The 55620-nt window shown below is 68.2% G+C and carries 53 protein-coding genes (2 of these 53 only partly in view); 15 read left to right on the forward strand and 38 right to left on the reverse strand.

Features of this window, described 5'->3' with window-relative positions; genetic code table 11:
- A protein-coding gene (locus tag EOD73_RS06245; RefSeq protein WP_127681871.1) for a Maf family nucleotide pyrophosphatase crosses the window boundary here: on the forward strand, nt 1–97 show its final stretch. 494 nt of this gene lie to the left of the window's left edge; 97 of the gene's 591 nt are visible here — the last part of the coding sequence; the start codon falls outside the window, past its left edge; it ends in the stop codon at nt 95–97.
- Nucleotides 94–855, forward strand: coding sequence for an SAM-dependent methyltransferase (locus EOD73_RS06250; protein WP_127681873.1), 762 nt, complete (start codon nt 94–96; stop codon nt 853–855). The genes EOD73_RS06245 and EOD73_RS06250 overlap by 4 nt, the downstream gene beginning before the upstream one ends.
- Here the strand turns inward: EOD73_RS06250 and EOD73_RS06255 are convergent.
- The 12 genes from EOD73_RS06255 to EOD73_RS06310 form a co-directional block, all read right to left on the reverse strand.
- A complete protein-coding gene (locus EOD73_RS06255; RefSeq protein WP_127681875.1) occupies nt 816–2360 on the reverse strand; it encodes a DEAD/DEAH box helicase in 1545 nt (514 codons plus the stop codon). The two genes, EOD73_RS06250 and EOD73_RS06255, sit on opposite strands and share 40 nt — an antisense overlap.
- 35 nt (nt 2361–2395) lie before the next feature.
- Nucleotides 2396–3484, reverse strand: a complete 1089-nt coding sequence (locus tag EOD73_RS06260) for an MraY family glycosyltransferase (RefSeq protein ID WP_164845986.1) — start codon at nt 3482–3484, stop codon at nt 2396–2398.
- 19 nt (nt 3485–3503) lie between these two features.
- A complete protein-coding gene (locus EOD73_RS06265) occupies nt 3504–4670 on the reverse strand; it encodes a Wzz/FepE/Etk N-terminal domain-containing protein (RefSeq protein WP_127681879.1) in 1167 nt (388 codons plus the stop codon).
- On the reverse strand, nt 4667–6562 hold the full coding sequence (locus EOD73_RS17930; RefSeq protein ID WP_164845957.1) for an SLBB domain-containing protein: 1896 nt from the start codon (nt 6560–6562) through the stop codon (nt 4667–4669). Before EOD73_RS17930 ends, EOD73_RS06265 begins: the two co-directional genes overlap by 4 nt.
- Before the next feature lie 94 nt (nt 6563–6656).
- Complete coding sequence (gene wecB / locus EOD73_RS06275) at nt 6657–7772, reverse strand: non-hydrolyzing UDP-N-acetylglucosamine 2-epimerase (protein ID WP_127682448.1); 1116 nt, start codon at nt 7770–7772, stop codon at nt 6657–6659.
- 4 nt (nt 7773–7776) lie between these two features.
- The gene (locus EOD73_RS06280; protein ID WP_127681883.1) at nt 7777–8805 is read right to left on the reverse strand and encodes a polysaccharide biosynthesis protein; all 1029 of its coding nucleotides are present in this window, start codon (nt 8803–8805) and stop codon (nt 7777–7779) included.
- On the reverse strand, nt 8802–9677 hold the full coding sequence (locus EOD73_RS06285) for a dTDP-4-dehydrorhamnose reductase family protein (RefSeq protein ID WP_127681885.1): 876 nt from the start codon (nt 9675–9677) through the stop codon (nt 8802–8804). Before EOD73_RS06285 ends, EOD73_RS06280 begins: the two co-directional genes overlap by 4 nt.
- Nucleotides 9674–10876 (reverse strand): glycosyltransferase family 4 protein, encoded by a 1203-nt coding sequence (locus EOD73_RS06290; RefSeq protein ID WP_164845958.1) that lies wholly within the window; start codon nt 10874–10876, stop codon nt 9674–9676. The genes EOD73_RS06285 and EOD73_RS06290 overlap by 4 nt, the downstream gene beginning before the upstream one ends.
- Nucleotides 10873–11910 (reverse strand): glycosyltransferase, encoded by a 1038-nt coding sequence (locus EOD73_RS06295; protein ID WP_127681889.1) that lies wholly within the window; start codon nt 11908–11910, stop codon nt 10873–10875. Before EOD73_RS06295 ends, EOD73_RS06290 begins: the two co-directional genes overlap by 4 nt.
- Nucleotides 11907–12725, reverse strand: a complete 819-nt coding sequence (locus EOD73_RS06300) for a 2OG-Fe(II) oxygenase (protein ID WP_127681891.1) — start codon at nt 12723–12725, stop codon at nt 11907–11909. Before EOD73_RS06300 ends, EOD73_RS06295 begins: the two co-directional genes overlap by 4 nt.
- The gene (locus EOD73_RS06305; protein WP_164845959.1) at nt 12722–13666 is read right to left on the reverse strand and encodes a hypothetical protein; all 945 of its coding nucleotides are present in this window, start codon (nt 13664–13666) and stop codon (nt 12722–12724) included. Before EOD73_RS06305 ends, EOD73_RS06300 begins: the two co-directional genes overlap by 4 nt.
- 281 nt (nt 13667–13947) lie before the next feature.
- Complete coding sequence (locus tag EOD73_RS06310) at nt 13948–16341, reverse strand: glycosyltransferase (RefSeq protein WP_127681895.1); 2394 nt, start codon at nt 16339–16341, stop codon at nt 13948–13950.
- A 265-nt stretch (nt 16342–16606) separates the two neighbouring features.
- Between EOD73_RS06310 and EOD73_RS06315 the strand changes: the two genes are divergently transcribed.
- From EOD73_RS06315 to EOD73_RS06325, 3 genes are all read left to right on the forward strand, one after another.
- Nucleotides 16607–16822 carry a hypothetical protein gene (locus EOD73_RS06315; protein WP_127681897.1) on the forward strand — a complete coding sequence of 72 codons (216 nt, stop codon included), beginning with the start codon at nt 16607–16609 and terminating at the stop codon, nt 16820–16822.
- Between the two features lie 71 nt (nt 16823–16893).
- Nucleotides 16894–18762, forward strand: coding sequence for a sulfatase family protein (locus EOD73_RS06320; protein WP_164845960.1), 1869 nt, complete (start codon nt 16894–16896; stop codon nt 18760–18762).
- Nucleotides 18759–19796, forward strand: a complete 1038-nt coding sequence (locus tag EOD73_RS06325) for a sulfotransferase family protein (RefSeq protein WP_127681901.1) — start codon at nt 18759–18761, stop codon at nt 19794–19796. The genes EOD73_RS06320 and EOD73_RS06325 overlap by 4 nt, the downstream gene beginning before the upstream one ends.
- Here EOD73_RS06325 and EOD73_RS06330 read toward each other — a convergent pair.
- The 12 genes from EOD73_RS06330 to EOD73_RS06385 form a co-directional block, all read right to left on the reverse strand.
- Nucleotides 19781–20980: a type II secretion system F family protein gene (locus tag EOD73_RS06330; RefSeq protein WP_127681903.1), complete on the reverse strand. Its 1200-nt coding sequence runs from the start codon at nt 20978–20980 to the stop codon at nt 19781–19783. The two genes, EOD73_RS06325 and EOD73_RS06330, sit on opposite strands and share 16 nt — an antisense overlap.
- A gap of 43 nt (nt 20981–21023) precedes the next feature.
- On the reverse strand, nt 21024–22763 hold the full coding sequence (locus EOD73_RS06335; protein ID WP_127681905.1) for a GspE/PulE family protein: 1740 nt from the start codon (nt 22761–22763) through the stop codon (nt 21024–21026).
- Between the two features lie 8 nt (nt 22764–22771).
- Complete coding sequence (locus EOD73_RS06340; RefSeq protein ID WP_127681907.1) at nt 22772–24880, reverse strand: secretin GspD/PilQ domain-containing protein; 2109 nt, start codon at nt 24878–24880, stop codon at nt 22772–22774.
- Nucleotides 24873–25319, reverse strand: coding sequence for a hypothetical protein (locus tag EOD73_RS06345; protein ID WP_127681909.1), 447 nt, complete (start codon nt 25317–25319; stop codon nt 24873–24875). The genes EOD73_RS06340 and EOD73_RS06345 overlap by 8 nt, the downstream gene beginning before the upstream one ends.
- On the reverse strand, nt 25316–25990 hold the full coding sequence (locus EOD73_RS06350) for a hypothetical protein (RefSeq protein ID WP_127681911.1): 675 nt from the start codon (nt 25988–25990) through the stop codon (nt 25316–25318). The genes EOD73_RS06345 and EOD73_RS06350 overlap by 4 nt, the downstream gene beginning before the upstream one ends.
- Before the next feature lie 5 nt (nt 25991–25995).
- Nucleotides 25996–27369, reverse strand: coding sequence for a hypothetical protein (locus EOD73_RS06355; protein ID WP_127681913.1), 1374 nt, complete (start codon nt 27367–27369; stop codon nt 25996–25998).
- Nucleotides 27323–28324 (reverse strand): type II secretion system minor pseudopilin, encoded by a 1002-nt coding sequence (locus tag EOD73_RS06360; RefSeq protein WP_164845961.1) that lies wholly within the window; start codon nt 28322–28324, stop codon nt 27323–27325. The genes EOD73_RS06355 and EOD73_RS06360 overlap by 47 nt, the downstream gene beginning before the upstream one ends.
- Nucleotides 28324–28932 (reverse strand): PulJ/GspJ family protein, encoded by a 609-nt coding sequence (locus EOD73_RS06365; RefSeq protein WP_127681915.1) that lies wholly within the window; start codon nt 28930–28932, stop codon nt 28324–28326. The genes EOD73_RS06360 and EOD73_RS06365 overlap by 1 nt, the downstream gene beginning before the upstream one ends.
- The gene (locus tag EOD73_RS06370; RefSeq protein ID WP_127681917.1) at nt 28929–29369 is read right to left on the reverse strand and encodes a type II secretion system protein; all 441 of its coding nucleotides are present in this window, start codon (nt 29367–29369) and stop codon (nt 28929–28931) included. Before EOD73_RS06370 ends, EOD73_RS06365 begins: the two co-directional genes overlap by 4 nt.
- Nucleotides 29366–29770, reverse strand: a complete 405-nt coding sequence (locus tag EOD73_RS06375; RefSeq protein WP_164845962.1) for a type II secretion system protein — start codon at nt 29768–29770, stop codon at nt 29366–29368. Before EOD73_RS06375 ends, EOD73_RS06370 begins: the two co-directional genes overlap by 4 nt.
- Before the next feature lie 10 nt (nt 29771–29780).
- The gene (gene gspG, locus EOD73_RS06380; protein WP_127682450.1) at nt 29781–30218 is read right to left on the reverse strand and encodes a type II secretion system major pseudopilin GspG; all 438 of its coding nucleotides are present in this window, start codon (nt 30216–30218) and stop codon (nt 29781–29783) included.
- A 123-nt stretch (nt 30219–30341) separates the two neighbouring features.
- Nucleotides 30342–31718: a hypothetical protein gene (locus EOD73_RS06385; protein ID WP_127681921.1), complete on the reverse strand. Its 1377-nt coding sequence runs from the start codon at nt 31716–31718 to the stop codon at nt 30342–30344.
- A gap of 446 nt (nt 31719–32164) precedes the next feature.
- Here EOD73_RS06385 and EOD73_RS06390 point away from each other — a divergent pair, with 446 nt between their 5' ends.
- Genes EOD73_RS06390 through cysC form a run of 8 tightly spaced genes read left to right on the forward strand, consistent with a single transcriptional unit; the run spans nt 32165 to nt 39523 of the window.
- Complete coding sequence (locus EOD73_RS06390; RefSeq protein WP_127681923.1) at nt 32165–34042, forward strand: hypothetical protein; 1878 nt, start codon at nt 32165–32167, stop codon at nt 34040–34042.
- Between the two features lie 13 nt (nt 34043–34055).
- Nucleotides 34056–35162 carry a DegT/DnrJ/EryC1/StrS family aminotransferase gene (locus tag EOD73_RS06395; protein WP_127681925.1) on the forward strand — a complete coding sequence of 369 codons (1107 nt, stop codon included), beginning with the start codon at nt 34056–34058 and terminating at the stop codon, nt 35160–35162.
- 4 nt (nt 35163–35166) lie between these two features.
- The gene (locus EOD73_RS06400; RefSeq protein ID WP_205702413.1) at nt 35167–35868 is read left to right on the forward strand and encodes a WbqC family protein; all 702 of its coding nucleotides are present in this window, start codon (nt 35167–35169) and stop codon (nt 35866–35868) included.
- Nucleotides 35859–36830 carry a glycoside hydrolase family protein gene (locus EOD73_RS06405; RefSeq protein ID WP_127681927.1) on the forward strand — a complete coding sequence of 324 codons (972 nt, stop codon included), beginning with the start codon at nt 35859–35861 and terminating at the stop codon, nt 36828–36830. Before EOD73_RS06400 ends, EOD73_RS06405 begins: the two co-directional genes overlap by 10 nt.
- The gene (locus EOD73_RS06410; protein WP_205702414.1) at nt 36830–37789 is read left to right on the forward strand and encodes a glycoside hydrolase family protein; all 960 of its coding nucleotides are present in this window, start codon (nt 36830–36832) and stop codon (nt 37787–37789) included. Before EOD73_RS06405 ends, EOD73_RS06410 begins: the two co-directional genes overlap by 1 nt.
- Entirely contained in the window at nt 37786–38232 is a 447-nt protein-coding gene (locus EOD73_RS06415) for a GNAT family N-acetyltransferase (RefSeq protein ID WP_164845963.1), read from the forward strand. The genes EOD73_RS06410 and EOD73_RS06415 overlap by 4 nt, the downstream gene beginning before the upstream one ends.
- The gene (locus EOD73_RS06420) at nt 38229–38972 is read left to right on the forward strand and encodes a class I SAM-dependent methyltransferase (protein WP_127681933.1); all 744 of its coding nucleotides are present in this window, start codon (nt 38229–38231) and stop codon (nt 38970–38972) included. The genes EOD73_RS06415 and EOD73_RS06420 overlap by 4 nt, the downstream gene beginning before the upstream one ends.
- Entirely contained in the window at nt 38969–39523 is a 555-nt protein-coding gene (gene cysC / locus EOD73_RS06425; RefSeq protein WP_127681935.1) for an adenylyl-sulfate kinase, read from the forward strand. The genes EOD73_RS06420 and cysC overlap by 4 nt, the downstream gene beginning before the upstream one ends.
- Here cysC and EOD73_RS06430 read toward each other — a convergent pair.
- Genes EOD73_RS06430 through EOD73_RS06470 form a run of 9 tightly spaced genes read right to left on the reverse strand, consistent with a single transcriptional unit; the run spans nt 39493 to nt 48824 of the window.
- Nucleotides 39493–40260 (reverse strand): RAD23 family protein, encoded by a 768-nt coding sequence (locus EOD73_RS06430; RefSeq protein WP_127681937.1) that lies wholly within the window; start codon nt 40258–40260, stop codon nt 39493–39495. The genes cysC and EOD73_RS06430 overlap by 31 nt on opposite strands.
- Nucleotide 40261: 1 nt before the next feature.
- Nucleotides 40262–42124, reverse strand: a complete 1863-nt coding sequence (locus EOD73_RS06435) for a polysaccharide biosynthesis protein (protein ID WP_127681939.1) — start codon at nt 42122–42124, stop codon at nt 40262–40264.
- A gap of 10 nt (nt 42125–42134) precedes the next feature.
- The gene (locus tag EOD73_RS06440) at nt 42135–42725 is read right to left on the reverse strand and encodes a sugar transferase (protein WP_127681941.1); all 591 of its coding nucleotides are present in this window, start codon (nt 42723–42725) and stop codon (nt 42135–42137) included.
- A gap of 8 nt (nt 42726–42733) precedes the next feature.
- Complete coding sequence (locus tag EOD73_RS06445) at nt 42734–43903, reverse strand: DegT/DnrJ/EryC1/StrS family aminotransferase (RefSeq protein WP_127681943.1); 1170 nt, start codon at nt 43901–43903, stop codon at nt 42734–42736.
- On the reverse strand, nt 43896–44618 hold the full coding sequence (locus tag EOD73_RS06450) for a class I SAM-dependent methyltransferase (RefSeq protein ID WP_127681945.1): 723 nt from the start codon (nt 44616–44618) through the stop codon (nt 43896–43898). The genes EOD73_RS06445 and EOD73_RS06450 overlap by 8 nt, the downstream gene beginning before the upstream one ends.
- On the reverse strand, nt 44615–45868 hold the full coding sequence (locus EOD73_RS06455) for a glycosyltransferase family 4 protein (protein WP_127681947.1): 1254 nt from the start codon (nt 45866–45868) through the stop codon (nt 44615–44617). The genes EOD73_RS06450 and EOD73_RS06455 overlap by 4 nt, the downstream gene beginning before the upstream one ends.
- A 51-nt stretch (nt 45869–45919) precedes the next feature.
- Nucleotides 45920–46996, reverse strand: a complete 1077-nt coding sequence (locus EOD73_RS06460) for a glycosyltransferase (RefSeq protein ID WP_127681950.1) — start codon at nt 46994–46996, stop codon at nt 45920–45922.
- The gene (locus EOD73_RS06465) at nt 46993–47544 is read right to left on the reverse strand and encodes an acyltransferase (RefSeq protein WP_240660615.1); all 552 of its coding nucleotides are present in this window, start codon (nt 47542–47544) and stop codon (nt 46993–46995) included. Before EOD73_RS06465 ends, EOD73_RS06460 begins: the two co-directional genes overlap by 4 nt.
- 50 nt (nt 47545–47594) lie before the next feature.
- Nucleotides 47595–48824 (reverse strand): lipopolysaccharide biosynthesis protein, encoded by a 1230-nt coding sequence (locus EOD73_RS06470; protein ID WP_127681954.1) that lies wholly within the window; start codon nt 48822–48824, stop codon nt 47595–47597.
- Nucleotides 48825–49018: 194 nt separating this feature from the next.
- Here EOD73_RS06470 and lysS point away from each other — a divergent pair, with 194 nt between their 5' ends.
- Together lysS and EOD73_RS06480 are read left to right on the forward strand one after the other, a co-directional pair.
- Nucleotides 49019–50518, forward strand: a complete 1500-nt coding sequence (gene lysS, locus EOD73_RS06475) for a lysine--tRNA ligase (protein ID WP_127681956.1) — start codon at nt 49019–49021, stop codon at nt 50516–50518.
- A 10-nt stretch (nt 50519–50528) separates the two neighbouring features.
- Nucleotides 50529–51086, forward strand: coding sequence for a pyridoxamine 5'-phosphate oxidase family protein (locus EOD73_RS06480; protein WP_127681958.1), 558 nt, complete (start codon nt 50529–50531; stop codon nt 51084–51086).
- On the opposite strand, the gene EOD73_RS06485 is transcribed toward EOD73_RS06480, so the two are convergent.
- The 5 genes in view from EOD73_RS06485 to EOD73_RS06505 are tightly spaced (at most 1 nt apart) and all read right to left on the reverse strand, a layout consistent with a single transcriptional unit that may run on beyond the window.
- On the reverse strand, nt 51076–52986 hold the full coding sequence (locus EOD73_RS06485; protein WP_127681960.1) for a glycosyltransferase family 61 protein: 1911 nt from the start codon (nt 52984–52986) through the stop codon (nt 51076–51078). The genes EOD73_RS06480 and EOD73_RS06485 overlap by 11 nt on opposite strands.
- Nucleotides 52968–53759, reverse strand: a complete 792-nt coding sequence (locus EOD73_RS06490; protein WP_127681962.1) for an enoyl-CoA hydratase-related protein — start codon at nt 53757–53759, stop codon at nt 52968–52970. The genes EOD73_RS06485 and EOD73_RS06490 overlap by 19 nt, the downstream gene beginning before the upstream one ends.
- Complete coding sequence (locus EOD73_RS06495) at nt 53756–54895, reverse strand: DUF3108 domain-containing protein (RefSeq protein WP_127681964.1); 1140 nt, start codon at nt 54893–54895, stop codon at nt 53756–53758. The genes EOD73_RS06490 and EOD73_RS06495 overlap by 4 nt, the downstream gene beginning before the upstream one ends.
- Complete coding sequence (locus EOD73_RS06500) at nt 54865–55311, reverse strand: DUF3429 domain-containing protein (RefSeq protein WP_127681966.1); 447 nt, start codon at nt 55309–55311, stop codon at nt 54865–54867. Before EOD73_RS06500 ends, EOD73_RS06495 begins: the two co-directional genes overlap by 31 nt.
- A 1-nt stretch (nt 55312) precedes the next feature.
- Nucleotides 55313–55620, reverse strand: partial view of a DsbC family protein gene (locus tag EOD73_RS06505; RefSeq protein WP_127681968.1) — the 3' end only. It continues 484 nt past the right edge of the window; only the last 308 of its 792 coding nucleotides appear in the window; its start codon lies off the right edge, out of view; it ends in the stop codon at nt 55313–55315.

The following is a 55620-nucleotide window of genomic DNA, read 5'->3' on the forward strand; positions in this document are numbered from 1 at the left end:
GTCGGACGATCCGACCGCGCTGATTGGCCTGCCCCTCATCGCCACCTGCCGATTGCTGCGCGAGGCTGGGTACCCCCTCTGGGAGTCCGCGCGTTGACCGCCCCCCGCTTGCTCCTGATCCCGGCGCCGCTGGATTTCGGCCTCGACGCCAGCGCGGCACTGGATGAACTGCTGCCCTTGCGCACGGTGCGCGCCGCGGCCACGCTGCACCACTGGGTCGTCGAAAACGCCAAAACCGCGCGTGCGTTCCTGAAGCGCGTCGAGGCGATCGCGCCCTTGGCGCTGCCGCTGCAGCAATTGCACATCCAGGAACTGCCCCGACCGCCCAAGGGAGCGTCGCGCGGCCCGGTGGACCTGGGGCCGCTCTTGGCGCCCCTGCGGGCTGGGCACGACCTGGGCCTGCTGAGCGAAGCCGGTCTCCCCGCGGTGGCCGATCCCGGCGCCCACTTGGTGGCCGCCGCCCACCAGGCCGGCTTCTCCGTTCAAAGCCTGCCGGGCAGTTCCAGCATCGTCCAGGCATTGGCGGCCAGCGGCCTCAACGGCCAATCGTTCGCGTTCCATGGCTACGCCCCCACGGACGCTGCGGCGCGGCTGCAGCGTTTGCGGGAGTGGGAGGCCCAGTCCCGCAAGTTGCAGCAAACGCAAGTGCTGATCGAAACGCCTTACCGCAACGCCGCGCTGTTGCAGGCCCTGCTGCAAGCCCTGCAGCCCAGCACCCGCTTGGCGGTCAGCCGGGCCTTGACCACGCCGCAGGAATGGACCCGCAGCGCCACGGTGGCGCAGTGGCGCCAGCACGCCAGCGACCTGCCCGGCGATCAGCCGGCGATGTTTTCCTGGCTGGCCGCGGCCGGCTGAGCCGGCTCGACCGGCTCGAGGTCCCGCTTGGGGCCGAAGAGGGCCGCGGTTTGGCGCTTGGGCTTGATGTACTTCGAGGGACCCGAGGGCTTCAAGGACTTGGCTGCGGCCTGTTCCCAAGCGGGCGGCTCGGCCGGGTTTGCCTTCGGCTCGTAGGGCTGGTCGAAGAAGGGGTCGGCAGGGGCACGGCGCGGTGCAGACCAAGAACCGCGATCGCTGCGCTCGGCCCGCTCCGGCCGCTCGGACCGTTCGCTGCGCTCGCCCCGCTCGCGACGGGGCGCCTCGGTTCCGGGCTCGTCCGCTTCACGGCGAGGGCGGCGCGGGCGCTCGTCGTCGGACGCCAGCGACGCGGCAGCCGGCTCCAAGTCCATCTTGCGCTTGATCAGCTTTTCGATGTCGGCCACCAGGCGGGCATCGCTGGGGGACACGAAGGTGATCGCCACGCCTGAGGCCCCAGCACGCCCGGTGCGCCCGATGCGGTGCACGTAATCTTCGGCGTTGAAGGGCACGTCGAAGTTGAAGACCAGGGGCAACTCGGCGATGTCCAGGCCGCGACCGGCCACGTCCGTGGCCACCAACAAGTCCACCTCGCCGGCCTTGAAGGCCGCCAGCGTCTTGAGGCGCTCGTCTTGGCTCTTGTCGCCGTGCAGGGCGCTGGCCTTCAGGCCTTCGCGCTCCAGGGCGCGCGTCAGGCGCGCGGCCCCGAGCTTGCTGTTCATGAACACGATGGCCTGTTTGCTGCCGCGCTCGCGCCACAGTTGCAGCAGCAGCGCGCGCTTCTTGTCGTCACCGACCGCGTAAAAGCGCTGCTCGACCGTACTGGCGGTCGCGTTGGGCCGCGCCACCTCCACGAGTTCCGGGTTCTGCAGGTAACTGGACGCCAGGCGCTTGATCTCGGGCGAGAAGGTTGCCGAGAACAACAAGGTTTGGCGGGTCTTGGGCAGGTGGCTCAAGATCCGCTGCAGGTCGGGCAAGAACCCGATGTCCAGCATGCGATCGGCCTCGTCCAGCACCACGTATTCGACCTGGTGGAGGGCGCAGTTGCGCCCCTCGATGTGGTCCAACAGTCGGCCGGGCGTGGCGATCAACACCTCCACCCCGGCCTTCAACTGCGCCGCCTGGGGCTTGATGTCTACCCCGCCGAAGACGCAGGCCACGCGCAAGTTCGTGTGCTTGGCGTACGCGAGCACGTTCTGCGCCACTTGGTCGGCCAACTCCCGGGTGGGCGCCAACACCACGGCGCGCACCGGATGGCGGGCCGGCGACATGCTGGCGTTCTCGTGCTTGAGCATGCGCTGCAGCAGCGGGATCGAGAAGGCCGCGGTTTTGCCCGTCCCGGTTTGCGCGGCCCCCATCACGTCCTTGCCCGCCAGCACGATGGGGATGGCCTTGGCCTGGATGGGGGTCATCGCCGTGTAGCCCGAGTCGCTCACGGCGCGGAGCAACTTGGGGTCCAGCGGGAGGGTGTCGAAGCGCGGCGCCTCGACCTTGGTTTCTTCAGTCATGCCCCGATTGTCGCCCGGGCCCACAACGACTGGACTCAACGGCGCAACAGAAAGCGCGGCGAGCGGAAACGCACGATGCGCCAGTACAGCAGCACGTAGCCCAGCACGTAGGTGACCAACACACCCAGCAGCATCGGGGTCGAGTCCCACCACAAGATGGCCGGCACCACGCTGCCACTGCACACCACCCACAGGTAGGGCGCGGTCAGGGAGTTGCGCCGAACCAACTGCGCGGCGTCCCGGGTGCCCACGGCCCACCGGATCAAGCGCCGGTAAATCAGGCTGTGCAGGTGCACCCCGTCCGGCGCGTCCATGGGCCGGCCGCGCAGCACCTTGCGCCGGTACATCGAAAACACCGTCTCCACCACGGGGTAGGCGCACAAGACCAAGGGAAAGAGCGGCGAAACCTGCGCGTTGCGGCCAATCAACAAGATGCCCAACTCGGCGACCAAGAAGCCCAGCAGGTAGGCGCCGCCATCGCCCAAAAAGATCAGGCCCAGGGGGTAGTTCAGGACGAACAGGCCGAAGGTGGCGGCGCCCAAGATGAGCGCCACCGACGCCACCCAAAGGTCGCCCACTTGCAAGCCGACCACCACCAGGCCGGCGAGCATCAGCATCACGCACATCGATGCCAGGCCATTGAAGCCGTCGATGATGTTGACCGAGTTCGTCACCCCGGCCACGGCGAACAAGGCCAGGGCCACCGCACCCAGCGGCGTCGCCGCCACGGCGTCGAGCCCCGGCAGGTCCGTGCGTTGGATCGAAGCCCCCAGCCACCACGCCGCCAGCAAAGCCGCGACCATCAGACCCATCATGCGGCGGGCCGGACTGACCCGCTTCGTGATGTCCTCCAGCAGTCCCACGGCAAAGGCCGGCAAGGTGGCCGCGGACAAGGCAAGGCACAAGCGCCAATGCTCGGGATTGCGCCAGGTCCAGAACAGCAAGGCCAACAACATGCCGGCCAAGACGGCGATGCCTCCCACCCGCGGCACCGCGCGGGCGTGGAACTTCTGCGGCCCCTTCAAGTCATGGTCGCCCGACCAGCCTTCGTGCAGCCTTGACGAGCGAACCAATGCCAAGGCGGTGCCCAGGGCAACCACGAAGGCCACCAGTGCCGACCCCAAGATCCACGTCATGCTGTCATCAAGTCGGACGGCGTCCCAGCAAAGCAGGTCCAACTGCACGCCAGGCTCGCCGCTGACGCCCGTCGGGGTCGTTTTGGCTGACATGGAACCGCGCCAGCACCCATGCCACCAGTCCGAAGCCGGCCACAACCGACACCCCAATCCCGATCAGGGCCCGTTTGGGTTTGCTCTTGCGTTCAGGCACTTGGGGGGCATCCACGACTTGCAGGATGCCGCCCTCCCTCCCCTCGTCCACTCTCGCCAGTTCCAACTGGCGAGAGAACTGTTCGAACAGCGCCTCTTGGTACTTGAACTCCCGGTAGCGAGACAGGTACGCCGCATCGTCGGGTTTGGCCGTGGTTTGCTTGGCTTCCAGTTCGCGCAGTTGCGACTGCAACTCCGCCACCAGCGAGGCCTGCTGCCGCACCTCGGCCGCTTGAGGCGAAAAGGTACTGCGCAGACCTTGCAGCCGGGCTTGGGCCGTCGTGAACTCGGCCCGCAGCTTGGCATAGCCCTCCGCGGCAGCCTTCGGCTCTGCCTTGAGGGCGTTGGCAGCAAACCCGCCGGATGTCAGTTCTTTCTGGGCCTCGTCCAGCCGCTGGCGCACTTCGGCCACGCGCTTCTCAAAGAAGACCCGGCGCTGCTGCGCCTCGGTGACCGCGATTTCGCTCGCCATGCGTCGGAACTGCTCCACCATGGCCCGGGCCATGGCCGCAGCGCGCTCCGGGTCCCGATCGTCCATTTCGATGGTGATCAGGCCATCGCGCCGCCCCGCCGTCACGCGCAAGTTCTTCCAGAACTGCTTCCGGGCCTCCATCCGAAGTTCTTCGTCGTAGACCTCCAAGAGCTTGAACTGGTCGACCATCCGATCGGCCACGGTCGTGCTTTGGATCAAGGCCACGTACTGGTCCAAGGAGGTGCGCGCCGCGCCGCCACCGCCGGCCAAACCGGCCAGCGCGCCCAGCGAGGCCAGCGCTGCCGACGCACCGCCTCCGCTGGCTTGCGCGGGAGGCAACACCACGGTCGTGCTGGTGAACGTGGGGGGCACGGCATAGCTGATGGCCACCGCCGCAGCACCGGCGAGCAGCGAGCCGCCGATCAGCAAGCGCGCCGAGCGCGCGATCTCGATCAGGTAGTCCAGCGCGCCCGGGCCAGTCGGCGTGTCGTCTGCGGTCACGTTGCTCATTGGGTCAGGTTCTTCAAAGCCACGGCACCCAGGCCGAACTGCGAAACGATCAGGGCCCAGTCTTTGAGCACCGACGACCAACGCACCTTGTCGAGTTCTTCGGGCATGAAGACGGTATCGCCCGGCAACGCTGGCAGGTTTTGCAAACCCTGCCGCCACCAGCCCGACTCCGAATGGCGCGCACTCACCACAGACCCGTCGGCCCGCAGCACGAACACTTCGGCCGTGTCGGCGTTGCGGGTGGCGCCACCGGCCTGGCGCAGGTAATCGCCCACCTTCTTGCCCGGCTGGAACAAGAAGCTGCCCGTGTTGAACACGCTGCCGTACACGTGGACCGACGACGAGCGCGAAGGCACCAACAAGCGGTCACCGTCTTCCAGCGAGACCGCCGGCAGGTCTTTGGCGTCGGGCTCCAACTGCAGGACCACACGGCCCGTCGGCTGAACCTGGCGCAGGCGCTCGAGGATGCGGCTGTGGATCAAGGGTTGTGCCGGGTTGGCCTGCTCCTCGGGCGGACCCAGGCGCTCGCGGCGCGTGACCGCCGCGCGCGTGAACTCGGCCTCGAGTTCACGCAGGCTGCGGTCGTAGGCCTCCAGTTGCGACTGCCGCACCGACTCGCGGTTGAACTCGGCCCCGAACAGGTAGGCCTGCGGGGTCAAGCCCCCCGCGGCGGCCACGGCGTCGCGCAAGGTCGCTTGGGCCGGGAGCACGTAGTCGCCCGGCCGCTGAACCTCGCCTTCGACACGGATGCGGCGCGCCCCTGCCAAGGTGGGCAGGTTCAACTCCGACAGGCTGTGCACACGCAGCACCTCGCCGGCCTGCAACTTCAAGCGCGAGGCTTGGGCCAAGTCCACCGCCCGGGCAGGCGCATTGCGCCCCAAGCCCACCACGGCCGCCTGCTCGCGGTTGGCCACCGGCGCCAGGCCGCCAGCCATGCGCAGCAAGTCGGCCACGCTCTCTTCGCCCTTCAGCTCGAACACCGCCGGACTGTTGACGCTGCCGATGACGGCCACCTGCGGGCCGACGGCGGGCACGTGCAACACATCGCCCGCCTGCAGTCGCGGGTCGGCCTTGAGATCGCCTCGCAGCAGCAGGTCGTACAGGTCCAGCGTTTCCACCAGGGCCCCCTTGCGCCGCAACTGCACCTGGCGCATCGTGCCCACGGCCGAAGGCCCGCCAGCCGCGGCCAAGGCCTGGGTGATGCCGGCCGCGGCCGACACCAGATGCACACCGGGCTTGACGACGAAACCGGTGACGAACACCCGCACTTGGCGGATTTCGCCCAGGCTCACCGCCACTTCGAAGTTGCGGAACTGCTCGCCCACACGGGCGCGCAGCACATTGGGCAGGTCGGCGAAGCGAGTTCCTGCCACGCCAATGCTGCCGATGCGCGGCAGGGAAATCGTGCCCCGTTGGCTGACCTTGGTGCGCAGGCTGGCCGACACGCTGCCCCACAGATCGACGATCAGCTCGTCGCCCGGCCCCACGATGTAGTCGTCGGCCACCAGGGCCTGGTCGGCGCCCGATTCCGTGGCCGCAGGCGCCCACAGCAACTCGCTGCCGTAGCGGCGCACCCAATCGATGGGCTCGCCTTGCAGGTCTCGCTCGGTCTTGGGCGTCGCCGCCATGCGCGTCACGTGGCGTTCGAACTCGCTCAGCGGCATCACCCAGCGCGGTGCATCGGCATCGGTGCTCTTGTCACTGAGCTCACCCGATTGCCGCTTTTTCTTCTTCTCATCTTTGGCCGCCTTTTCCTCGCGCGACTCCGGCTGCTGCTGGATCTGCACCGGACCTGCGGCAGGCGCCACCTCCGTCGGGATGACCCGCTGCGCCCAAGCTGGCGCGACGACCCATGCCAGCAGCACGCTGCAAACGATCAGAAAGGGGCGCATTGCAATGACCATGTTGGCTGACAAAAGCAAGCCGCCCGTCCTGGGGCGGCTTGGTGAAACGATTCGGCAAATTCTAGGCGGCGCCCTGTGACCCTCAGGGCAGTCCCCAGACGCGACGGCGAACGAAGCCGGTGTAGCTCAGGACGATGCGCAGCACCTTGTCGGACACGTTGTCCGGGGTGTAGTCCGCCACCCGGCGTAGCAGGCGCTCCTCCCCACGGGGCTGCTGGGCCAACAGGCGCAACCCGTCTTGCACACGGGCCAGGTCCAGGCCCACCATCATGACGGCGCCCTCCTCGAAGCCCTCTGGCCGCTCGTGCACGTCGCGGAGGTTCAGCGCAGGGAAGTTGAGGATGTTGCTTTCCTCGGTGATGGTGCCGCTGTCGCTGAGAACGGCCTTGGCCTGCCGCTGAAGCTGCACGTAGTCCAAGAAGCCAAAAGGCTTCATGAACTGCACGCGGGCGTCCATGGCCACATCGGTCACGTCTTCGAGCCGCTTGCGGGTCCGCGGGTGGGTGGACACGATGACCGGCAGCCCGTGCTCCCGGGCCAGGGCATTGACGATGTCGAGAAGCCGGCGCAAGCGGGCCGGGTCGTCCACGTTTTCTTCTCGGTGGGCGCTGACCACGAAGTACTGCTGCGGCGACAGACCAAGGCGCGCCAAGGCGTCGCTGGCCTCAATGCCCGGCCGGTAGTGCGCCAGCACCTCCCCCATGGGGCTGCCCGTGACGATGATTTGGTCCGGCGGCAGGCCCTCGCGCACGAGGTAGTCGCGGGCGATTTGGCTGTAGGGCAAGTGGATGTCGGCCGTGTGGTCGACGATGCGGCGGTTGATCTCCTCCGGCACGCGGAAGTCGAAGCAGCGGTTGCCGGCCTCCATGTGGAAGATGGGAACCTTGCGCCGCTTGGCCGCAATGGCCGCCAAGCAGCTGTTGGTGTCACCCAGGATCAGCATCGCGTTGGGTTGCTCGGCCACCAGCACGGCGTCCACCTTGGCGATCACCTGCCCGATGGTTTCCGCCGCCGTGGCCCCGGCCGCGCCGAGGAAGTGGTCGGGCTTGCGAATGGCCAGTTGCTCGAAGAAGACCTCGTTGAGCTCGTAATCGAAGTTCTGGCCCGTGTGCACCAAAACGTGCTGCGTGTGGGCGTCAAGTTGGGCGATGCAGCGCGACAGGCGGATGATTTCGGGCCGCGTGCCGACCACCGTCATGACCTTAAGCACGGCCGGCCTCCCGCAGCGCTTGCTGGATCAGCGGCAGGGTCAGCAGGGTTTGCTTGACCTCTTCCACCGTCAGCCGGCGGGTGTTGTGCGAGGTGTAGTCGTCCAGTTCGGCGATCTCGCGCTGGCCCTCGACGAAGTACTTGTCGTAGTTCAAATCGCGAGCATCCGCCGGGATGCGGTAGTAGCCGCCCAGGTCCTCCGCGCGGGCCATTTCCTCGCGCGACACCAGGCTCTCGTAGAGCTTCTCGCCGTGGCGGGTGCCGATGACGCGGATGTCGGCGTCGGGGCGGAACAGCTGCCGCATGGCCTCGGCCAAATCGCCCACGGTGCTGGCCGGCGCCTTCTGCACAAAGATGTCGCCCGGGCGCGCGTGCTCGAAGGCATACAGCACCAAGTCGACCGACTCTTCCAAGGACATCAAGAAGCGCGTCATCGACGGGTCGGTCAAGGTGAGCGGTCGGCCCTCCTGCAATTGCTGCAGGAACAAGGGGATCACGGAACCGCGCGAGGCCATCACGTTGCCATAGCGCGTGGCGCTCATGACCGTCTTGCTGGGGTCGGCGATGCGGCTCTTGGCCACCATCACCTTTTCCATCATGGCCTTGGACAGGCCCATGGCGTTGATCGGGTAAACGGCTTTGTCGGTGGACAGCACCACGACGCGCGAGACCGACTGGGCCATGGCCGCGCGGATCACGTTCTCTGCCCCCACCACGTTGGTCTTCACGGCCTCCATCGGGTAGAACTCGCAGGACGGCACCTGCTTCAGCGCCGCGGCGTGAAACACGTAATCGACGCCGCTCAGCGCGTCCATGCAAGCGTCGAGGTCGCGCACATCGCCGATGTGGAACTTGAGCTTGTCGGACTTGAGCGCGATGCGCATGTCCTCCTGCTTCTTCTCGTCCCGGCTCAGGATCCGAATCTCCTTGATGTCGGAGGCCAAAAAGCGGCTCAACACGGCGTTGCCGAAGCTGCCCGTGCCCCCGGTGATCAGGAGCGTCTTGTTCTGGAACGAATTCATGCGGAAAAGTCCTTCATGGCCTGCACCAACTCGGGCCAGGCCGCAGGCTGGTAGCCGGTGGCATCGCGAAAGCGAGAGGAATCCAAAGAGCGGTCGATGACCAAGGCGTCGTCGGGCCGAATGAGCGTCTCGCGCTGCCAAGCCTGCTTCACCAGGCCGAGCAAGGCGTGCTTGTCGATGGGCGCGGTGGAGACGTGCCAGACGCCCCGCAACGCCGGACGCGGCAGCACGTGGCGGTGAATCACCCGCGCCAACTCGAGCGTCGGCAGCCCGGAGAACACCGCGCGGGTGAAGCCCTTGACCTCCCCCTGCTGCGCCAAAAACCAACCGACGAGGCCTTGGGCGCCGCCCCGCAACTCCGGCCCGATGATGGAGGTGCGCAAGGTCACGGCATGGGGGTAATCGACCTCGCCCAGGAGCTTGGAGCGGCCGTACAGGTCGAGGGCGTCCGGCGCGTCGGCCTCCCGGTAGCCCCCTTGCTTCCCGGTGAACACGCAGTCGGTCGACACGTGGATGAGGCGCGCGCCCACCAACTCGCACAGGCGGGCCAGGCGGTGGGGCAACAGGGCGTTGATGGGCAAGGCCACCAAGGGGTCGTCGGCAGCGGCCAGTTGCTTGACCACGCCCACGGCATTCAGCACCACCTGGGGACGCACTTGCGCGAGCAGGGCCGCCAAGGCATCGGGGTTCTCCACGTCGACGCCGGCCACCAACTGCGCCCGCGGCGCCAAGGCCTGCAGGCCAGGGTTGGGCGCCCGCACGCTGCCCACGACCGACAGCTCGGGCTGGGCGGCCAGGTAGCGCAGCGCCGTGTGACCGAGCATGCCACTGGCCCCCAGGATCAAGACGCGCGTAGGTGTGGAAGCGTTCATGCCGATTGCAGTTGCGCCATCAGGCGCTGTGCCGACTGCGTCGGCTCGTAATGGGTTTCGAAGTAACGGCGGCCGGCGCGCCCCATGTCGGCGCGCCGCCCTTCGTCCAGAGATTGCAAGTGCCGGGCGGCGGTCGCCAGGCCCGCGGCGTCTTCGGCGGCCACCGCCAGCCCCGCCCCCGACGCCTGCACCACGCGCGCGCCCTCGCCATCCAGGGCGGCAAGGATCGGTCGCCCGGCGGCCAAGTAAGCCTGTATTTTGCTGGGCACGACCTGCGCCAGCGCGGGCGCGCGGTTCAAGGTGACCAGCAGGGCATCCGCTTGGGCAAACAGAGCGGGCATCAGGGCGGCCTCAAACCGGCCGGGCAAGCGCACCCGATCGCCCAATCCGCGCCGGGTCACCTCGGCGGCCAACCAAGGGCTGCGAGCGCCGCTGCCCACCAGCATCCAGACCAGGTCCGGTCCGGCCTGCTCGGCCGCGTCCAAAACCGTCTCCAGGGCTTGCACCGTGCCCAGATTGCCGGCAAACACCAGCGTGAACCGGTCCGCGGGCTTGCGAAGGCCCTCGGGCAAGGGCTGCAGGGGCGCGTCGCGGTCGCCGGGGTTCTCATGCACCGCCACCGGCGTGGCGCCCGCCATGGCCTGCACCGGCGCCATGAAGGCCGGCGATTGCACCAAGAGGCGGTCGCTGCGTCGGTAGATGAAGCGGGTCACGGCCGCCACGGCCGCCAGCACGCGGGGCGAACGCACGTAGCCCGTGATCACCAGGCTGTCGGGCCACAGGTCCTGCACCCACACCACCACCTTGGCCCGCTTCCAACGGCCGATCCACAAGGCCGCCAGGGCTTGCAAGATGGGCGAGGTGGCGTAGACGAACACCGTGTCGACACGCCGGCCGCGCAGCAACCACAGGCCGAAGCCCATCGCGCTGGCGATGAAGCTCAGATAGTTCAGCACCAAGCGCAAGGCGCCCCCAGGGCCGCGCGGCACCAAGGGCACGCGCAAGACCTCGTAGCCATCAACGTGGCGTTCGCGTTGGACGCACCAGGCCCGGTAGCCAGGGAACACGCGGCCTTCCGGGTAATTGGGCTGGCCGGTCAGCACGGTCACGTCCGCGCCCTGCGCCACCAAGGAGGCCGCAACCTCGTTGATGCGAAACGATTCCGGCCAGAAATGCTGGCTGACGATCAACACCCTCACGACCAACACGCACGCCAGAAGTCCGCCGCCGAGGCCGGGGCGGCCGGCGTCGGCGCCAGTTGCAAGTGCCGCAGGACCGCGTGCGCGATGGAACGCGGGGACTCGGGGTCGAAGGTTTGCACCGGCACACAAACCTCGCGCACGTAATCGCGCTCGGCCGCCACGATGGGCAGGCCCTGCGCCGCGGCCTCCACCAGGGGCAGCCCGTAGCTTTCACCGAGCGAGGGGAACACCAAGGCCCCCGATTCGGCATAGGCCTTCAGCACCGCCGCGTGGTCCATGGGGGGCAAAAACTCCACGGCCAAGCCGTGCGCCGCGATGCCCGCCTCCCACTCGGCGCGCAGCGCGCCGTCGCGCGCACCCAGGGTCAGCGCCAGGCTCGGTCGGTGCCCTGAACCGGCCATCAGCACCCAGGCGGCCAACAAGCGCCGGTGGTTCTTGTGCGCTTCGCCATCGGCCACGTAGATGAAGTCGCGCCGCGGCGTCGTGGACGGTGGTGCCGCGTGCGTGGGCAGGGGCGGGGCAAAGCCGCACACGCGGACGGTGGGCGTCCCTGACGGGCCCCACCAGGCCCGCACGGCGTCGGCCATGGCCTCGGTTTGCACCCAATAGACGTCGACATGGTGTCGCATGCGCCGGCTCACCTGCTGTTCGAACCAGAGGCGCACGCGCGTGCGCGGCGCGAACTGCCGCAAGGGCACTTGCCCCAGCAAGTTGCGGTTCTGCTGGAACAGGGCCGTGAACGCCCGACTGCGCCACAGGGGTGGCAGGCCGTGGAAGCACAGCAAGCGATCCGTGGCCCGGGCCTCCCGGCGAAGGTCCCACTCGGCCGACCAGCGCGACTTGGCCGTCGCGGCCACCCAGCGCACCTGCACGTGCTCGGGCAGCGGGGCCCCGCGGTCGCGCGAGCGCTGGTCCAGCCACGCCAGCACCGGCACGCCGGCCGGCAGCCCGCGCAGCAAGGCCTCGAGCAGCACCGCCCCCCCGCCCGTGTGCACATTGGGGGCGTACAGCAAGATCCTGGACTCGTTCAAGCCTTGGGGCCCTCGTACACGTCCCGCTTGCCCAAGCCCCCGGGCACCAGCTTGCGCAGGGCGTTGCGGGCCAGGCCGTCGGCGCGAGCCAAGAGCCGCAGCCACGGTTGCTCGGGCCGCGCGCTGAAGGAAGTGACGTTGAAGTACGGGCGCCCCGTCGGCGACTGTGGCGAGAAGTAGTAGTTCGAGACGCAGCGGCGAACGCCTTCGCCCACCACCGGGCAAACCGAGTGCCAGGAGGTCGGCGTCGTCTCCATCAGGGCCAATCGGTTGAAGCGGCTTTCGATGACCACGTTCCGCCGCACCGCCGTGTCCCACAACTCCAAATGCCCGCCGTGCTCGCGCTGCCAGCCGGGCGTCACGTAGTACAGCAGGTTCAGGGTCCGGTACAGGCGACGCGACCCCTCGTGCGAGTTGTCAATGTGAGGACCGAGAAAGTGCCCCCGCGTCATGGCGCTCAGGCCCCCCGCGTACAACTGGGGATCCGGCACCTGCTGCGCGATGCCCGTGATGCGCTCCACCACCCGGACCACGCGCTCGTCTTGCAAGGCAAAGGTGATGTCCTTCATCAAGGGGTCGAAGGCATCGAAGTCCTTGGAGGTGTGCTTGCGCTCTCGGAACGAGTCCATGAGGCGCATTTGATGGGGCTGCGGAAACTTGCTGGCAATCTGCTCGGCCCACTCAGCGGGCAGCAGGTCGTCGATGGCGACGTACCGAACCCCGACCTCCGCAGAGGACGCGGCAAAGGCCTTGGCCAAGCTCGGTTCATCGCGTTCAAGGCGCGCCACGATGGCGCCAATCAATGCTTCGTTCATGTCGAACTCCGGCGGCTGGATGGCCGGCAAAAGAGAAAAAACGCAAAGAGCCCCAGCAGGTACGGGCCCGAGAAATAGCCGGTGCCGCGAACAAAGGCCCCCAAGGTGATGACCAACAAGGCCCCCGCCGCCAGCGCCATTCGCTGACGTCGATCGGCATCGGCTTCACGCCGGCCCGCACGGATCAAGGCCACCAAGACACCGAATCCGACGAGCAACCAAAGCGCGCCCAGCGCACCCAGCTCGCTCAAGAGCTTGGCCGCAGTGAACGAACCATCGTTGTAATTGAAGTCGGCCAAGTTCCAAACTTCCAGCAGTGGCGTCACGTCGGTGACCGGCCGAGGCTCACATCCCATCCGGTTGAGTCCCAGGCCGAACCACTGGGAAGCCTCCACGTTGGCAAGTGCCGACTGAAGTCCGTTCAAGTAAATCAAGCTCGACACGTTCGACTCGGCCGAAACCTCCCCCAGACCCACGATGCGAGCCAGGAAATCGTCACGGTAAGGCGACAAAGCGACGAGCAGCAACACCAAGGCTGCCACGCCCAGCCCGCGCAGAAGACGCTGCACCCCGCCGCCTCGACGCGCCAACATCAGGGCCACAACAGCACACGCGGCAAACAACACGAACAGGGTGGCCGAAGCCGCGAGGCCCATCAGCATCGCGACGCTGATCCAGCCCACGGCCTTGTCCTTTCCGTGCTCCGACACCACCAAAGCCGCCAAGACGGGCGCGCATGACAGGGCCAAATGGCTGGGCTCCTCGAAGATGCCACTGGGCCGGATAAAGACGGAGGCGTTCGTCCACAGCAGGTAGGCCTTGTCAAGCAAGACCGACAAGACGACCACCCCCATGATCCAGCGCAATGTCGCCCCAATGGGACCTCGCTCAGCACCGGCGGCAGCGGCCACCAACGCGGTGGCAACGATCAGCATCAGCAACAAGCCCAGGCTGCCCAAGGACCGCCCAAGCATGTCTCGGCAAGGTGACATCAACGAGGCCAGCACGGTGTGCACCAACAGCGCCCCAGCAATGCCGAGCACCCACCCACCCGCCACGCCGCGAACACCACCTCGAAGCAGCACAACGCCAGCCAAGACGACGATGGCCAGCACGTGAGCCCCCAGCGATGTCGCCCCCCCCAAAATCGGCAGTGGCGCCAGCACGATCAAGATCCAAAGCATCGCTGGGTAGACCCATGCGCGACCCGATTCGTTGCTCATCAGCTGGACCCCAGGCGGTAGTAGCTTCGACGGAAGAAGCCTGAAACGATTCGGCGCCAGACGATCAACTGCAAACCGATGGCAGGGTGCACGCGCAAGGCTTCGCGCAAGCGTTGGAAAGCCATGCGAACACGGCCCGACTGAGCGTGGTTCATGGCGCTGATCACCAAGGCCATGCCCATGGCGAAGTGGTTGCGCGGTGCGGCGTCCGGCATGCAGATGTGCCGACGCACCACCGTGACGATTTCATCCGCTCGCGCTTCGGACATGGGCCTAAAGGAGGCCGACTCGTCGTGAACGCGGTAGTCCGCAAGGAGCAAGGGGACGCGCAGAAAGGGGCCACTCTGAGAAGCCCGCAACCAGAACTCAAAGTCCGGGACCTGCCGCAAGTTGGCGTCCCATCCACCCGCCTTGGCGTAGACCGCCCGACGGAAGAAGGCACCGGGCCCTGGCTGGCACACCAAGTGATCTCGCAGCCGAGTCTCCGAGAAGTCTTCGGTCATCACGTCGGCCATGCGATCGCCCCGCGAGTCGATGAGGCTGAAGTCGCAATAGGCCACTGCAACGTCAGGGGCGGCTTGCAAAGCCCGGACCATCCTTGAAACGGCTTGGGGGTGCAAACGGTCGTCTGAGCTCAGGTAGGCCAACACCTCCCCCTTCGCCATGGCCCACCCCCGGTTCAGCGTGGCCGCTTGGCCCGCATTGCTTTGGGTGATCAGCGTGAAGCGACCAGGGTTTTGCGCCGACAGTCGCTGCAGCACCGCCGCCGAGCCGTCGCTGGAACCGTCGTCGATGACGATGTACTCGATGCGGGGGTAGTCTTGGCTCAAGACGCTTTGGACCGTTTCCGCCACGAAGTCCGCTTGGTTGTAGACCGGCGTGACGATGGTGACCCACGGAAGCGGCTCCCTCGGTTCGACGACCGCTTCATCGGCGAGGCCCGCCGGACTGCGCGCCTGCTGCTCGCGCATCGAACGCCACTGTCGGTAGCCCAATGCAGCCCCAGCAACCAGCAGGCCCAGCACCAGCGCGGCTCGCAGCACCATGGGGGCATCAAGAGCTGCGTAGGCCCCCAAGGTCACCAAGACGGCCACGGCCACCCGGATAGGCCGGCGGAACATGCCGGGCGCCGGACGCCGCACATGGCAAAGCCAAAACATCGCGAGCGAATCGACGCTGATGCGCAGCAACCAAACCCAAGCGGCACCGATCAGACCGTGGTGCGTGGCCACCCAACCGATCAGAGGGCCGTAAATCACCAACTGAGCCAAATGGACCATGGCCGCCGGTCGGTTGTTGCCCGAACTCTGAAGCCAAGTCACGGGGACGTGCGCCAAGCAGCTCAACAAGATGCCCAAGGTGAAGATTTGCATCACCGGCGCGCTGTGTGTCACGAAGTCCGCGTTGCCCAACCACAGCCCCAACAACTCCGGGGCGAACAGCGCCAAGGCGATTGAAATGGGCATGAGCCCCAGAAAGAGGGCTTGCACCGCGTGGTCAAAGAGCACCCACGAACCAGGATCCCGTCGCTGGATCAATAGTGCGAACGTGGGGAACAGCACCGACGTGAGCGCCCCAGGGATGATCCAAAGCTTCGTGAGGATCTCTTGAGGCGTCGTGTAGTAAGCAACGGCAGCTGCAGACACGCAGGCACCGATGACAAAGCGATCGACATAAGCGAGCAAGGGGCTCACCAAGTTGCTCACCATGAGCCAGCCGCCGGATGTCAGCAGCGGGCGCACCCATGCGGGGTCCCACACCCAACCTTGACGGACTTGGGGCAACACGCGCCATACGTACGCGGCGTGCACAAGGGTCGCGAGCCATCGTCCCGCCGTCAGCGCGACGGCAATCAGGGTCAGGCTCGGCCCCTGCCAGCTCACGATCAACCAAGGCCCCGCAAAAGTCCAAACGCCCATCGGCAGCCGGATGGCGTTGACGAGGCCAAAAGCATGCTGGGCCTCCAACATGCCGCGAAGTCCGGTGGTCATCACCACCGCCGGCAGCGCCAAGGCCATCACCCAAGTCGCATGGATGGCATCGACCGGATCGGGCAGCGACTTGATCTGCGCGATGCCAGCCGGGGCCAAAAGCCATAACAAGACGCCGGCGATGCAGCCGATGGCAGTCATCAAGCTGAGCGCGGTGAAGCTCAACGGGGCGACTTGGTGGTCCATGCGCTCGCCCAGCACGATCGCCAACTGCTGTGTGAGCGCGCGGCCCAGGCCCAAGTCGAACAGGCCGAAGTAGCTGGTCACAGCCCAAATCAACGCCAGCATGCCGAAGCGGGCCTCGCCCAGCAGCCGGATCAGCTCCGGAATGCTGACGACCGCCACCAAGAGCGGGGCCCCCAAACCGATGAGGTTGAGCAATGTGTGGCGCGCGAGCTTCAAACCATGGAGGGCTACGCCCCAGCGAGAGATTGGGCGCGGATTCTAGAAAGCACGCAGGCGCTCGGCCGCTCGAATCTCCTGGGGCGACCGCTTGCTGGGCTGCCCCGACGCCGACAACACCCCAGGGCGCAGGGTGATCCATGGCGATGGCCCGGAGGCAAGCGGGGCACGGCCGCAGCCCAGTTCGGGCCGGCCTGCGCCGCCCGAGGGCTAAACTTTGCCGCTGTTTGCGCACCCAGCGCCACCGCATCCGGTGCCCTCCCCCATGTCGCTTGTTCACCGCCTCGCCGTGCTTTGCTTCATGCTGCTTATGACGCAGCAGGCACACGCTTACATCGACCCCAATGCCGGCGGACTGTTGTTCCAACTGCTCGCGCCGCTGTTCGCCGGCATCGTGGGCGCTTGGCTCGTGGCCCGGCGTTGGGTGGCGGCGCAATGCCGTCGTTGGTGGCGACGCATCACAGGACGGCCTGAGGTTTGACCCGGGGATTGCCAGCGTTCACTCCCCTGCGGGCGTGGGCGGCGGCCATCGCCGCAACCGCCGTTCTGGGCGTGCCACTCACGGCTTTGCCCATCTTGGATGGCATGCTGTTCATCAACAGCGGCGTGCTCGTGGCGCGGGACTTGGCCATGTTGCTCGCGCTGGGCATCCTGGCCTGTGCCGGCTTGGTGGCGCTGTCTTCGCTGGTTCGGATCGGCCTGGGCCGGTGGCTCGGCACGGCACGGGCCAGTTTGTGGGCCTGGACGATCGTGCTCCTGCCGCTGGCCCTCTTGGTGCTGCGGCAAACGGGGCGCGTGGGCCTGGAGTGGCTGCGCAGCGTCTCGCCCTGGGTGCTGACGCTGTCGCCCTGGCAGAAACTGGCGCTGCTGGCGGCCTTCGGCGCGCTCGGGCTGGTTTGGATGCTGCGGACGGGGTGGCAGCGCTCGCTCGGCCACTTGCTGGCGGGTTTCGAGGCCCTGCGGCCCTTGGCATGGGGCTTGTGCATCGGGGCGCTGGCCTTGATCGCTTGGCGCCCGCCGGTGTGGATGCCCCTGGGCGCCAAAGCGCCGTCCACGGCCCAAGTGGCGACCCCGGACAAGCCCCACATCTTGGTGTTGACCATCGACACCGTGGCCGCGCAGGATGCGGCAGCGTGCCGCAGCGACAGCGCGACGATGCCGAACTTGGCCCGATTTGCGAGTTCGGCCACCTGCTTCACCCGGTTCCAGGCGGCGTCCAACTTCACCACGGCCTCCGTGTCGAGCATGGAAACGGGCCTGTTGCCCTGGCAGCACCACGCCAACCAGCCCGATGCAACCATCGTGCCGCCGCTGCGCCAGCACACCGTCGCGCAGGTGCTGCGCGACCACGGGTGGCGCACGCACTTCATCACCGACAACCTGCTGGGCAGCCCGCGCCACCGGGGCAGCTTTGAGGGCTACGACAGCGCCCCCTTGGCGCCCACCACGCTGTGGGTCAATGCGGTGCGCTTTGCCGCCACGCGCTGGCCCGACACCGCCCTGCCGCGCCTGGTGTCTGCCAGCTTGGCCTTCCTGGCCCCGCTCGACGAACGCCGCCACCAGCACCAGAGCCCTTACCGCTCGGAAGCGGTGTACGACGCGCTGCACGCCACCCTGGACGCCGAACGCGCCCACGGGGCCCCGCAGTTCGTGTTCACGCTGAGCCTGCCGCCCCACGCGCCCTACCTGCCGCCACCGTCCACGCGCTACAAGCTCCTGCCCCCCGGGGTGCTGGACCGTCTGTCGGACCTGATGCCGGACAACATGGCCTACCCCTCCGCGCAGCAACCGGCGGTCGACCAGCACCGCTTGCGCTACCGCGAGTCGCTGATGGCCGCCGACGCCGCCCTGGGGCGCACCTTGGATCGCCTGGAGCGCGAAGGCTGGCTGAAGAACGCGATCGTCATCGTCACCAGCGACCACGGCGAGTCGTTCGAAAAGGGCTACCTGGGCCACGCTGGCGTCCCGGTGCACCAGGCCCTGGCCAACGTGCCCTTCGTGGTCAAGCTGCCCGGCCAGACCGAGGGCCGGGTGGTGCACCAAGCCGCGAGCCAGGTGGACATCGCGCCGACCTTGCTCGACCTGACCGGCCTCGCGCCTCTGCCCCGCGCCGAAGGCCGCTCGCTGCGCCCCATCTTGGAAGGCCGCGACCTGCCGGACGCGCCGGTGTTCACGATGGCCCTGGAGCGCCAAGGTCGCGACGCCCCCATCCAGAGCGGTCGCGTGGCCGTGGTGGACGGCCCTTGGAAGCTGATCCTTCACCTCGACGACGGCCAACACCAACTGTTCCGCCTGGACCGCGACCCGCTGGAAACGCAAGACCTCAGCGCCCAGCACCCGGCCGAAGTGCAGCGCCTTCAGGCCACCATCCGGCAGCGCATCGCCCGCGTCGACGCCCAGCGCGGGCTGGCCCGCCCATGAGGCCGACCCTGGCCGTGAGCCAGCCCCTGCTGGCGTGGCTGCGCGATGACCCCGCTTGGCGCCAGCTGCCTTGGTCCACCCGCGCCGGCCTGGCGTGGCGTGCCCGGTTGGGCTCATGGAACGCGGGCTTGAGCGCCCAACTGGCCCCTGCCCGCAGCTTGCCGGAGCACGCGCTGTTCATCCTGGGCCCCTGGCGTAGCGGCAGCACCGTGATGCACGAACTGCTGCACGCCGCCCTCGGCTGGCCCACGCCCAGGACCTGGCAGTGCATGGACCCCACGGCCTTCCAGTTGCAGCGCGCGCCACGCCGGGACACCCCGGTGGCCCGCCCCATGGACGGCCTGGCGCTGGGCGCCCTGTCGCCCCAAGAGGACGAGTTCGCGCTGCTGGGCCTGGGCGTCGACTCGGCCTACCGCGGCTTTTGGATGCCGCACCGCCTGGACGCCCTGCACCACACGCTGGACCCGGCTCACTGGCAGCAACAGGCGGACTGGCTGTCGGTGTGGGGGCGTTTTGTCGGCGCCATCCAGGGGTCGCACCCGCAGGTGCTGCTCAAGTCGCCCAACCACAGTTTTCGCTGGCCGGCTTTCGTGGCGGCCCTGCCCCAGGCCAAGGCCGTGTGGATGCTGCGCGATGGGGCGTCCGTGTTCGCCTCGAACCGCAAGATGTGGCGCCAAATGGCCCAACTGCACGGACTCACCGAGGTCGAACCGGCCGCGCTCGACCGCTTCTTGGCCGCGGCCCTGCGGCGGTGCGCCGAGATCTTGGCGTCGAACGCCCTGCCCGCCGACCGCTTTGCCACCTGCCACCAAGAGCGCCTGCGGCTGCAGCCCGCGGCCGAAGTGCGCCGCCTCGTCGAACAGCTCCAACTGAGCGACCGGGTGGACGAAGCGGCCCTGGCGGCGGCGGTGGCCCGCACCGCGTCAGGCCGCATCGACGCCTATGCGCCCTTGAACGACCTCGATGCCGACGTGCAGGCGGCCATCCAGCGCTTCGACGAGGCGCAGCAGCGCGTCGATCAGCCCGCCATCTGATTCATGCTGGTGATCACCAGCATCACCGAGATCATCACCATCGCGATCACGCCGCCGATCACCAAGATCGCGGCGGGTTCGATCAAGGCCAGCAGCCGGCGTTGGGTGGTGCGGGCGGCCTCGCGTTGGGCCTTGCCCAAGGCCAGCAGCATCTTCGGCAACTCGCCGCTGCGCTCCCCCACCCGGATGAGGTTCAAGCGCTCGGGCGGGAACCAGCCTTGGATCGCCAAGGCGTCGGCCAGGCTCGATCCCTGTTGGATGTCGCGGCAGGCGCGGCTCACGCCCTCGCGCATGGCGGCCGAGTACAGCACCTGCACCGACAGGTCCAGGGCCGGCACGATCGGCACCCGGTTGGCCAACAAGGCCCCCAACACCGTCGCCCAGCGCCCGATCTCGCCTTGGATCAGCCAGGGGCCGATCGCCGGCAGCCGGGTGAGCCACTGCCAAACGGCCTGCCGCCAAGCCGCCTGGCGCATGGCCACCACCGCCAGGGCGACAAGGGCGCCTGCGGCGTAGGCAAAGAACTCCCAATGGCCCTTGACGAACACGCCGGCCTCGATGACCCAGCGTGAGAACTCCGGCACGTCGGCCCGCGCACTGCGCAGCATGGGGGCAAACCGCGGCACCACGCCAACGAACACCAGCAGGATGGCCAAAACCCCGGCCACCACCAGAATCGTCGGGTACACCAGCGCGCTCTTGAGCTCTTCCACGCTTTGCCGGGCCGATTCCAACTGCTCGGCCGCGTCGTCCAAGGCCGTGGCCAAGGCGCCGCTCGCCTCCCCGGCCTTGACCAAGGCCAGCACGTAGGGCGGGAACGCCAAGCCCGCGCTTTCCATGGCCTCGGACAGGGCGCGCCCTTGCCGGACCCGCTCGTCCAGCAGCGCCACCGCCTGCCCCAAGGCCTGCTTGGCGTAGGCCTGCGCCAGGCCCGGCAAGGCCTCGCCCAAGGTCACGCCAGCGGCCAGCAGGGTGGCCATCTCACGCAGCAGCAGCACGCGGTCCTCGGCCTTCACGGGCCGGCGCGAAACGCTCGTAGGCGCCAGACCGCCCTGCGCCACCACGGACACGGGCGTCAGCCCGCGCTCTTGCAGGCTGCGCACGGCGTCGGCCTCGCTCGGCGCGTCCAGGTGGCCCTGGTGCAACTGCCCCTGAGCGTCGCGAGCGCTGTAACGCACCTTCATCGCTGCGACCCGGTGGCCGTTGACGGGCAACCGAGGGCGGCGCTCATGCGCCCTCCTCCATCGCGCCCCCCGTGGCCCGCAGCACCTCGTCCCAGGTGCTGGTGCCTTGCATCACGCGGGCCAAGCCCTCGTCGGCCAAGGAGCGGCGGCCCGCCCGGTTGGCCAACTCCACCAAACGGGCCATGGGCGCCTGCTGCGAGATGGCGTGCTGCAGATCGGCATCGACGTCCATCATTTCGTAAATGCCCAAACGCCCCAAGAAACCGCTGCCCCCGCAACGGGCACAGCCCACGGCCGAGCGCCAACGGGGCGCCGCCACCTCGCCATCCGCGCGTCGCGCGCCCTCGACGCGGGCCAACAAGCCCTCGCTCAGCGTGGGGGGCGGCGCGCCGGCATCGACGGCGCAGGCCTCGCACAAGCGCCGCACCAAGCGCTGCGCCATCACTGCCCGCAGGGACGCGGCCACCAAGAAGGGCTCGATGCCCATGTCCACCAAGCGGGTGATGGCCGACGGGGCGTCGTTGGTGTGCAGGGTGGCCAAGACCAAGTGGCCAGTCAGGGCCGACTGGATGGCGATCTCGGCGGTCTCGCGGTCGCGGATTTCGCCGACCATGATGATGTCCGGATCGTGCCGCAGGAAGGCGCGCAGCGCCCGGGCAAAGGTGTAGCCGATGTCGGGCTGGGCTTGCACCTGGATCACATGGGGCAAGCGGAATTCCACCGGGTCTTCCACCGTGACGATCTTGCGCGTGCGGTCGTTCGTCGCGGCCAAGGCCGTGTACAGCGAGGTGCTCTTGCCTGAGCCGGTAGGACCGGTCACCAGCACCAACCCGTTGGGCATGTGCAGCCAGCGCTTGAACTGCAGCAACTGCGGCGGGCGCATGCCCAAGCGGTCCAGCGACAGGTCGTCGCGCTTCTTGGGCAAGAGGCGCATCACGATGGATTCGCCGTACACCGCCGGGATGGTGGAGACGCGAACGTCCATCTCGGCCCCTGCCGCGCGGGTGGAGATGCGCCCGTCTTGCGGCAACCGCCGCTCGGCGATGTCGATGCCGGCGATCAGCTTGATGCGCGAGGCCACCGCCGGGTAGCGGTCCATGGGCAGGGTTTGGCGCACGTGCAGCACGCCGTCGATGCGCAAACGCACCTCCAACTGCCGCTCACCGGGCTCGAGGTGGATGTCCGACGCGCGGGCCTCGACGGCTTGGGCGATGAGGTTGTTGACCAGCGCCACCACGGGCGCGTCCTCGGCCAACTCGCGCAAGGCGCGCTCGTCCAGCGGCCCCGTGGCCCCGGCCCCGGTGGCCGGCCGCGTCAAGCGCTCCAGCCAGGCCTCCAACTCCGTCTCGGGCATCAACGCCCAGCGTGCCTGCGGGCCCCAGGGGCAGGCAAGCACGGTTTCTTGCAGGTCGGGGGCCTGTGGCAGGTGCGAGGCCACCCACCAGGCGCCGTCGTCCTCTTGCCACACCAAGGCCTTCAAGCGGTGCAGGCGGCTGGCGTCGCGACCCAGCGCCTCGGCCCCTTGCCGCAGGGCGTCTTCGCTCAGGGCCTCGCCCCGCACCGGGCGCACGCCCAAATGCTCGGCCAACGGGGCCAGCAGCGAGTCGACCGTGAGCGCGCCCATGCGCAACAGCACGTCGCCCAAGCGGCCGCCGTGTGCCGCCTGGTAGGCCAAAGCGGCTTCCAAGTCGGGTGCGCGCAGGAGCCCCAAGCCCAGCAGGCGCTCCCCCAGCCGGACGGGCGGCGGTGTGATCGCCGGCGGGACGTCGTCGCGAAGAGCCATCGCGGTGCTCAGGGTGCGGGCAGCGCGCTGGCGCCTTCCGCGGGCTCGGCTGCTTTGCGCAGTGCGGCGGGCTGTTGGGCCCAACTGCCCAGCGACTTCCGGAACGCATCGGTGATGGCCTCGGCCTCGTGCGTGTCATTCGCGATGTAGGCCGTGATCAACACCACCAGTTCGGTGCGCCGTTCGCTGCGCGTTTGCTTGCTGAAAAGGTTGCCCACCACCGGAATGTCCTTCAGCAGCGGCACGCCGTTCTTGCCTTCCGATCCCGTGCTCGAAATCAAGCCACCCAACAGCACCGTGGCACCGCTGCGCAGCGTGAGTTTGGTGTCGACCTTGCGTTGCTGGATCGTCGGCGATGAGGTCACGCCGGTCGTGGTGTTGATGGCTTCGCTGACCTCTTGCTGGACGTCCAAATCGATCTGATCGCCCGAATGGATGACCGGCTTGATCTTGAGGATCACGCCCGTGCTGCGGTACTGCACCGTGGTCAAGAGTCCATTGGAGGTGCTCGTCGTGACGCCTGTGGCCTGCTGCTGGCTGACGATGGGCACCTCTTGGCCGACTTGGATCGTGGCCGACTCGCCGTTGCGGGCCATCAGGCGCGGGCTCGACAAAATGGTCGCGCGGTTGTCCGTGGCCAAGGCACTGAGCGCCAGTTTCGGCACATTCAGCCCGTTGAACACGTTGATGCTCAAGGCGCCCGTGGCCGAGCCACCGGCCGACGTGCCAATGCGATATCCCCCGCCCGCTTCGATGCGACTCGCAAGCAGGTCCACCCCGATCTCGGTCGAGTCGTTCAAGGTCAACTCGGCCACGGTCACCTCGATCAGCGCCGCGCGCGACGGCCGATCGAGCATCTGCAACAGGCCCGTCAACTGCCCGTACTCCTCGGGCTTGGCCTGGAAGATGAGCGTGTTGGTGGCCTTGTCCACGACCACGGAATTCAGACGCGTGCTCGCGCTGGCCTCGGGCTTGGCCCCGGTGGCCGGCGTGGTGGTGGCGGAGCTGCCACCGCCTGACAACAGCCGGTCCAAGGTGCCCGCCAAGGCTTCGGCGTCCTTGTGCTTCACGGCGTAGCTGAAGAAGTTCTTGCCAATGCCTCGGTCGGCGGGCCGGTCCAAGGCCTTGGCCCATTGCGACACGTGGGCCGCGACGGCGTCCGTCGTCGCGAACACGTAGACCGTGTTGAGCGCCGACACCGGCAGCAAGATCACCGGCGCACGGGCCGCCCCCGGCGTCACCGGGTTGCCCACCGGGTGCACCGTGTAGCCCTCAGCCGCCAGCACTTCGGCCAAGCGCCGCGCCAGTTCTTCGGCCGACCAAAACGCGGGCGACAAGGCCAGGCTGGCCCGGCCCTTCATCGCGGGCTGGTCCAGGGCGGCAATGGCCTCCATGGCGGCCTGCACGTTGTCCGGGTTGCCGCGCAGCAGCACCGCATTGCGTCCTGCGTCCTCCATCACCGTCACCCGGTCGCCAAACATGGTGCGCAGCCACACCGTGACGTCGGTCTGGCGCACCGCCTGCAGCGGCACCAAATGAAAGATCGGCCGCAAAGGCAAAGGCACTTCGGGCGAGGCGGCGCCGTACCGGATGGCCGGCAAGTCGCCCAAGGCGGCGTTGTCGGGCAGGACCCGCACCACGCCGCCCACGTCCACGGCCGACAAGCCATAGGACTTCAACACCAAGCGCACCGCCTGTTCGACCTGTTCGGCCGTTTGGTCGGGACCGGTTCGGAAGGTGACCAGGTCCTGGCGCTGCACCACCGACGGGTGCAGGTTCACGTTCTTCTTGATCACCTCGGCGTAGACCAATTGCACGAAGGTGGGCAGCGCCACCTGCTGCAGGTTCACCGCGGCCACGGTGGCATCGCCCGCCGCGGCCTTGGCCGGCGCGGGCTCGGCCGGCGCCGCCTGGACTGGCGGCACGGGGGTGCTGCTGGTGCGCAAGGTGCGCGGGGCTTCCACGGCCTCGTTGACCGGCGCCGACGCCGCGGCGCCCGGCACGCGAAGCGGCGCGGGAATGTTGGGCGACAGGGGTGCGCAAGCCGCCAGCAATGCGGCCACCGCCGGCGCGCCACCGGCGCGCAGGGCGATCCACCACGGGGTTCGATTAGTCAAGGGCTTGCACTCCAATGCGAAGAATCTTTCGACCCACTTGCACACACACGGTGCCGGGCTCCACCGCTTGCACGCGGTGCCCACTGGGCAGGGCGTCGCCCACGCGCAGGATCTGGGTGGGGCGGCTCGGGTCTCGGAAGGACACCACGACCTGGGCCTCGCGGCCGCGGCCCAGCACGCCGGCAATGCGCCAGCGCTCGTCGGGGGGTGGCGCGGCGGCGCCAGGGGCGGCGGAAGGCGCTTCGGCCTCGAACATCGCCGAGGTCGCCAACGACAAGGCCACGCCAGCTTGGTCGGGCTTGCGGGGCATCTCGGCCAAGGCCCAACTCGCCGACTGCCGCAAACCCACTGTCTTGCCGGCCTCGTCGGCCCCCGGTGCCAGCACGGCCCCCAGCGCCAACAGGCCCACCCACAGCGCCCCCCGTTGCCAAGCGGTCATGGCTGGCCTTTCGGGGCGCTGGCGGCGGTCGGGGCGCTGGGCCCCGCGAGGGCGCGCAGTTGAAGCTCGACCTGCGGCGGCACCGCCGAGCCCCGCCACACCAAACGCTCCACCAACAACGATTGCTCGTTGCGTTGCAACTCGGCCAAGAGCGCCATGACGGCGCTGCGCTTCAAGTCCACGATCAGTTTGGCCCGCATGGCGGTCGTTTGCGGCGGCACGCGGGCCACCAGGCCGTCGGCCGGCACGGCGGGGGTCGCCGCGGCGCCGGCCGACGGCGTCGCGACGCGGGCCACCTGAAGGTCGCGCACCGTCAGTCCCAACCCCGTGGTGACCTTGCGCAACCAGTCTTGCAAGGCCGCTTCGCCCAGGGCCGGGTCGCTGCCCGACCAAGCCATGCTGCGGTACGCCAGCAGCTGCTCCTGCGCCTGCTGCGCCCGGGCTGCCCAGTCGCCTTCTTGCCCCATGACCGCCAAGCGGCTGCCTTCTTGGCGGGCGGCCTTGAGCGCCGAGCGCTTTTGGTCCACGTCGTCCAGCACCGTGAGCAGGCCGTGCACGCACAAGATGCCGAGCACCAAGCGCACGCCCCAACGCAGTCGGGCCGAGGCCTGCCACTGCGCCACCCAGGGCGAGAGCGCAGGAAGGGTGCGGGTGATCCAGGTGTCCGCCATGCTCGTCATTTCACGGCGTCGAACACCGACTGGGGAGGAAAGTCTTCACCGCTGGCGGCCATGGCGATGGGCTTGGGGTTGCTGCGGAACTGCGGCCGCGCTTCGGCAGGCGCCGTCGCCGGGGCGTTCGGTTTGGTGCTGCCGGGGGCAGGGGCCGGGCGTGCCGCCACCACCGGCGCCGGGGGGGGTGGGGCCACGGCCGCTGGCGTGGGCGCCGTGGTGATGGCAGCAGCGGGTCCGCTCGGGGCCGCCGCCGTGTCGGCACGAGGCGCTGCGCCGGCATTGGAAGAAGCGGTGGCAGCCTGCGCCCCTGCGGGCGCCCCACCCGGCATCGCCGTTCGCAAGTCCACGTCCAGCCAGAGCAGGTCGCGCCCACTCTCCACCCGCACCTCGGTGGGGTTGGCAAACTGGCGCACGCTTTGCACGCCCTTGAGCAACTCGCTGCGCGGCAAGGCCGCGGGCACTTGCAGTCCCATGCGCAGCTTGTCGCCGCGCCAGTCCAATTCCTTGACCACCACTTGGCGCTTGGCCAGGGCCTCGTGCAGAGCCTCGAAGAGCTCCACCGGCAGCACCGTCGGAATCAGCCACTGGGCCCACTGGCCGGCCTCCGCGCTGCGCTGCAGGGCGGCGTCGCGCTCGGCCAGCACCGGACCCAGCCGGGCCCGCTGGTCGGCATTGCTGGCCAGCTGATCGCGCAACGATCGCTCGACGCCCCACCATTGGGCGCCGACCACGCCGGCGCAGAACACGAGCGCCGCCAGCGCCACGTCAACGAGGCGGGACTCGCGCGCCTGGTCGTGGGCCTGGTCCCCGAGCGGCACGGCCCAGGGCTTGTTCAGCCACGCTGGCGCGTCGTCCACGGTCGGCTGCGGCCAGCCGGCCGCTTCGCCCGACAGCGACTGGGCAAAGAGCCGCCACGCCTCGGGCGCCGGCGCCTCGGGCCACCAGCGACTGGCGACCAAGCGGCCGTTGCGCCAGACCTGCCCTTCCACGCCATCGGACATCCGCGCCAAGCGAGGTCCGTCGGCGCCGGGGGCGCGCAGCAGCACTTCGGGCAGGACCTTGCACGCGTCGGGTCGCACGCCCCGCTCGGCCAAGGCCTCGCGAACCTGTCGTGCATCCCAGGCCACGGCCAGGCCCTCGTCGTCGCCAAGCAGCAAGCACAAGGCGCTGTCGTCAAATGGCTGCCACGCCAGGGCTTGCACGCGAAGGGCGTCGGCCCGCTCGTGCGCCGGCACGTGCGCCAAGGCGAACCATTTCAGGCGGCACAGTTCCCGCGCCACGACTAGGGTGGCGCGACCCCAGCGTCGCCCGGCGTCGCCCGCCAGGCCCTCAGCGCGAAGCAGCAGGGGCGCTTGGGTTCGACCCAGGGTCGGCATCGAGCGGGAAGCGGGGAAGCGCGCGGCGAGTGGGCTCATCAAGGGGCAGAGGGCGCGGAGCCAGTTGATGCTCGCGAACCAGCCAGGGTCCATCCTGACCGGCCGGCGTGAGCTGAAGATTGTAGTCAAGGGCCTGTGGCAATCCGGGGGCCCAGACGGTCACGCGGCTCGTGAAGCCGGGCACCAGCAAGGTCTGCTCGTCGTCCATCAACAAGCCGGTGGCTCGGCCGGCCGCACGGTTCTCTCGCAACAGGTCGGCGGCCCGCAGCCCTTCCAGCGCCGTCAGCTGCTCGGGGGTCGCCCCCGCATAGCGGGCGCGCAGCACCGGCAGGGGCGCCGTGTTGGGGTTGAACTGGTTGTTGATGGCGGTGTGCAGCCACCGGGCGATGCGGCGGGTGCGCACCAGGTCGTCGCGCCAGCCCGGCATTTGCTCCAACTCGGCCAGGCTCAGCAGCCAGTCGTTGCGCGGCCCGCTCCGCCCTTGGGCCCGGTAGTCGTCGGCCTCTGCGCCATTGATCCGCCGCAGGCTGTCGGGGTCCTCGTAGTCCTGCAGAACGTCCAACCAGGCCTGCGCCGTGCCCAGGGGCAAACCGTCGTTGACCAAAAGCTGGATCAGGGCGTTGCGGTCGAGCGCGTTGACCGACAAGAGGCCGCGATGGTCCTGCACGGCCACCTGCGCGCCCTCGGCGGTGAGGTACCAGCGGCCGTCCTCGCGCAGCACCCGGATGCCGTCCCCGTGGCCCATGGGCTGCAAACCTTGGGTGGCCATCCAGTAGCGGGTCACCGACCAGGCCGTGGCCGCATCGGCCTGGGCCTGCGCCATCTCATCGAAGCCCAGCACCTGACGGCGAAGCGCGTCGTTGCGCTCTGCAAACCGCAAGGCCACGAAAGAGCCCACGGCCAGCAAACCCAGCACCAAGATCAGGACATAACCCGACTGTTGCTTTCGCATCATCAGTCCACCCAGTCGCGCAAGCGGGGGCGGCTGCGCTCGTTGTCGAGCACCGACACCCACAGGGGGCCGCCCACTGACTCGTCCAGGTCCACGAGGACGCGTTGGGGCGGACGACGCGGGCGCTCGGCCACCGCCTGCGGCGGCCAAGCCTTCAGCCAGCGGCCGTCTTCGTCTTGGTACTGAAACGACGGGGCCGCCCCCGTCCAACGCAGGAGGGTCACGGGCTCCGCGCCCGGACCTTGGGCCAGGCGCAGGCTCCCGGCCTGCGTGCGGGGCTCGTAATCGAGTTGCAGTTGGACGCTGTCGGTCACCGCCCCGCCGCCGGCCAGGCCCACGGCGCTTTTCAGCTGCAGGCGCTGGGCATCGCCCAAGAAGGCCGTGGGCTCGTTGACCTGCTCGGGCAAGGCAGAGGCCAGCAGCACGCGGACCCATTCGCGCCGCACCAGCACCGTCTGCCCCGCGCTGCCGCTGCGCTCCAGCAGCTGTTCCACCCCCGCCAGTTGCCGCATGGCCTGGGTCAACAAGGTGGTGGCCATGGCGGCAATCAGGAGCGCCACCATCATTTCCAGGAGGGTCAGGCCACGCACCGGGCCGCCGTTCGCGCTCATGAGGGATTGGCCGGCGCCCAGCCGCGCAGCGGCTGCCAGCCCACGATGCGTTGCCGCCACTGCACGGCATCGCCGGCGGTTTTGGCCTCCAGCCGCACCTCGTACAGCCCCAAAGCCCAGCGCGGGCTCAGGGCGCCGCCATAGTCGTTCTCCAGCCGCATCGGCTCGACCAAGCTGCTGCGCCACTGCAAGGTCCAGCGACCCAGTTGCACCTCGCCTTCCGGCTCCTTGGCCGGGTTCAGGTGCATCAGCCAAGCCTGCGCCTCCAGGCGGGCCTGGGCGCGGTCTTGCGTGGCCCGCAAGCGGTTGGCGGTGTCGTAGCTGGATTGAATCCAAGCGAACAGCATCAGGCCAGCCGTGCCCAAGAGCGCCATGGCCACCACCGCCTCCAAGAGGCCGAAACCCCGCTGTTGGAGGCCTTGCCGGCCCCGACTCATGGCGCGGCCTCCACGAGCTCGCCCGTCAGGGGCTGCACCCGCCAGCGCGTCACCTGCCCGCCCGCTTCCAGGCGGACCCAGCCCCCTTCGGCAGCGCCATTGGCGGCGTAGCGCAGCGGTCGCTCCAGGGTCAATCGGGCCCCGGCAGGTTGCGCGGCCAAGCCCTTCAGCAGCGTGGCGGCGTCCACTTCCATCGGCGCGCCGGACACGTAGGCATCGACGGGCAAGCGCTCGATGCGCGCGCGCACGTCGGCGCGCCAGCCTCGCAGCTCGGCGTTCTCCAGCCAGCGCACCACTGGGGGCGCGGCCACGCCGGCCACCATGGCCAGCAAGGCCATGACCACCAGCATTTCCAGCAGGGTGAAGCCGCGCCGTGCGCGGAAGGCGGGCGACGGCCGCATCAGCAGGCCGTCACTGGGCGGGCAACACCCCGAGGTCTTGCGCATCGCCCGTGCCGCCGGCTTGGCGGTCCGCGCCCCAGGAGTACAGCGCGAAGGGCAGGCCATCGCGTCCGGGCACGGCGTATTGGTAGGGCGAGTTCCAAGGGTCCAGTGGCAAGGCCACGTCGTCCAGGTACGGGCCCCGCCAGCGGGCGGCAAAGGCCGGATCGGCCGGGGCGCGGCTCAGCAGGTTCAGGCCCTCTTCGGCGGTCGGGTAGCGCCCGATGTCCAAGCGCAGGTTCTCCACGGCGCCACGCAGCAGCTTGATCTGGGCCTGGGCCGTGGTGATGTTGGACTTCTCCACGTTCTTGAACAGGCGCGGCCCGACGAGGCCGGCCAAGAGGCCAATGATCACCAAGACCACCAGCATTTCCAACAGCGTGAAACCGCGCGATTTGGCGTTTGACATCGGGTGCACGTCCCCATTCCCTGCGTGAAAACAACGAGCGCGGGAGTGTAGTCGGCCACCCCGCGCCCCAATGAAAAAGGGCGCCCGAAGGCGCCCTTGAAGCAGTTGGCTTGCGCCGTGTGCTTAGTAGGTCTTGCCAGCGTACGGACGCTCCAGCGCCAGGTAGCCAGCGGTCACGCCGTTGATGGCTTGCTGGTACACGCCCTTCACGTTCGCGGCCGGGCCGTTGATCGTGAAGGTGATCGCGCCACGCTGACCAGCGCTGAACGTGCAAACGTCGGCGGCGGTGATGGTGGTTTGACCCGTGCGCAGCGTGCCGGTCTTGGCCGTGCCGTAGGTCACGGTCTTGGCGGCGTCGTCGCTGTAGCAGGTGGCGGTGTACGAAGCGTCAGCACCCGTGTTCTGGAAGAAGAAGCGGGTGATGTTGCCGTTCGTGGTGTCGTTGTTGAAGAAGGCCGAACGCAGTTCCATCGCGTTGGCGCCCCACACCCACCACGAAGCGTTGCCGGTCACGGCCATGTCGGGCACGCCAGCCAGAGCCGGGTTGACCGAAGCCGAGATGCCGTACGTGCGGCTGGTGCCCAGGGACTTGGTGCCCAGGGTCTTCAGGCTGACGTTGCCGTCGGTGGCGCCGGTGGCGTTCAACTGGGCCGAGGTGGCGGTGAACGAGGCCGTGGCGCTGGCGCCGGTGCCGGCGGTCGTCACGGTCATGGCGGCGCCATTGACCGTCACGGCGCTTTGGCCAGCGAAGTTGACCGACACGCCGTCGAAGTCACCAGCGACGGTGAACGTGACGTTGGTCAGGGCGGCGTTGGTGAACTGCACGCCAGCGTTGGTCAGCAGCGAGCCGTTGATGTTCAGCGCGAAGTTGGCTTCGGCGGCATCCACGGTGTCGCCGTTGGCGGCCACGAAGCCGAACAGCGGACCGCGGGTGTCGTCCACGTTCGTCACCGTGCCGGTGTCTTGCGTGGCGGTCATCGTGACGCCTTGGTAGGTCTGGCCAACGGTGTTGGTCAGATCGGCCGAGTTGTCGATGCGGGCGGTTTCACCCAGGTCCCACACGCCGACGCTGATGCTCTCGGTAGCGCCGACCGAAGCCAGGCCGTGCGAGGCCAGCACCAGACCCGTGAAGGTCAGGTTGGCGGCGTTGTTGACGAACGCGGTGGTCACGTCAACTTCGTACGCGCACTCGGCGGTCGAAGCGCGCTTCACCGAGACGGTGGCAGCGCCGGTGCCGGCGACCACGGGGATCGCGGTCGTGCAGCTGGCAGCCGAGAAGGTCGAACCGGCCTTGGGCTTGATCACCACAGTGAAGTCTTGCGCCGTGGTGCGATCCACGCCGATCGTCAGAACGGCGGCGGGCAGCGTGACGGCGCTGCTGTTGGTGATGGCTTCCACAGCGTACTTGCTGGGGGTGACAGCCAAGCTGCCTGCCATGGCGGCGGTGCCGCATGCCGAGGCGGCTGCGACAGCCAGCAGCTTCAAACTAAAGCTTTTCATCGATAACTCTCCGAGTCGTTGTTGCAACAAATGAACGAACCACAAGCCAGGGCACTTCAGCTCGCCGCATTGGGTCGATTGCGGCGGTCCGTTGCCAGAACCGCCTGCAGCCACCAACACGGCGACCACAGCGTCGACGCAAAGCACTCCGGCCTGCATCCCCACATGCAACAAGCCCATAGGAGCCTGAAACAGCAGGTTGGCCGACAGCATAGCAGAGGGTTCTAGGGGGTTTGGCGCACCAAGGCGGTGTGTTCCCTGGGATTTGCCCCAGCAACGTTGCTGCGGCGCATCAGTTATGTCGCTCGGGGGCGCGGCGGCGTGAAAGAAAGTTACAGGGCGGACCAGCGCCGCCGCTGGCTCGGGCGCCCCACCCCGCCCGATAAACTGCCGCCCCCGACCCCCCAGACGCCCGACTGACGGCGCGCTAAACCTTTTCGCCCCCCATGACCGCGCCCGCCGCCCCCGCCTCGCCGCCGACCATTGCCGAACTGATCGACCTCCTGGAGCGGGCCGTCTTTCAGCGCCGTACCGCCGAAGGGGTGGAGCGCCTGCTGCAGTTGCTGTTGGCGATGTCGACGCCTCGGGCCCCGCTGGGCCTGATGCCCCCACCGGGCACCCCGGAGCAACGCCGCGCGGTTTACACCCGGGTCGCGGCCATGATTTCGGCCCTGCTCTGCAGCCCGGATTTCCGAATGGATTTGCGACAGATCACCAATCTGTGCGGTCGCAAGCCCATTTTGGAATCGATCTTTGAGTTGAGCGGGTACGAGGGACCGTTCCACCTGTTGGCCTACCACGGCATTCGAAACCCCGACGGCAGCCTGGCGCTGCGATCGAACCAGGTTTTCGTGGTGTCGCTGTTCTATTCCCTGGACGACCTGCCGGAAGAACTTTTGCAAGGCGTGCTCCAGCTGCCGCCCGACCAACTCTTGCCGCTGACGCTGGGCTGGTTCACGGCGCCTTTCGTCCACAGCGCGAGGGGCGAAGCCAACCGCCGGGCCTTGATCGACGCCAGCAGCCGCATTGAAAGCGCCACGCCGACAGCCGAGGTGCTGCAAGGGCTGTCGTCCGCCTGGATGCATTGCAGTTACGCCGATTACCCGGGCAAGCACGCGCTGAAGCGCAGCCTGAACGCGGTGTGGCGGCGCGTGTGTGCCTTGAGCGGCATGAAGTCCAACATGACGCCGCGCCGGCTCACCGACCGCCCGGTGTTGCTGGTGAATGCCGAGCGCATGATGAACGGGCACGCCATGCACCGCAGCTACGCCGCCTGCCTGCGGCAACTGCGCAGCAGGTTCGAAGTCGTCTGCATGGTGACGCGCGCGACCTACACCGACGACACCGCCGAGTTGTTCGACCGCGTGGAGCTGATCGAGCCGGGCGTGGACCTGAAGGACATCTGCGCCAAGATCGTGAAGCTGGCGCCGGACGTCATCTATTACCCGAGCCTGGGCATGTCGGAATGGACCCAGGCCATCGCCAACTTGCGCTTCGCGCCCGTGCAGGTCATGACGCTGGGGCACCCGGCGCCGGCCATGGCCGACACGATCGACTACACCCTGGTCCAGTCGGGCCACGGCGAGGCCGGGGCCGAATTCGGGGTGAAGGTGATCGAGCGGCAAGCCTGGGGCCAGTTCGTGCCGCATGCCTCGGCCGAGGTGTTCGCGGCCGAGCGCTTGCGCCACAACGACGACCGCTTCCACATCGCGGTGAACAGCTCTTTGATGAAGCTGTCGCCGCGCTTCCTGGCCCTGTGTGAGCGGCTGGAAGCGGAATCGAAGCGCAAGCTGCACTTCCACTTCTTCTCCAGCGCCGTGGGCGTGGCCTTCGACCGCATGCACCAAATCTTGGAGCGCCGGTTCCGCCACTTCACCTTGGAACCATCGCGCCGCTACGACGGCTTCCTGCACATCCTCTCGGGCTGCGAGCTGGCGCTGTCCGCCTTCCCCTTTGGCAACACCAACAGCACGGTGGACACCTGCTTGATGCACATCCCCACCGTGGCCTACGTGGCCAACGAGGTGCTGAGCATTGGCGACCGGGACGTGATGCGCATGGTGGGCCTGCCGAGTTGGTTGGTGACCGACAACGACGAGGACTACTTCCAGGTGGCGATGAAGTTGATCCACAACGACGAGGCCCGCCAGGCCATCATGGACCAGCTCGCACAAACCGACGTTCGGGCCAAGGTGTTCGAGGCGCCCCGCCCCGAAGACGCCACGGAATTCGTGGACGCAATGGATTGGATCTACCGCAACCACGAAGCGCTGCAAGCCAGTTCGCAGCACCTGCTGAAGGTCGGCGAACCGATCCCCGTTTGAAAGCCAGCGCCCCATGAGCGACAAGCCGATCTACGTCACCCAGCCCTTCCTGCCTCCGCTGGAGGACTTCATGCCGATGCTTCGGCAGATTTGGGACAGCAAGGTGCTGACCAATGGCGGGCCCTTCCACCAAAAGCTGGAAGCGGCGCTGTGCGAGCACTTGGGCGTGCCGCACATCTCGCTGTTCACCAACGCGACGATCGCCCTGGTCACGGCCCTGCAAGCGCTTCGCATCACGGGCGAGGTCATCACGACGCCCTACACCTTCGTGGCCACCGCGCACTCCCTGGTGTGGAACGGCATCGAACCGGTGTTCGCCGACATCGATCCAGAGTCCTTGAACTTGGACCCGAAGAAGATCGAGGCAGCGATCACGCCCAAGACCACGGCCATCATGCCGGTGCATTGCTACGGGCGCCCCTGCGACACCGAGGCCATCCAGCGCATCGCCGACACCTACAACCTCAAGGTGATCTACGACGCGGCGCATGCCTTTGGCGTGAACTGCCACTGCGGCAGCGTCTTGAACCACGGCGACCTGTCCGTGCTGAGCTTTCACGCCACCAAGGTGTTCAACACCTTCGAAGGCGGCGCCATCATCTCGCCGGACGCCAAGACCAAGAAACGCATCGACCACCTGAAGAACTTCGGCTTCGTCGACGAGACCGTGGTCGTGGCACCGGGCATCAACGGCAAGATGAGCGAGTTCAACGCGGCCTTGGGCCTGCTGCAACTCGAACACGTGGGCGAGGCCTTTGCGGGCCGCGGCCGTGTGGACGCCATGTACCGCGAGCGCCTGGCCCACGTGGCCGGCATCGACTGCGTGGCCACCGACCCCAAGGCCACCAGCAACCACAGCTACTTCCCCATCCTGGTTCGACCGGGCTTCCGCACCAGCCGGGACGGGCTGTACGCCGAGTTGCGTGCCGCCAACGTGTACGCCCGGCGCTACTTCTACCCCCTGGTGTCGGACTTCCCCATGTACCGCGGCCTGCCTTCGGCGGCCCCGGCGAACTTGCCGGTGGCGCGCGCCGCGGCCGACCAAGTGCTGTGCTTGCCCATCTTCCCGGCGCTGACCGAGTCGCAGATCGACCGCATCGTGGACGTGATCCGAGGCTGACGCGGTGCGCCTCGCGATCATGCAGCCGTACTTTCTGCCGTACATCGGGTACTGGCAGTTGATGGCGGCCGTGGACACCTTCGTGGTCTACGACAACATCAAGTACACGAAGAAGGGCTGGATCAACCGCAACCGCATGCTGCTCAACGGCGAGGCGGTGACGTTTTCGCTGCCGCTGGCCAAGGACAGCGACGACTTGGACGTGGTGCAGCGCCGCCTGGCCGACACCTTCCAGCGCGCCAAGTTGCTGGCGCAGTTGGAAGGCGCCTACCGCAAGGCCCCGCACTTCGCCGAGGTGCGTCCGCTGCTCGAGCAGGTGGTGATGCACCCGCAGGACAACCTGTTCGACTACCTGTGGCATTCGATCGCGTGCGTGGCGAAGCACTTGGGGCTGAACACCCACCTGGTGCGCTCGTCGGACATCGCCATCGACCACGGGCTCAAGGCCCAAGACAAGGTGCTGGCGCTGTGCCGGGCCTTGCAGGCGACGACCTACGTCAACGCCATCGGGGGCCTGGAGCTGTACGAGCGACCCGCCTTCGAGGCCCAAGGCACCCGATTGCAATTCATCCGCTCGACCTGGGCCCCCTACCCCCAGTGGCCGAACCAGGCGCACGTGCCCTGGTTGTCGGTGGTGGATGTCTTGATGTTCAACCCCCTGAGCCAGGTCCAAGCGGCCCTGAGCACCGACTGCGAATGGCTGTGACCCCCTACCGTTGGACCAAGCTGGGCCGCCCCTTCGTGCCCCAAGCGATCCAAGACCGCCCCTGGCTGGCAGAGTTCGCGCAAGCGCCGGCGTCCTTGCTGATGGACGACCGCTTGCGCATGTACTTTTCTTGCCGGCCCAAGCCGGACGAACGCGGCCAGTACACCAGCCTGTCGGCCTACGTCGACCTGGCGCTGGACGATCCGATGCGCGTGATCGGCCTGGCCGAACAGCCCATCCTGGCGCTTGGCGAGCGCGGCTGCTTTGACGAGTTCGGCACCTACCCCGTGTCGGTGGCGCGCGACGGCGATCGCTTGCGCGCCTACTACGCGGGCTGGACGCGCTGCGAGTCGGTGCCCTTCGACACCGCGATCGGCATGGCCTTCAGCGACGACGGTGGCCGCACCTTTCAGAAGGCCGGCCCGGGGCCGGTGTTGGCGGCCAGCTTGAACGAGCCTTTCGTGCTCAGCGGCCCCAAGATCCGCCGCTTTGGCGACCGCTGGGTGCTGTTCTACATCGCGGGGCGTGTCTGGAAGATGCACGCCGGCCGCGCCGAGCCGGTCTACAAGATCCGCATGGCCACCTCGGACGACGGGGTGCATTGGGTTCGGCAGGATCGCGACCTGATCGAAAGCCGGGTGGAACCCGACGAGGCGCAGGCCAGCCCCGACGTGATCGAAGCCAACGGGCGCTTCCACATGTTCTTCTGCTACCGCCACAGCACCGACTTCCGCAGCGGGCCGCGGGGCTACCGCATCGGCTACGCCTGGTCGGACGACCTGCTGCACTGGACGCGCGATGACGCACGCGCCGGCCTGGACGTTTCCGCCAGCGGCTGGGACGACGACATGGTGGCCTACCCCCACGTGTTCCAACTCGGGGGCGCGACCTACATGGCCTATTTGGGCAACGGCGTCGGGCGCGAAGGTTTCGGCCTGGCCCGGCTGGAAGGCAGCCTGTGATGCGCTGGCGCAAGATGGGCCACATCTTCCGCCCCCAAGACCACGACCTGGTGGGCGGCGGCGCGGGCTTCGCGCAGTCGCCCCAGGCGGTGGTGCTGGCGGACCGCGTGCGGATCTACTTCTCGACCCGCTCGCGCGACGAGGCGAGCGGCAAGTTCGTCAGCCATGTGGCCTTCGCGGACTTCAGCAAAGACCTGTCCACCGTGCTGGGCGTCAACCGCGAGCCCGTGTTGGGCCCGGGCGGCCTGGGTTGCTTCGACGAGCACGGCGTGTTTCCCTTCAGCCCGGTGCCCGTGGGCGACGAGATCTGGGCTTACACCACGGGATGGAGCCGGCGGGTCGCGGTGTCGGTCGAAACGGCGGTAGGCCTGGCCGTGAGCCGCGATGGCGGCCGCACGTTTCAGCGCCTGGGTCCTGGCCCGGTGCTGGGGCCGAGCCTGCAGGAACCCTGCTTGGTGGGCGACGCCTTCGTGCGCCACCTGGGCGGGCGCTTTCACATGTGGACCATGTTCGGTACGGGCTGGAAGCACTACCCGGGCGAACCGGCGCCCGATCGCATCTACAAGATCGGTCACGCGCAATCGGACGACGGCGTGCACTGGACGAAGGACGAGGGGCGCGCCATCGTGTCGGACCGGCTGGGCCCCGACGAGTGCCAGGCCCTGCCGGCCGTGTTGCCGGTGGGCGATCGCTACTTGATGGTGTTCTGCTACCGCGAGGCCAGTGGCTTTCGCACCGATCCCTCGCGGGGCTACCGCTTGGGCCAGGCCTGGTCGGACGACCTCGTGCACTGGGTTCGCAGCGACAACCAGCCGGCGTTCGAGCGCCAGCCCAGCGCGTGGGACAGCGACATGGTGTGCTACCCCCACCTGTGCGAGATCGACGGCCGCACCGTGCTGCTCTACAACGGCAACGCCTTCGGCCGCGACGGCTTCGGGGCCGCGGTGCTGGAGCCGTGAGCCTTCGCCTCTCGGCCAACGAGTCGGACCGCGAGCAGGTGCTGACCCACTTGCGCGCGGCCGACGCGCAATTCGTGCCCCCGCTCAGCCAACGGGTGGACCTGGCGGCCTACGCGACCAAGCTGTGTGCCCATGCCGAGCGGGACGAAGCCTGGCAGGACGGTGCCTTGGTGGGCCTGGTGGCCACCTACTGCAACGACCGGGACCAAGGCGCCTACATCAGCAACGTGAGCGTGCTGCCGGCGCTGCGGGGCCAAGGCCTGGGTGACGCCCTGGTTCGGCAAGCCCTGGCCCGGGCCCGGGAGCGCCGCTTCCCCCGCGTTGGCCTTCACTTGCACCCGGACAATTTGGCCGCATTCGCGCTCTACCGGCGGCACGGCTTCGTGCCGGGCGCCGTGGAGGGCGAGCAACTGACGATGACCCTGACCCTGGACCGACCATGACCCGCGACTACAACGCCGAAACCGTCGACAACGACCGCCAATACGCCTACGGGTTTGACTTCGACGTCATGCACCCGTTCATGGTTCGCTCGTTCGCGCCCTTCTTCCGGCCGGGCGCCATGCTGGAGTTGGGCAGCTACAAGGGCGACTTCACGCGGCGCTTGTTGGCCGAGTTCGACGACGTGACCTGCGTCGAGGCGTCCGACCAGGCCATGGCCGAGGCCCAGGGGCGGCTTGGCGCGCAGGCCGCGCATTTCATCAACGCCCGCTTCGAGGACGTGACGCTGCCCCGGCGCTACGACAACATCGTGATGACCCACGTGCTGGAGCACCTGGACGACCCGGTCGGTGTGCTTCGCCGCGTGAACGAAGAGTGGCTGGCGCCGGGCGGACGCTTCTTCTTGGCCTGCCCGAATGCCAATGCGCCCTCGCGGCAGATCGCGGTCAAGATGGGCTTGATCGACCACAACGCCGCCGTGACCCCCGCCGAGGCCGAGCACGGGCACCGTTGCACGTACGCGCTGGACACGCTCGAGCGCGACGCCGTGGCCGCTGGCCTGAAGGTCGTTCACCGCTCCGGCATCTTCTTCAAGGCCCTGGCCAACTTCCAGTGGGACCGCCTGTTGAAGACCGACATCATTTCGCCCGCTTACTTGGAAGGCTGCTACGCGCTGGGCCAGCAGTACCCGGACCTTTGCTCGTCGATTTACCTGGTCTGCGAATCGAGCCGCCAGGGATGAGCCTGCCCTTGAACGCCGGTCCCCGCGTGCTGTGGCTCACGGGCCTCTCGGGCGCGGGCAAAACCACGCTGTCGGAGGCGCTGGCACGCGGCCTGCGCGCGCGCGGCGAGGCGGTGGCGGTGCTGGACGGGGACGCGCTGCGTCGCGGCCTGTGCGCCGACCTGGGTTTCTCGCCCGAGGCGCGCGCCGAGAACATCCGCCGCGCGGCCGAGGTGGCCCGCTTGATGGCCGATGCCGGCCTGCGGGTGATCGTGGCCCTGATCTCGCCCTACCGCCATGAGCGGGCCTTGGCGCGTGGCCTGTTCCGCCCGGGCGAATTCGCCGAGGTGCACGTGCACGCGCCCCTGGCCGTCGTCGAGGCCCGCGACCCCAAGGGCCTGTACGCGCGGGCCCGGCGCGGCGAGATCCCGCAGTTCACCGGCATCGACGCACCCTACGAGGCGCCGGAGCAGCCGGAGTTGCGCATCGACACGGCCGATTGCACGGTCGACGAGGCCGTCGACCGCATGCTCGTGCTCTGTCAGCCCGCGGCGGGGGCCGACGCCGCCTGAGGCACCTTGGCCGCCGGCGCAGGCCGCTGCGCCATGGCCTCGTTCAAGCCCGCCACGAGGGCCTCACGGCGGGGCAAGACCTGGTGCAACTGGAACTGGGCGCCCATCAACTGCAGCACGAAGCCGAGCGAGGCCTGGCCCTTGCTGATGTTGGCCGAGAGGTCCAGGCGGGCGGCCACGAACTGGCGAACGCCCGGCCCCTGCATGGCCTGCAATTGCTGGCGCAACTGCACGATGACCGGCCCGACCTCGTCCCAGGGCATGGCCAGCACGCGGTCGCGGATGGCGCCCTGCAGCCAGGCGTCGCTGTGGCGATGGCGTTGCTGCTCGGCCAGCAGCTCGTTCAACAGGCCCGCCACGTGGCGCCCGGGGTGCCCAAACTGCAGGCGGCGCGCACGTTCCACCGGGGCGGCCACGCGGTCCCACTGGCCCATCGCCTGGGCCAGCAAGGCCTGGTAGATGCGCAGTTGGATCTGGGCGTCGCGGTCCATGGTGCCCACACCCGCTTCTTGCGCTTGCAACTGCTGCGCCACCCAAGCGTGCACGGGGGCCCAATCGCGGGCCGGCGCGTCGAGCATCTCGCTGGGACTGCGCGGCAGGCGCACGCTTTCGGGCGCAGCGGCGGGGGCGGGCGAGCTCTCGGGCACTGGGGTCGAGGCCGAGGCCGCGGGGTCGGTAGCGTGGGCGGGGGCCCATGCGGCCCAGACCAAGGTCAAGAGAAGGAGGCAGCGTTTCATGTCAGTGGGGTGGCGCGGGGAGGTACTCGGAGTCCAGCCAGGCCCGCAACAAGGCCGAGGCATTGACGCCATCCAGGGGCTGGCGCAGCCCCTGCATCACGCGGTCGGCCGCCTCGGAAGGCTTCAACAACGCGATGCGCAGCCGAGGCACGGCGGTGGCCAGGGTCTCGTCGTCGTGGGCCAGCAGCTCTTCGAACAGCTTCTCGCCGGGCCGCAGTCCGGAAAACACGATGGAGATCTCTTCCGGATCGTGGCCGCTGAGCAGGATCAGCTGGCGGGCCAGGTCGACGATCTTGACGGGCTCGCCCATGTCGAGCACGAGCACCTGGCCCGACTCGCCGATGACGGCGGCCTGCACCACGAGGCGAGCCGCCTCGGGGATGGTCATGAAGTAGCGAATGATGTCCGGGTGGGTGACGGTGACCGGTCCGCCCTTGGCGATCTGTTCCTTGAACTTCGGGATGACGCTGCCGCTGGAGCCAAGCACGTTGCCGAAGCGAACCGCCATGAAGCGCGTGCCGGGGTGCTCGCGGGCCAAGCTGCGCACGACCAACTCGGCCGCGCGCTTGGTCGCGCCCATCACGTTGGTGGGGTTGACGGCCTTGTCGGTGCTGATGAGCACGAAGCGTTCGACGCCCAGCTCGGCGCTGGCCAGGGCCGCGTGGTAGGTGCCCAAGGTGTTGTTGCGCAGGCAGGCGTCGGCGTTGTCCTCGTCCTCCATCAGGGGCACGTGCTTGTAGGCCGCGGCATGGAACACGATCTGGGGCCGGTGCTTGGCCAGCGTTCGGCGCAGGTGCACCAAGTCCTTCACGTCGCCGATGAGCCGCACCAGGGGCAAGTGAGGAAAGGCCTGGCTCAGCTCCTGCTCGATCGTGTACAGGTTGAACTCGTTGAGCTCGTACAGCACCAGCTTGGCGGGGCCGTAGCGGGCGACTTGCCGGCACAGCTCCGAGCCGATGCTTCCACCCGCGCCGGTGATCATCACGACCTTGCCGGCGAGGGTGTCGCTGATGCCGGCTTCGTCCAAGGCCACCGGGGCGCGGCCCAAGAGGTCCTCGGGCTGGATGCTGCGCAATTGGTCGGTGCGCAGGCCGCTGCGCAACTCGTCGGCGCTGGGCACCGTCAGCACCGGCAGCTTGGCCAAGGCGGCGGCCTCGAAAGCGCGGCGCCGCTCGGCCCCCTGGGCCGAGGGCATGGCGACCACCAGGTGGGTTGCGTCCTGCTCTTGCGCCAAGCGCGCGCAGTCGGCCAAGCGGCCCAGCACCGGGACGCCCGCGATGCGCGTGCCGGCCTTGGCCGGGTCGTCGTCCAGGAAGCCGGCCACCCACCAGCCGCGGTGCTGGATGCCCGCCAACAGAAGACGGCCGGCATCGCCCGCCCCCAGCACCAGGGCGCGGCGCAGGCTGCCGTCGCGGGCCCGCAAGCGGCCCAGCAGGTGCTCGTAGAGCATGCGGTAGCCCAGGCGCATCATGGCCAGGCCGATGAGCACGAAGACCGGGTGCAGGGCCAGCACCGCCCGCGGCACCTTGCTGAGCTGCAGCATCAGCACGACCGCGGCGCCCGCGGCGCCGGCCACCAGGCAGGCCCCGGCCAGGCGCTTGACTTCGCCGAAGCCGCTGAAGCGCCAAACGCCCTTGGGCACGCGCAGGGCCCAGAGCACGGCGCCGTACAGGGCCAGGAGACCGAGCAAGACCGCGGCGTCGTAGTCGGGCCGGGCCGACCACCAGCGCTCGAAACCCAAGCGGAACAGGTAGGTGGCCTGCCAGGCCAAGGCCACGACGGCCAGATCCAGGGCCAGGCTGAGGGGTTCGCGGTGGGGGCGCAGGCGGGTCAGCCAGCGGTCGAGTTGGGGCCAGAAGGACATGGGTCTTGGCTCAGCGCCCCAGCAGGAGCAAGGCGGTTCGGGCCATCAGGCGCAGGTCGGTCCACAGGCTGGCTTGGGCGGCGTAGTCGGCCGACAGCTGCAGCTTGTGGGGCAGGATGCGTTCGAAGTAGGCGCGCTCGGGGTCGGGCTCTTGGGCCAGCAACTCGGCCTCGTTGCGGTAGGCGAGCGAGGCCGGGTCGGTGATGCCCGGGCGCACGGCCAGCACCTGCTGGCGCAGGGGCTCGGGGTAGCGCTCGACGTACTGCGGCAGGTCGGGCCGGGGGCCGACGAGGCTCATGGCGCCGCGCAGCACGTCCCAGAGCTGGGGCAGTTCGTCGAGCTTGAGGCGGCGCAGCAGGTGACCGGCGCGGGTGATGCGGGCGTCGGCGCCCACGGTCAGGCCCAGGCCGGCGGGCGCATGGACCATGGTGCGGAACTTGTGGATGGTGAACAGGTGCCCGTGGCGGCCAACCCGCACCTGCCGGAACAGGGCCGGGCCGGGGGAGTCCAGGCGCACCCACAGCGCCACGGCCAGCATGACGGGGGCGAACAGCAGCAGCAGGCTGGCGCTGACGATCACGTCGAGCAGGCGCTTGCCCATGGCAGGCGTCAGCCCAGCACCTGGCGCAGCACGCCGACGACGCGGTCGGCGTCGGCCAGCGTCATGCGCGAGTACAGCGGCAGGCTGAGCATGCGCTCGTACGCGTGGTGGCTGTGCGGGAACTGCGCCGGCTTCAGGTCGTAGCGATCGCGCCAATAGGGGTGCAGGTGCAGCGGGATGTAGTGCACGCTGGCCCCGATGCCCGCCCGAAACAGCGCCTCGATGACGGCGTCGCGCGACACGGGGCAGGCGTCGGCCAAGCGCAGCACGTAGAGGTGCCAGGGGTGCTCGTCGCCGGGCAGGGCGTCCGGCGGCAGCATCACCGGCAGGTCGGCCAGGGCCTCGTTGTAGCGCTCGACCACGGCGCGCCGCGCGTCGGCAAAGCGGCGCACCTTGGCGAGTTGGTGCAGGCCCAGCGCGGCACCGATGTCGGTCAGGTTGTACTTGAAGCCTGGCGCCACGATCTCGTAGTACCAGGACGGGACCTTGGCGGTGAAGCGGTCGAAGGCGTCGCGGTTGATGCCGTGCAGGCGCATGACCTTGGCGCGCTCGGCGAGCTTCGCGTCGCGGGTGACGAGCATGCCGCCCTCCCCCGTCGTCATGGTCTTGTTGGCGTAGAAGCTGAACACGGTCGCGGCGGAGCCCAGCGTGCCCACCAAGCGGCCCTTGTAGGTGGTGGGCAGGGCGTGGGCGGCGTCTTCCACCACCTGCAGGCCATGCTGGGCCGCGATGGCGTGGATCGCGTCCATGTCGGCCGCCAAGCCGGCGTAGTGCACCGGGATGATGGCCTTGGTCTTGGGCGTGATTGCGGCCTCCACCAGGGCCGGGTCGATGTTGAGCGTGGCCGGGTCGATGTCGACCAGCTTCACGTCGGCGCCCAGGTAGCGCACCACCTCGGCCGTGGCCGTGAAGGTGTGCGTGGTGGTGATGACCTCATCGCCGGGGCCGATGCCCAAGGCTTCCAGCGCCAGGTGCAGGCCAGCGGTGGCGCTGTTAACAGCGATGCAGTGCAGCGCAGGGTCGCCCAGGAACTCGCCGAAGGCGGCCTCGAAGCGCTTGGCCTTGGGGCCGGTGGTGACCCAGCCGCTGCGCAGGGTGTCGACGACCTCGGCGATTTCTTCGTCGCCGATCTCGGGCAGGGCGAAGGGCAAAAACGGCAGGGGCGACGGCTCACTCATGGGGCTTCTCGATCCAGGCCAAGCGGTGCGTGCGCAGCAGCGGCACGGCATTGACTACGGGGTACAGCAAAGGGTGCAGGCGGCACAGCGGGCGCGCCAGGGGCGGCGCCAGGGTGACGCGGCGGGCATCGATTGTCGCGCCGGGGAACAGCGCCCGCACCCGCGACAGGGGCACGCCGCGCACGTCGGGGTTGCGCGGGTTGTTGACGGTGAAGTCGTACCAAAGCACGGCGCCGCCGGGGCGCAACCACGTCCACATGGCACTGGCCAAACGGTGCTGAAAGGCATCGTCCAACAAGGAGCTGAAGACCGTCATTTGCACAACCAAATCGAAACTGGCCGGCTGGAAGGGCAAAGCGCACGCGTCGCCCGGAATCACGGTTACCGCAGCCGGCAATCGTTGGCGGGCACTGGCAACCCGCTCGGGCAGCAATTCACTGCCGACCAGTCGCTTGGCATCCACGCCAAGGCGTAGCAACTCCAAAAGCTGATTGCCGTCACCACAACCGATCTCGAGCACGTCCATTTGTGCGAACGTTTTGGCGTGGTGGCGCCTTGCGAGATTGACGATGGCTCGCTCCCGCTCTTGGCGGGCCAACACGACCTCAGGCCGCCATGGATCGTACAAACCGACCAGGGCTGGGTTCTCCTGGCGCCGCGCATAGCGGCGCACCACACGGTCGGCTTCTTGGTCTGGCGGCACGGGCGCAGTCATGTTGGTCGCGCCGCCTCGAGCAAGACGCCATGAAGGCGCTCAGCAATCACCTCCCGGACATGATGTGCCAACACATAGCGGCGGCCCGCTTCTCCCAGCCGGCCGGCAAGCTCTCGGTCGTCGCACAACTGGGCGACAGCCGATGCAACCGCTGCGGCATCGCTGTAGGGCGCGTACAAGCCGCAGTTCGCCCGCTCAAGGAGTTCCCGCGGATCGCCCTCCGCCGCCAAGACGATGGGCACTTCACTGGCCATGGCTTCGTACATCTTGGACGGCAACGCGCCCGGAATGGTCTTGACCAGAGGGATCACGGTCACGTCGAATGACGCAACAAGGGCCGGCATGTCCGCTTTGGGCATCAGCCCTGCGAATACCACGTTCGCACCAGCCTTGCGCTCAAGAGAAGCGCGCTCGGGCCCGTCGCCAGCAATCAAAAACACGATGTCCGTCCGATGTTCGAGGCGCTTCGCAACGTCCAGCAACAACTCGATGCCCTGAGCAATGCCCAGCAGCCCGGCATAGCCCACCACATGCCGTCCCTCGCCACCAAAGGGCTTGAGAACCGCACGGTCCCGACGTTGCGGAGAGAACACCTGAGCATCAACACCGCCTGGGATCAACGCCACATTCGCCGTCGGGCATTTCGCTCGAATGCCGTCGGCGATGCCTGACGACTGCGCAGTCACGGCAGCAGAAACACGATAAAGCCAACGCTCCAGCCCCACCGCCAATCTCACGGCCCGCGACTCCCGGGAGTACAGGCCCAAAGCCACGGCAGTCTCCGGCCAAAGGTCCGATACGTTCAACACCATGGCAGCGCGCTTGAACCGACGCAAGCAAGCGCCGGTCAACCCCAAAAATAGCGGTGGCGACTCCACAAGAATGACGTCGCATGGCTTGGTCATAGCCAACCCAGCCACCAAGCTTGAGAACACAAACGAGAAGTAGTTGAGCAGCCGGGGCAGCGTCTTGGTGCTCTTCGTCGGATAGCCAAAGGCGCGCACCACCTGCATCCCTTGCCATTCATCCCGCATGAACCAACGACCGCGCCAATCCGAAAACACGCGTCCGGTCGGGTAGGACGGCATCGCCGTGAGGACCTCGACCTCGGCGCCCAGTTGCTGAAGCTTTCTGGCCGTTTCAGAAAGCCGCGCCTGCGGGGCACCCACCTCAGGCGGGAAATACTGCGTCAAGATCAGAACGCGCAACTTGGCACGCACCGACGACGGACTCGTCGCTACCGAATTCATGAGGTCGCTCCAGGCAAGGTGTTCACCAGCGCACTTGCCACTTTCCGTTGCTTAGTGATTGCTGTGACCCCGAGACGGGAAACGGGCTTGCGTTGAATCCAAAAGCCGGCGGTACAGCTGGTCCGCCCGATCCATTTGGGTGTCTCGCCCACCCTCTTCTTGCATCCGCTTTGCGTTCAGCGCTCCCCAAGTGGCTGCCAAAGCGTCGTCGTCCCGCAACCGGGCAAGGCCAGCAGCAAGCGCTCGATCGTCACCAACAGGCACCAATGCGTCCTTGGGCAGCCACTGTCGGTTGGCAGGCAAGTCGCTGGCAAGGACAGCCAATCCGCACGCCATGGTCTCGAGCAGGCTGACTGAGGTCGCGTCACTGGTCGGCACGGTGATCGCGACTTTGCACCGAGCCATCACGGCCGCCATGCCCGCATCATCAAGACGACCGTGAAAGTGAACTCGATCGCACACGCCCAAGCTGACGCTGAGCGCTTTGAGCGCAGCCTCATCGGGTCCGCCTCCTAGCAAATGCAAAACGACCCCCTGAACGCGCGCAAGGGCACGAAGCACGACGTCAATTCGATAGTTGGGGGCCCAAGTGCGTGCGCTGACCACTTCAAACGGAGGTTTCAATGGCCAGGGTGTGGGCCGAAACCGAGACAGTTCCACGCCCCAATGCAATTCGAGCAATTCGGCGCGCGGCTGATACGCGGCGGCGGCCGCAACCAAATCACTTGAATCTCCAGTAATCGCGTCCGCTTGGCGCAAGGTGTATGCAGTGAGCCAGCGCACCAAGGGTTGGGCATTGGGCGTGACCAACAAGTCACTCCCCCACGCAGTCATCACCAGCGGATGACGTCGACACCGCGCGGCCAAGTAGCCATAACTGGTGACGTAATGCGCGTGCACGACATCGGGAGCCAAGCGCTTCACTGCTCGCTTTGCCGCCGACACGCGAAACAACCAATCCACCGAACGGCGAACCTCGGGCAGGATGATTTGCTCAACGCCCGCTTGCTCCTGAGGTCGCGCCGTGACGATGGAGACCTTCCAGCCCCGGTCAAGCATGGCCTGCGCCCAACGCCGCACGTGAACGTGATTGCCATCGCCGAACAGGCATAGGTGCGGAGTCTTCATGCAGCACGCTCCTTGTTGGAACCAGTGCCTACGGAGGGTGCCTGCCAAGCCTGGTAAAACACCTGCAGTTCCGGGTGTTGCTCCAGATATCGAGCGTCGAGATCTCGCGTGTCGCCAACCTGCTTTGCAGGCTGGCCTGCCACGATCGCGAAGTCGGGAACATCCCCGCGCACTTGGCTGTACGCGCAAACCAGCACACCCCTTCCGATCCGACTGCCCGCCTCGATCAAGCTGTGAGGCCCAACAAATGTGTATGCGCCTACCTCGATTGCACCTCGCTTGAATCCAGGCATCTCACCGGACCACGTCGCATAAGCGCGACCCAGCAATCGCTGAGACACCTGTGAGCTGTGGGTGACCAAGCTGCAGAAACTTGTGATCTGCACACCCTCCTGCAACTCAATACCGGCACTGGCTTCCAAGAAGTTGAACGGGCCGATGTACACATGGTCAGCGAGCCGAAGTCCACCCTCGTTTTCGATGCACGTACTCGGCGAGATGCGACTGTGCGGTGCCCGGCTTTCGCCGAAAGCCATCCGGAACAGCATCCATCGGGCAATCCTGCGTCGGAACCGGTTCAACCAAGGTCGAAAAAAATTCATGAGCGAGTCGACACGGGCCAGCGCCACAAAGTGCCCAAGTAGTACCCAAAGTATCCAAGCATCGCGACCGAGACCCCCCAACCCGCCGCTACGAGGCCCCCAATTGCCAAGCCGACAATAAGACCGCCAGCAAACAGGAGCAGTCCAAGAACGGACAAGCGAAGCGCCCATGCCTGCGCGCGCCAAGCCATGGTGACAACGCCCAATGGGGAGGCCACGAAGTGCAAGGCCAAGTAGGGACCCAGTGCTTGCGCTAAGTAGCCCGCTTCGCGCCAAGACTCGCCAAACGCCCAAGCGAACAAAGTCGGTCCAGCCAACATCAGCAGACCCGCCCAACCAAGTCCCATCCACATGAGCACCACCATCGTGTGGCGCAGATGCCGACGACTTTCCTGCGGATCGAGTGCTTGGGTGAGTTGTGGATACAAAGCGGACGACACGGCGCCGCCCACCAAAGTCGCCGGTGCCTTGAGATAGCGCAGGGCCAATGCCCAAAGCCCCGCAGAGGCATCGCCCAACCAGGCCGAGAGCAACAGCAAAGTCAGCGTATCTTGGGCGGTCGCCACAAACGCATGCGGCGTATTCAACAGCGGAAAGTCGCGATAAGCCTTGGCAGTAGCCCATAAAGTGGGCGCTGGCAATCCAGCCAATACGAGCCAGCCCGCCTTCGGCCGGGTGGTCGCGGCAAGTGCAAGAGCCGCGAGCACTGCGGCGGTGATGGCCCCCCACCACAGCCCAGCCACACCCCAGGCAGCCAGCCCAAGCACGACTTGCAAGACAGCGCCACCTCCGTGTTGCAGCACGCGGGATGCAGACAACCAGCCAAACGCTTGGGCTCGGGTAGCCCACATGGTCAGTGCTTGAACTGAGCTTGAAGCAAGCACAGCCACGGGCAGCGCCCATGCCAGGGTCTCCCCTGTGCAAAAGGCCCAAACCGCCCCAATGAAACACGCGGCTGCAGTGCTGATCGCCACGAGTCGCGTACAAATCGCTGCCAATCGAGCAGCTTCCTCGTCATCGGACGCCAAAGGAAGCGCGAACTCATAGCGAGCGCTACCAACCACCGCCAAGTTGATCGCCACGCTCCAAACCAAACTGAATCGCCCATAGGCTTCTGGGTCATACAGCCGAGTCAGCCAGGGCCCCAGCAGCAAGGGCAGCGCCTGCGCCGCCACGCTTCCTGTCAACAGCGTGAGTGATGCGCGCCAAAGCGCCGAACGCGACATCAGAAGACCAGCGCCAAGGTCGAGCAACGCGCTCGGAGCCGCCCGAGCTGCCTGCTGATGCGAAGAAAGTGGGGGGGCGCGCTCATGAGGGCCGGGATTCTAGAGAGCCACCCCCCTGGCGCCCCGGCGCCCGATCAGGGTCACTCCCTAGAATCGCCCCCTTCTTCAACCCCCTCCTCCGTTTGGGATCCGCCATGGACAGCACCGCGCCGCACGCCGACGACAACCAACTGATCGCCGAGCGCCGCGCGAAATTGGCGGAGCGTCGCAAACAAGGTGGCGTGGTCTTCCCCAACGACTTCAAGCCCGAGCACCGCGCGCTGCCCCTGGCGCAGCAGTACGGCGAGCTGCCCAACGAGGAGCTGGAGCCGCAAGGCGTGACGGTCAGCGTGGCCGGCCGCATGATGCTCAAGCGCGTCATGGGCAAGGCCAGCTTCGCCACGGTGCAAGACGCGACCGGCCGCATCCAGCTCTACGTGCAGCGCGACGCCCTGGGCGACGACCTGTACGCCGACTTCAAGCACTGGGACCTGGGCGACATCCTGGCCGCCCGCGGCACCCTGTTCCGCACCAAGACCGGCGAGCTGTCGATCAAGGTGACCGAGCTGCGCCTGCTGACCAAGAGCCTGCGCCCCCTGCCCGACAAGTTCCACGGCGTGGCCGACCAGGAGCTGAAGTACCGCCAGCGCTACGTCGACCTGATCACCGACGAGGCCGCCCGCGACCGCTTTGCCCAGCGCAGCAAGGCCGTGGCCGCGATGCGCGGCTTCATGGTTGAGCACGGCTTCCTTGAGGTGGAAACGCCGATGCTGCACCCGATCCCGGGCGGCGCCAACGCCAAGCCCTTCGTGACGCACCACAACGCGCTGGACCAGGAGATGTTCCTGCGCATCGCGCCGGAGCTCTACCTCAAGCGCCTGATCGTGGGCGGCTTCGAGCGCGTGTTCGAGATCAACCGCAACTTCCGCAACGAAGGCCTGTCGGTCCGCCACAACCCCGAGTTCACGATGATGGAGTTCTACTCGGCGTTCTGGGACCACCACGACCTGATGGACTTCACCGAGGCCCTGCTGCGCCACGTGGCCGTCAAGGCCCACGGCAGCGCCGCGCTGACCTACAACGGCCAGCCCGTGCACCTGGACCAGCCCTTCGCCCGCCTGACCATCCGGGACGCCCTGCTGCAGCACGAAGGCCTGAGCGAGGCCGAGGCCGACGACCCGGCGGCGCTGACCGCGCGCATCCAGAAGGCCGGCGAGAAGGTGCCCAGCAACGCCAACCTGGCCCAGCTGCAGTACGCCCTGTTCGAGGCCGTGGTGGAAGAGAAGCTCTGGCAGCCGACCTTCATCATGAACCACCCGATCGAGGTCTCGCCCCTGGCCCGCGCCAACGACGCCAACCCTGGCATCACCGACCGCTTCGAGCTCTACATGACCGGCCGCGAGGTGGCCAACGGGTTCAGCGAGTTGAACGACGCCGAAGACCAGGCCGCGCGCTTCCAAGCGCAGGTGGACGCCAAGGACGGCGGCGACGACGAGGCCATGCACTTCGACGCCGACTTCGTGCGCGCCTTGGAGATCGGCATGCCCCCCACCGGCGGCTGCGGCATCGGCATCGACCGCTTCGTCATGCTGCTGACCGACTCGCCGAGCATCCGCGACGTCATCCTGTTCCCCGCGCTTCGTCGGGAAAACTGACCCAACCGCCATGCCCAGCAGCGCCGCCGAAGACGATCTCGCGGCGCTGCGCATCGCGCTGTGGGACGAGCTGCAGCGCGCCGCGCGCGACAAGGGCCACGGCTGGCGCACGCCGGTGCTGGCCACGCGCGACGGCGACGGCGCCGACGCCCGCACCGTGGTGCTGCGCGAGGTCGACGCCGAGCGGCGCCAACTGGTGATCTACACCGACGCCCGCAGCCCCAAGGTGGCGCAGTTGCAGGCGCACCCGCAGGCCAGCTTGGTGGCCTGGTGCCCGAGCCTAGGCTGGCAGTTGCGCGTCAAGGTCCGGCTGAGCTTGGACACCGACGGGCTCGCGCTGTCCAGCCGCTGGGCGCGCCTGAAGCTCAGCCCAGCGGCGCAGGATTACCTGAGCCCCCTGCCCCCCGGCAGTCCCCTGGACGCTTCGCCCGTTCCGGCGCGCGACACGCGGGGGCATTTCGCGCTGATCCGCGCCGAGGTCGAAGCCATCGACTGGCTGGGCCTGCGCACCGCCGGGCACCGCCGCGCCGTGTTCGACGCCGCGGGTGCCCGTTGGGTCACGCCTTGAGCGACGCCAACGCCGACATCGCTTCGTCGAGCGCGGTCAGGTCGATGCGAAAGCGCCAGTGGTGGCGCACCGGGTGGGAGCCCGTGTCCGCCTGACCCGCCAAGAAGGCGTGTCGGATGCCGAGGGCCTCCAAGGCCGCGGCCCACGAGGGCAGGTTGCCCGGTTGCCCATTGAACAAGGTCAGCACGCGCGCGCCGCTCGGGCACGCCAGGGCGTTGGACAGCGCCGAGCCGTGGGCCCCCACGATCCACTCGGCCTCGGCGAAGTGCTGGACCTGCGCATCGAACGCGAGGCGTTCCGGCTCGATGGCCTCGAAGGCCCAACGGCGCACCAGGTGCGCCTCCACCTCGTCTTGATTCAGCAGGCCTCGCAAGGGCGTGCTGCGTCGCACGAACCAGCGCCGCCGCGGCACCGCCACCCCCCGCCCTGCAAGCCAGCGCTGGCGCAGCCACTGCAAGCTGGGTCCATGCGAGGGCGCGATGTGCACGCTGTCGGCCACCGACTGGTGGACGTAGTGCGGGAAAAAAACGTCGCGCCCCGCCACCCACAGCTTGGCGGCCCGAACGGCCACGTCCGCCTCGATCACCCGCACGCGGGGCACTTGCCCCAAGACCAGGCCCAAGGCCTGGAGGTGCGTGTCGGGCATTCCGGCGTCAACCAGGTAGGTCGCGCGCGGCCAGTCCATCCGTCCTTCGAAGTGCCGCAGCCGGGGCAAGAACTCGAACAGCCAATGCCCGAACTGGCGCGACGAGACGCCCAGCAAGCTGACGGCTTCCTCGGCCAGTTCCAACCGCTCGCGCGGAGGACGCGCGACCAAGCGTTCGGCATGACGCCAGGCCACGGCCTTGTCGTGCACCAGGTTGGCCAAGGTCCCCAAGGGATGCGCCAGCCCGTCGTGCAGCGCGAACCCAGCGGCGTCCAGCACCAGGTCGCTGCCCCCGCGTGCTTCGCCGCCTGGCAAGCACAGGGCGTAGCCGGCCGCGCTCCGCGTCCGGCCGACCGACGGCGACCAATCCACCGGCGGGCCGAAGCTTCGGGGCGGAGGCACCTCGATCGGCTCGGCCGGCGAGGTGGTGGCCCCGGGCCAAAGGGGGCCCGCGCGCAAGTTCAAGGGGCCCAACAGCCCTTCCCCTTCCGTTGACACGCCGACCCAATCACTGAGCGCCTGCGCCGGGGCGACGCCCAACTCGAATGCTGCTTTGGCGCGGTAGCCCTGGGCCAAGCGTTCGGCGGGCTTCAAGGCCAGTGCCCGCTCGGCCGCGGCACCGCACGCCTCGAGGTCTCGCCGGCGCGCCGCCGGGAGCGCGGTGGCCAATGCCTTGAAGTCCGCCGGGTGCCCCTGCGCGTCGGTCAGCACGGCGCCCAAACTGGGGCTGAGTTCGCAATGCGTGCCAGCCAGCATGGCCCAGCCTTCGGCCCAGCGGGGCATCGACGCCAACAGGTCAGGCAAACGTTGAATCAAAGCGCCGAAATGCCCGCTGCGGAATTGCGCCGGCACCGCCAGGCGCGCGCGCAGCACGGCATCGACGGCACTCAGTTCCGCGTCCAAGTCGGGGCTGCGCACGCGGCCAGGCTGCGCCAGGGCCCAACCCAGACGCGCGGCGTCCTCGCAGCGGTCCAGGCGCAGGCAGGCGTGCAGCAGCGCGACCGCGGCCCGCTCATCGAAGCGGCCGTGGTTCATGGCGTGCTGAAGGTGCGGCAGGGCCTCGTCACACCGGTCCATCCGCACCAGGCAGCGGCCAAGCGCGGCATGGGCTGCGGTGGGTGCCGATGGCGCTTCGCAGAGCCGCTGCAGCGGCCCCAGGGCCCGCTCGACCTGGCCTGCCTCCAGGTCCGCCGAGGCGGCCTGGAGCGTTCGATCGAAGCCGTCGGGAAGGCCCGTCAGCTCCCGTGCTTCCATTGCGGCGCGCGCTTTTCCAAGAAGGCGGTCATGCCCTCGCGCTGGTCGTGCGTGCCGAACATCGCGTGGAAGGCCAGGCGCTCGGCCTGAACGCCTTGGGTCAGCGGGGTCTCGAAAGCCTGGTTGACCATTTCCTTCATCAGCGCCAGCGCGGGGGCCGATTGCGCATTGAGAAGCTCGGCGACTTTCAGCACCTCGTCCAGGAAGCCTTCGGTGGGGAACACGCGGGCCACCAGGCCGGCTTGCAGGGCCTCTTGCGCGTCCATCATGCGGGCGGTCAACAGCAGGTCCATGGCCTTGGCCTTGCCCACCCAGCGCGGCAGGCGCTGCGTGCCGCCGGCGCCAGGGATGACGCCAATCTTGATTTCAGGCTGGCCAAACTTGGCGCTTTCGGCGGCGTAGATGGTGTCGCACATCATGGCCAACTCGCAGCCGCCACCCAGCGCGTAACCGGCCACGGCGGCCAGCACGGGCTTCTTGACCTTGAGCACGTGCTCCCAGTTTTTGCTCACCAAGCCGCCTTGGTGCGCGCTGAGAAAGTCCAGGTCCTTGATGGACGGGATGTCGGCGCCGGCGCAAAAGGCCTTCTCGCTGCCGGTCAGCACGATGCAGCCGATGCCGGCGTCGGCGTCGAAAGCCGCCAGGGCCTCGCCCAGTTCGTCCATCAGCGGATCGCACAGGGCGTTCAGGGCCTTGGGGCGGTTGAGGCGGATGAGGCCGGTCTTGCGCGGGCCGTCGCCCACGGTCTCGACCAGGATGCAGGTGTAGGTCATGGGGGGTTCTCCTTCGAGGGGCCCGGATTGTCGGTGGGCGCCAGCTCCTGCAGGGGCGGCTCGGCCAGGGTGAGCAGCAACCACACGCCGTCGCCCTGCTCGATTCGGATCTGCACCGGCAAGTACTGGTAGCTGGGCGCCAGCCACACCTGCGCGGCCAGGGCCCCGGCGGGCAGGGGCGCCTGCGGCCGCAAATGCCAGGCCCGGATGCGGCCCAAGGCCGTGTCCAGCACGACCTCGCCGAGGTTCTCGTAGCGCCAGGTGTTCACGCCCTGCGGCAGGGCCAAAGGCACCGGGATGACGTGGCCCTCGCGGGCCGGCTCGCGGCCGGTCAACAGCAGCCAGGTCAGGTGCACGAACTGGCTGGCTGAGTCTTGCACCCCGGCGGGGGCGAACACACGCTGGCCCGAGGGCAAACGCACTTCGCCGCCTTCCCATCGGATGCTGCTTTGACGGGCCGTGCGCCACAGCAACTGGGTCGCCTCGTCGTAGCGCTGGGGGGCGATGCCGCTGGGCGTCAAGCGCCCTTCGCTGACGAGCCGGCGCTGGCCAAACGGGGTCAGCTTCGGGCCGATGCCCACTTGCAAGCGCACTTGGTAGCGGGCCCCTTGGCGCAGCCATTCCACCTCGGCGTCGCCGTGCACCAGACCTTGGTAGTGGCCCACCACCGCGTAGCGCAGTCGGGTCGACAGCGGCCACTCGGGACCGGGTGCGTCGTCGCCCTCGCGCGGCGCCTGCACCTCGGGGCGGGTGGGCTCTGAAGGGGCCGAGGCCACGGCTTGGGCGGGAGGTGGCGCCGGTTCAAGGGCTGGCGGCGCCGATGCCGGCTCGGCCGCGTCCTGCGGCGCTGGCGTTGGCGCCTGCGGCTGCGAGGCCGCTGGCGCGGGCTCCGGCGTCGCCCGGGGGGATGGCGGCTTGGGGCGAGGCACAGGCCGGGCCCGCTCGGGCGCGGGACGCATCGCCTGCGTCAATTGGACGCTCAAGCGGGGCGGCGGGCTGGGCGTGAGGGCGTGCCAGCCGTCGAAGGCGCGCCACGCCGCCCAGTGCGCCAGCAGCACCACCAAACACCAGGCAGACGCGACCGTCCGCCGCAGGACGCGGGGGCTCAGGTGGCGGCCGCGGCCAAGAAGCAGCACAGCGCCGCCAGCAGGGTGCAACGGAAGCGCAGGGTCAGCCAGCCGCCCACGCCCAAGCGCGGGAACTGGTGGCGATCGACCGCGTAGCAAACGATCAGCACGATGCCGTGCACCACCAAGCCGGCGTACGCCGGCATCAGCAGGCCCACCCAGGCCAGCAGCGCCGGGACCACGCCCCAGCGCATCGAGAACGGCTGCGGCTGGCGCATCGCCAAGCCCCAGTGCAGGGCCCCCAGGAACGCGATCACCGTCGCCGCGTAGGCCGACAGGCCTTGCATCACGAAGGCGTGCTCGTCCAGGTAATCGGGGCGCGCCAGCAACCAAGCCAGGGCGGTGCCGCCGACAAAGGGCAGCAGGCCGGCGTAGCCCAGGCGGCTGGCCAGGGCGCTGGGTTCGGCTTGTCCGGGGGTGTTCATGTCAGGACTTCTTCTGGGCGCGCTGCAGGCGCTCTTCGACTTGTTCGGCCGGGATGGCGCCCGGCACGCGGGTGCCGTCTTCGAACACCAAGGCCGGGGTGCCGTTGATCTGGAACTTGCGGGCGAAGGCCAGGTTGCGCGTCAGGGCGGCGTCGTCGCAAGCCCCTTCGGGTTTGGCCGGCGGCTTGTCGCGCAGCATCCAGTCCTGCCAGGCCGCGTAAGCGTCCTTGCTGCACCAAATGGCGCGCGAGCGCTCCAGCGAACTCGGCCCCAAGATCGGGATCAGAAACGTATAGATCGTGACGTCCT

It is taken from the genome of Inhella crocodyli (assembly GCF_004004565.1).
GTDB classification, from domain to species: domain Bacteria; phylum Pseudomonadota; class Gammaproteobacteria; order Burkholderiales; family Burkholderiaceae_C; genus Inhella; species Inhella crocodyli.

What these genes read in the sequence shown, in the direction of transcription:
- EOD73_RS06255 (WP_127681875.1), bottom strand. Translation starts at nt 2,360, where the DNA reads ATGACTGAAGAAACCAAGGTCGAGGCGCCGCGCTTCGACACCCTCCCG.
- EOD73_RS06265 (WP_127681879.1), bottom strand. Translation starts at nt 4,670, where the DNA reads ATGAGCAACGTGACCGCAGACGACACGCCGACTGGCCCGGGCGCGCTG.
- EOD73_RS17930 (WP_164845957.1), bottom strand. Translation starts at nt 6,562, where the DNA reads ATGCGCCCCTTTCTGATCGTTTGCAGCGTGCTGCTGGCATGGGTCGTC.
- wecB (WP_127682448.1), bottom strand. Translation starts at nt 7,772, where the DNA reads ATGACGGTGGTCGGCACGCGGCCCGAAATCATCCGCCTGTCGCGCTGC.
- EOD73_RS06280 (WP_127681883.1), bottom strand. Translation starts at nt 8,805, where the DNA reads ATGAATTCGTTCCAGAACAAGACGCTCCTGATCACCGGGGGCACGGGC.
- EOD73_RS06285 (WP_127681885.1), bottom strand. Translation starts at nt 9,677, where the DNA reads ATGAACGCTTCCACACCTACGCGCGTCTTGATCCTGGGGGCCAGTGGC.
- EOD73_RS06300 (WP_127681891.1), bottom strand. Translation starts at nt 12,725, where the DNA reads ATGAACGAAGCATTGATTGGCGCCATCGTGGCGCGCCTTGAACGCGAT.
- EOD73_RS06315 (WP_127681897.1), top strand. Translation starts at nt 16,607, where the DNA reads ATGTCGCTTGTTCACCGCCTCGCCGTGCTTTGCTTCATGCTGCTTATG.
- EOD73_RS06325 (WP_127681901.1), top strand. Translation starts at nt 18,759, where the DNA reads ATGAGGCCGACCCTGGCCGTGAGCCAGCCCCTGCTGGCGTGGCTGCGC.
- EOD73_RS06330 (WP_127681903.1), bottom strand. Translation starts at nt 20,980, where the DNA reads ATGAAGGTGCGTTACAGCGCTCGCGACGCTCAGGGGCAGTTGCACCAG.
- EOD73_RS06335 (WP_127681905.1), bottom strand. Translation starts at nt 22,763, where the DNA reads ATGGCTCTTCGCGACGACGTCCCGCCGGCGATCACACCGCCGCCCGTC.
- EOD73_RS06345 (WP_127681909.1), bottom strand. Translation starts at nt 25,319, where the DNA reads ATGACCGCTTGGCAACGGGGGGCGCTGTGGGTGGGCCTGTTGGCGCTG.
- EOD73_RS06350 (WP_127681911.1), bottom strand. Translation starts at nt 25,990, where the DNA reads ATGGCGGACACCTGGATCACCCGCACCCTTCCTGCGCTCTCGCCCTGG.
- EOD73_RS06355 (WP_127681913.1), bottom strand. Translation starts at nt 27,369, where the DNA reads ATGCCGACCCTGGGTCGAACCCAAGCGCCCCTGCTGCTTCGCGCTGAG.
- EOD73_RS06360 (WP_164845961.1), bottom strand. Translation starts at nt 28,324, where the DNA reads ATGATGCGAAAGCAACAGTCGGGTTATGTCCTGATCTTGGTGCTGGGT.
- EOD73_RS06365 (WP_127681915.1), bottom strand. Translation starts at nt 28,932, where the DNA reads ATGAGCGCGAACGGCGGCCCGGTGCGTGGCCTGACCCTCCTGGAAATG.
- EOD73_RS06370 (WP_127681917.1), bottom strand. Translation starts at nt 29,369, where the DNA reads ATGAGTCGGGGCCGGCAAGGCCTCCAACAGCGGGGTTTCGGCCTCTTG.
- EOD73_RS06375 (WP_164845962.1), bottom strand. Translation starts at nt 29,770, where the DNA reads ATGCGGCCGTCGCCCGCCTTCCGCGCACGGCGCGGCTTCACCCTGCTG.
- gspG (WP_127682450.1), bottom strand. Translation starts at nt 30,218, where the DNA reads ATGTCAAACGCCAAATCGCGCGGTTTCACGCTGTTGGAAATGCTGGTG.
- EOD73_RS06385 (WP_127681921.1), bottom strand. Translation starts at nt 31,718, where the DNA reads ATGAAAAGCTTTAGTTTGAAGCTGCTGGCTGTCGCAGCCGCCTCGGCA.
- EOD73_RS06390 (WP_127681923.1), top strand. Translation starts at nt 32,165, where the DNA reads ATGACCGCGCCCGCCGCCCCCGCCTCGCCGCCGACCATTGCCGAACTG.
- EOD73_RS06395 (WP_127681925.1), top strand. Translation starts at nt 34,056, where the DNA reads ATGAGCGACAAGCCGATCTACGTCACCCAGCCCTTCCTGCCTCCGCTG.
- EOD73_RS06405 (WP_127681927.1), top strand. Translation starts at nt 35,859, where the DNA reads ATGGCTGTGACCCCCTACCGTTGGACCAAGCTGGGCCGCCCCTTCGTG.
- EOD73_RS06410 (WP_205702414.1), top strand. Translation starts at nt 36,830, where the DNA reads ATGCGCTGGCGCAAGATGGGCCACATCTTCCGCCCCCAAGACCACGAC.
- EOD73_RS06420 (WP_127681933.1), top strand. Translation starts at nt 38,229, where the DNA reads ATGACCCGCGACTACAACGCCGAAACCGTCGACAACGACCGCCAATAC.
- cysC (WP_127681935.1), top strand. Translation starts at nt 38,969, where the DNA reads ATGAGCCTGCCCTTGAACGCCGGTCCCCGCGTGCTGTGGCTCACGGGC.
- EOD73_RS06430 (WP_127681937.1), bottom strand. Translation starts at nt 40,260, where the DNA reads ATGAAACGCTGCCTCCTTCTCTTGACCTTGGTCTGGGCCGCATGGGCC.
- EOD73_RS06435 (WP_127681939.1), bottom strand. Translation starts at nt 42,124, where the DNA reads ATGTCCTTCTGGCCCCAACTCGACCGCTGGCTGACCCGCCTGCGCCCC.
- EOD73_RS06440 (WP_127681941.1), bottom strand. Translation starts at nt 42,725, where the DNA reads ATGGGCAAGCGCCTGCTCGACGTGATCGTCAGCGCCAGCCTGCTGCTG.
- EOD73_RS06445 (WP_127681943.1), bottom strand. Translation starts at nt 43,903, where the DNA reads ATGAGTGAGCCGTCGCCCCTGCCGTTTTTGCCCTTCGCCCTGCCCGAG.
- EOD73_RS06450 (WP_127681945.1), bottom strand. Translation starts at nt 44,618, where the DNA reads ATGACTGCGCCCGTGCCGCCAGACCAAGAAGCCGACCGTGTGGTGCGC.
- EOD73_RS06455 (WP_127681947.1), bottom strand. Translation starts at nt 45,868, where the DNA reads ATGAATTCGGTAGCGACGAGTCCGTCGTCGGTGCGTGCCAAGTTGCGC.
- EOD73_RS06460 (WP_127681950.1), bottom strand. Translation starts at nt 46,996, where the DNA reads ATGAAGACTCCGCACCTATGCCTGTTCGGCGATGGCAATCACGTTCAC.
- EOD73_RS06465 (WP_240660615.1), bottom strand. Translation starts at nt 47,544, where the DNA reads ATGCTGTTCCGGATGGCTTTCGGCGAAAGCCGGGCACCGCACAGTCGC.
- EOD73_RS06470 (WP_127681954.1), bottom strand. Translation starts at nt 48,824, where the DNA reads ATGTCGCGTTCGGCGCTTTGGCGCGCATCACTCACGCTGTTGACAGGA.
- lysS (WP_127681956.1), top strand. Translation starts at nt 49,019, where the DNA reads ATGGACAGCACCGCGCCGCACGCCGACGACAACCAACTGATCGCCGAG.
- EOD73_RS06480 (WP_127681958.1), top strand. Translation starts at nt 50,529, where the DNA reads ATGCCCAGCAGCGCCGCCGAAGACGATCTCGCGGCGCTGCGCATCGCG.
- EOD73_RS06485 (WP_127681960.1), bottom strand. Translation starts at nt 52,986, where the DNA reads ATGGAAGCACGGGAGCTGACGGGCCTTCCCGACGGCTTCGATCGAACG.
- EOD73_RS06490 (WP_127681962.1), bottom strand. Translation starts at nt 53,759, where the DNA reads ATGACCTACACCTGCATCCTGGTCGAGACCGTGGGCGACGGCCCGCGC.
- EOD73_RS06500 (WP_127681966.1), bottom strand. Translation starts at nt 55,311, where the DNA reads ATGAACACCCCCGGACAAGCCGAACCCAGCGCCCTGGCCAGCCGCCTG.